This window comes from Brevundimonas faecalis, assembly GCF_040549405.1.
Lineage (GTDB): Bacteria > Pseudomonadota > Alphaproteobacteria > Caulobacterales > Caulobacteraceae > Brevundimonas > Brevundimonas faecalis.
Map to the genome: position 1 here is coordinate 1 of NZ_JBEPTF010000006.1, position 55213 is coordinate 55213.

Below are 55213 nucleotides of genomic sequence, written 5' to 3' on the forward strand. Positions count from 1 at the left end.
CATCCGCGCCACCGCATGGGCCGAGAAGACACCCCTCATGCAACTCGACTACGACGACTGCTGGAACGGCTTCGAAAAGGGAGATGTCGCGTGAGGTTGAACCTCCTGTTGTTCGCGGCGGGGCTTGCGCTGGCCGCCTGCTCGCCGACGCCGGCGCCGGAGACCGTGGTTCCTAGCGTGGATGCGCCGGAGCCGCCGCCGACCATGAGCATCAGCACCTCGTCCTGCACGGCGCGCGGCGGAGCGATGCGTCAGGTCGGTCGGGCGCAGACCTGGCGGTGCGTGATCAAATACGCCGATGCGGGCAAGCGCTGCACCGACGGTTCGCAATGCGAGGGCGACTGCGAGATCGCTGGGAACAGCGGCGTCGCGGCGGGCGCGCGCACGGCGGGCGTCTGTCAGGCCGACAGCAACCGCTTCGGCTGCCGCACAACCATCAAGGACGGCAAGGCCGAACCCACGCTCTGCATCGACTAGTCTGAACCTCCTTATTGCGTGGGGAGGTTCAGGGGCCGTCAGTCCGCCGCGTTGAAGGCCACGCGCGCCGCACCCAGAAGGGCGGCGTGCTTGTACAGGATCACCTTGGTCGGGATGGCCTGCATATAGGGCTGGAACCGGCCCTTGCGCTCGAAGCGGGCGCGGAAGGGGCTGGCCTTGAGGAAGGGCAGGATGCGCGGGGCGATGCCGCCGGCGATATAGACCCCGCCGCGCGCGCCGGTCGTCAGGGCGATGTCCCCCGCCACGGCGCCCAGGATGGCGCAGAAGCGGGCCAGGGTCGCGCCGCAGGGACTGTTGGGGTCCTTCATCGCCGTCTCGGTGATCTCGGCAGGATCGTCCACATGGGTCTCGCGTCCGTCGATCTCGGCCAGAGCGTGGTGCATGTTCAGCAGGCCCGGCCCGCAGATCAGGCGCTCGATCGACACCCGGTCATAGCGACGGCGCAGGATGCGCAGAATCTCGTCCTCGATGGGATCGCCCGGCGGGAAACAGGCGTGGCCGCCTTCAGACGGCATGGCCATCTCACGACCATGGGCGTCGCGCACCAGGGCCGAGACCCCGAAGCCTGTGCCGGGACCCAGCACCGCCACGGTCGCATGCGGATCGCCATCGACCGGTCCGCCCAGCGAGGCCAGTTCGGCCTCCGGCGTGATGGGCGCGCCCCAGGCCAGGGCCTCGAAGTCGTTGATCAGCTTGATCGGGTTCAGGCCCAGGGTCGCAAGCTCGCCCTCCGACACCCGCCAGGGCGAGTTGGTCAGGTCGATGGTCCCGTCCGTCACCGGTCCGGCCACGGCGATGACGCCGCCGGTCGGCTTGACCTCGCAGCCGTCGAGGAAGGCCTTCACCCCGCCGAGGAAGGTCGGGTGTTCCGAGGCCGGGAAGCTCTCGTGATGTTCCAGCACCGGGCGGCCGTCGACCATGCGGGCCAGGGCGAAGCGGGCGTTGGTGCCGCCGACGTCGCCGACGAGAAGAATCTTGTCGTTCATGTGCTTATTCTCGTTCCGACGGCGTCTCAGGCGTCCACGGTGCGGTCGACCAGGTTGGGGTCGGGCGGCGCGTCCGCATGGCCGCCGGCGCCGATGGGGAAGGCGAAGCAGACGCTGGCGCCTTCTTCGGCCGTGGTCACGACGTGGCGGAAGGCGGCGAACAGTTCGCGGCCATAGCCCCAGGATGCGCCCTCGGCATGGGCCTGGCTCCGCCGGGCGGCCGGACGGGCGTTCAGGTCCAGTCCGCCGACCGTGGTCAGCACCCCGGCCTCGGCGTCCAGACGGATGACGTCGCCGTCCCGGACGTGGGCCAGGGGGCCGCCCGCCAGGGCCTCGGGCGAAACATGGATGGCGGCGGGCGTCTTGCCGCTGGCGCCCGACATGCGGCCGTCGGTGACGAAGGCGACCTTGAAGCCCTTGTCCTGAAGCACGCTGAGGGCTGGCGACAGGGAGTGCAGTTCCGGCATGCCGTTGGCCTTCGGTCCCTGGAAGCGCAGCACCACCACCACGTCGCGGTCCAGTTTTCCGGCCTTGAAGGCCTCGAGCGCGTCTTCCTGGGTCTCGAAGACGGCGGCGGGGGCCTCGACGATGCGGTTCTCGGGCTTGACCGCCGAGATCTTGATGACCGCCCGGCCCAGGTCGCCCTGCACCAGCCGCAGGCCGCCCTCGCGGTCGAAGGGATCGGAGGCGGGGCGCAGGATGTCGCGGTCGAGACTTTCGGAAACCCCGTCGCGCCAGACCAGTTCGCCGTCGACCAGAGACGGCTCCTGGAAATAGGCCTCGATGCCCTGACCCATGACGGTCATGACGTCGGTATGAAGGTTCCCCGCCTGCGCCAGCTCGCGCGCCACGAAGGCCACCCCGCCCGCCGCCTGGAAGGCGTTCACGTCGGCCGAGCCGTTGGGATAGACCCGCGCCAGCAAGGGCGTCGCCGACGACAGCTGGTCCATGTCGGTCCAGTCGATCAGCACCCCGGCCGCCCGCGCCATGGCCACCAGATGGATGGCGTGGTTGGTCGAACCGCCGGTGGCCAGGAGGGCGACGATCATGTTGACGATGGTCTTTTCCGACACGACGTCGGCCATGCGGCCCTGGCCGCTGCGGGCCAGTTCGACGGCGCGTCTGGCGGCGGCGGCGGTCAGGGCGTCGCGCAGTCCCGTCTCCGGATGGACGAAGGCGGTCGAGGGCAGGTGCAGCCCGCCCAGCTCCATCATCATCTGGTTGGAATTGGCCGTGCCGTAGAAGGTGCAGGTGCCGGGCGAGTGATAGCTGCCGATCTCGCTTTGCAGCAGGGTGGCGCGGTCCACCTTGTTCTGGGCGTAGAGCGCCCGGACGCGGGCCTTCTCGGCATTGGGAATACCCGACGGCATCGGCCCGGCCGGCGCGAAGACGACAGGCAGGTGGCCGAAGGCCAGGGCCCCCATGAAGAGGCCGGGCACGATTTTGTCGCAGACGCCCAGCATCATGGCGGCGTCAAACGCGTCGTGGGTCAGGGCCACGCCCGTCGCCATGGCGATGGCGTCGCGGCTGAACAGGCTCAGCTCCATGCCGGGGCGGCCCTGGGTAACGCCGTCGCACATGGCGGGGGTTCCGCCCGCCACCTGGGCCGTGGCCCCGACCTCGCGCACCGCCTTGCGGATCACCTCGGGAAAGCGCTCGAACGGCTGATGGGCCGACAGCATGTCGTTGTAGGCGGTGACGACGCCGACATTGGGCTTCGACCCGTCCATGGCGGTGAGCTTGTCGGCGATGGTCTGGCCGGCGAAGGCGTGGGCCCAGTTGGCGCAGGACAGCTTGGCCCGCCCGGCGCCCGAGTCGCGGGCGGCGTCCATGCGGCGCAGATAGTCGGTGCGCGTGGCGCGGCTGCGTTCAATGATGCGGGCGGTGACGTCCGCCACGACCGGATTGAGAGCCATCAGACGGCCTCCGTCCAAAGCACTTCAAGGGGAACTTTCGCCGCGATCAGGGCGGCGATGGGATGGATGCGCGGATCGCCCGCCGCCTCGCGTTCGAACACGGCGCGTTTGGCGGCTCCGGTCAGGGCCAGCACCACGCGACGCGCGCCGACCAGATAGGGCAGGTTGATCGACAGGCGCTCCTGCGGCGGGGCCAGGCCGTCGCGTCCGGCCGGCACGCCGTAGACGGCGGGCTTCAGGTCCGGCGTCAGCAGGGTCTTCAGCGTCGGGCTTTCGGGGAACATGGAACAGATATGCCCGTCCTCGCCCATGCCCAGCAGGACGGCGTCGAGGCGCCCGCCCTCTGCGGTCAGAGCCTTCGACGCCTCGGCGGCGGCGCGATCGACCGTCACCGAGGGAGAATAGAGGGGCAGGAAGCGCGCGGCCGACGCAGAGCCGGTCAGCAAGGTCCGCTTCATCAGGGCCGCGTTCGAGTCCGGCGAGGTTTCCGGCACATAGCGCTCGTCCACCAGGGTGGCCGTGACCTTCGACCAGTCCAGATCGGTTCGCGCCATTCGCGCATAGACAGGCGAGGGGGTCGATCCGCCGGCCCCCGCGAAGACGGCCCGGCCCTCTGCGGCGACAGCGCCCGCCAGGGTTTCGGTCAGCCGTGCGGCCGCAGCCGCGGCCCAGGCGTCGGCGTCGGGGAAGGTTTCGATGGCGGGGCTATTCATCGCGCGTGTTCCAGCGTCGCCCCGTGCGCGACAGCAGCAGGTCGGCCGCCTCCGGCCCCCAGGTTCCGGCGACATAGTCCAGCGGCTTGAAGTTCGCGCCGGACCAGGCGTCCGACACCTCGTCCACCCATTTCCACGCCTGCTCGGCCTCGTCGCGGCGCACGAACAGGGTGGAGTCGCCGGCCATGGCGTCCAGCAGCAGGCGCTCATAGGCGATGCGGCGGCGCGGCGGGGCGGCGTCTTTTCCGTTCACGCCCCCCGGAACCCCCCAGGACAGGCTCATCTGGATCGGCTGCAGTTGCATCCGCTGATCCAGCCCCGGCTTCTTGTTCATCACCGACAGCGAGATGTCTTCCTCGGGCTGCAGTTCGATGACCAGGCGGTTGGCGTTGATCTCGCCGCGCTCGCCGTGACCGAAGATGGAGTGGGGCACCGGCTTGAACTGGATGACGATCTCGGTGCGCTTCTCGGGCAGGCGCTTGCCGGTGCGCATGAAGAAGGGCACGCCCGCCCAACGCCAGTTGTCGATGTCGGCGCGGATGGCGACGAAGGTCTCGGTGTCGGAAGGCTGGCCGCGTTCTTCGTGATAGCTCTTGGCCGGCTTGCCCTCGCTGGTTCCGGCCACATACTGGCCGCGCACGGTGACGCGCTCGGCTTCCTCCAGGGTGATGGGGCGAAGCGACCGCAGCACCTTGACCTTCTCGTTGCGCACCGAGTCCGGGTCGAGGTCGCTGGGCGGCTCCATCGCCACCAGGCACAGCAACTGCAGCATGTGGTTCTGCAGCATGTCCCGAAGGGCGCCGTATTCGTCGTAATAGGGCCAGCGGTCGCCGACCCCGACCGTCTCGCCGATCGTGATCTGGACGTGATCGACCGTCAGATTGTTCCACAACGGCTCGAAGATGGTGTTGCCGAAGCGCAGGGCGATCAGGTTCTGAACCGTCTCCTTGCCCAGATAGTGGTCGATGCGGAAGACCTGACGCTCGTCGAAGGCGTGGCCCACGGCGTCGTCGATCTCGAGGAAGCTTTCCAGGTCGCGCCCGACCGGCTTCTCCAGCACGATGCGGCAGTTCTTCTCGGCCAGGCCGGCCGCCTTCATCGCCGTGACGATGCGGCCGTAGAGGGAGGGGGAGACCGCCAGGAAGGAGGTGACTTCGCCGTCGCCGCATTTCGCCTTCAGCGGCTTCAGGCTCTCGGGATCGGTAGCGTCCACGGCCAGATAGTCGAGGCGGGATTTCATGCGCGCCCAGCTGGCTTCGTCCCAGCCGCCGTCTGCCTCGGCCCGGGCCTTCACCGCCTCATGGACCTTGGCGATGTATTCCTCGGCGGTTTCGCTGGAGCGAGCGGCGCCGATGATCTTCAGCCCGTCCGGCAGCAGGCCGTCGTGGTCGAGGAAATAGAGCGAAGGCAACAGCATCCGCATGGCGAGGTCGCCGCCTCCGCCGAACAGAATCAGGGCCGCCATTCGCGTTTTATCCTCCGTGGCCCCGGCAGGCGGGGTCTTCGCCTTGAAGCTTAGCCATCGTCCTTGGCCGCTTCCGCCCGCTTCGCCAAGACGACCAATACGTCTTGAAACACCATGTTACGCGCATGGAGAAGAACGAGCAGGTGATAGATCAAATCCGCAGCCTCGCTGGCCAGTTCCGCCTCGTCGCCTGCGGCCCCGGCCAAAGCGGTCTCGACGCCCTCTTCACCAACCTTCTGCGCGGCGCGTTTCGGTCCCAGTGCGATCAGGCGGGCGGTCCAGCTTTCGGAAGGGGCGGCCTTGGCCCGTTCATGGATGGTGCGCTCCAGCCGGCCGATGCGGCCCAGGCCCGGCGCGTCCTCCTCGCCGAAGCAACTGACGCGGTTCAGGTGGCAGGCGTTGCCGACGGGGCGGACCTTCACCACCAGGGCGTCGCCGTCGCAGTCGGGCGTGACGGAGACGAGGTTCAGAAAATCGCCCGAGGTCTCGCCCTTGCGCCAGCGCCCTCCGCGCGACCGCGAAAAGAAGGTGGCCTGTCCGCTGTCCAGGGTCTCGCGCAGGGCGGCTTCGTCCATATAGGCCAGGGTCAGGACCTGAAGCGTGTCGGCGTCCTGGACCACGGCGGGGATCAGACCGGCGCCTTTTGCGAAGTCGATCTTGGAAATGTCGAGGGTCACAGCCTCACCTCCACGCCGTCGTCGGCCAGGAAACGCTTGAGATCGGGAATGGCGATCGCGCCGGAGTGGAAGACGCTGGCGGCCAGGGCGCCGGAAACGTCCGCCTGATGGAAGACGTCGCGGAAATGCTCCATCGCCCCGGCGCCGCCCGAGGCCACCAGGGGAATGGAGAGGCGTCGCCGCGCCTCGGCCAGTTGTGCGATGTCATAGCCGCGCCGCACGCCGTCCTGGTCGATGCAGTTCAGAACGATCTCGCCCGCGCCCAGGTCCTGCGCCTCGACGATCCAGTCCATGGTCAGCTTGCCGGCGCCGCGTCGGGCGTTCGGATCGCCGGTGTATTTGTGGACCCGCCATTCGCCGTCCTGGAAGGCGCTGTCGACGCCGACGACGACGCATTGCCTGCCCAGGCGGCGGGCCATCTCGCCGATCAGGTCGGGACGTTCCAGGGCGGGGGAGTTGATCGACACCTTGTCCGCCCCGTGATCGAGACAGCGCGCCGCCTGGTCGACTGTGCGGATGCCGCCCGCGACGCAGAAGGGAATGTCCAGCAGCCGCGCGATGTCCTGAACCCAGCCGTAGTCCAGCGTCCGCCCCTCGGGACTGGCCGTGATGTCGTAGAAGACCAGTTCGTCGGCGCCCTGGTCGCGATAGCGCGCGGCCAGTTCGGCGGCGTCGCCCATGTCCACATGGCCTTCGAACCGCACGCCCTTGACCACCCGGCCGTCCTTCACGTCCAGGCAGGGGATGATGCGCCGAGCGGTCATCGGGCTGTTCCAGCGTCGCAGGTCGAGGTCACGACGCCAGGGCCTTCAGGGCCTCGGCCGCCGTGAAACGGCCTTCGTAGATGGCGCGGCCGACGACGGCGCCGTCGCAGCCGATCGCGCGCGCGGCGGTCAGGTCGTCCAGCGACGCCACCCCGCCCGAGGCCTGGATCTTCAACTCCGGCCGCCGCGTCCGCGCTTCCTGCAGCAACTCCAGATTGGGGCCGGTCATGGCGCCGTCGCGGCCCACGTCGGTCATCAGGACATGGATCAGGGAGCCGGTCGGATAGCGGTCCAGCACGGTCCACAGATCGACGCCCGACGACTGGGTCCAGCCTTTCAGGGCGGGAACGGGAAGGCCGTCCTCGTACTTGACGTCCAGGGCCAGGGTCAGGCGTTCGGGGCCGAAGCGTTCCAGCCAGCCCAGCACCGTGTCGGACTGAGTCACGGCCAGGGAGCCGACGACCACGCGCTGGACGCCGGCGGCCAGCAGGCGCTCGACGTCCTCCACCGCGCGCACGCCGCCGCCCGACTGGATGTTGACGGCCAGGGCCGAGGCCAGTTCTCCGATCAGGTCGTGCTGCATGGCGCGTCCGGCCTCGGCGCCGTCCAGGTCGACGACATGGACCCACTCCGCGCCCTCGGCGACGAAGGTCGCCAGACGGGCGGCGGGCGCGTCGTCATAGCGCGTCATCTGGTCGAACCGCCCGTGCATCAACCGCACGCAGACGCCGTCCTTCAGGTCGATGGCGGGATAGAGGATCATGCGGGCGTCTCGAGGAAGTTCTTCAGGATACGGGCCCCGGCGGCGGCGGAGCGTTCGGGGTGAAATTGGCAGCCCCAGCGGTTGGCGCTGTTGACCACGGCGGGCACGGCCAGACCGTAGTCGGCGGCCGCGATCGTCGCCGGGCCGTCGGGACAGACGTAGCCGTGGACGAAATAGGCCCAGTCGCCGTCCTTCACTCCGTCCAGCAAGGGATCGTCGCGACGAAGGGTCAGGCGGCTCCAGCCCATGTGAGGAGAGGGGCGCGACGGCGCGGGGGCGATGGCCTCTACTCGTCCGGGGATCAGGCCCAACAGGTCGACGCCACCATCCTCGGCGCTGCTGTCGAACAGGAGCTGCTGACCCAGGCAGACGCCCAGCAGGGGGCGCTGGAACCGGCGTATCGGCTCGACCAGGCCCAGGGCCTTCAGCCGCTCCATGGCGTATCCGGCGGCGCCCACCCCGGGCAGGATGATCCGTTCCGCTTCGTCCAGGTCGGCGGGGTCGGCGGTGATCCGCACCCGTGCGCCCAACCGCTCCAGAGCGAAGCGTACGGAGGCGACATTGCCGGAGCCGTAGCCGATCAGGGTGACGTTCACAGCACCCCCTTGGTCGAGGGCACGACATCCCCCTCGATGCGGATGGCCTGTCGCAGGGCGCGGCCCAGGGCCTTGAACACGGCCTCGGTCTTGTGGTGGTCGTCGTCGCCGGTGACCGTGATGTGGATGGCGGCGCCCAGGTTCTCGGCCAGGGAGCGGATCACGTGGGCCGTCAGGTCGGTGCGGTAGCCGCCGATGAAGGGGGTGGCGAACGTCCCCTCGAACACCGGATAGGGCCGGCCCGACAGGTCGATGGAGACCGCCGCATTGGCCTCGTCCATCGGCAGGACGAAGCCGTAGCGCTGAATGCCCTTCCTTTCGCCCAGCGCCTGCTTCAGCGCCTGGCCCAGGGCGATGGCGCTGTCCTCTATGGTGTGATGCGGGTCGGTGTGCAGGTCGCCCTCGCACGACAGGCGGATTGAGAAGCCGCCGTGCGCCGCCACCTGTTCGATCATGTGGTCGAAGAAGCCGACGCCGGTCTCGATCTTCACCGGTCCGGGGCTGTCCAGGTCGACGGCGCAGACGATGCGGGTCTCCTTGGTGTCGCGCACGGCCTGGCCGAGACGGCTGCGACGGACCTTGGGCGCGGCGGCGCCCAGGGCGACCAGAAGACGGTCGTTGACTTCGGGCTTCAGCGAGACGGGCAGGCGGACCCGCTCGCCTGCCGTGTCGGCGGTCAGGCCGTAGCGGCGCAGGGCCTCGACGACGGCGACCAGGTCGGTCGGACGGGCGATAATCACCGGCCCGACTCCGGCCTCCAGCGGCATGAGACGCGCCAGGGCCTCGACCACGCGGGCGCGTTCGCGGCGCACCCCGTCGATGCGTTCGGCGGTTTCGATCATCCGCGAAGGGTCCAGCGCCTGCAGCGCCAGCCGCACCGAAACCTCGGGCAGGGCGTAGGGTTCCAGCACCCCGCCCAGACGCGCCAGCGTCTGCGGCTGCGCGACCGCCGCGCCGACCCGCGCCCCGGCCAGTCCATGGGCCAGCGACAGGCTGCGCAGAACGATCAGGTTGGCGTGATCCTTCACGACGGATGCGGCGGAGGCGGAATCCGCAAACTCGACCAGGCCTTCGTCCACGACCAGCAAGGCGGGCGCCACGCGCTCGGCCATCTCGGCCACGGCCTCGGACGAACCCAGGGCGCGGACGACCACGGCGGCGGTCTCGGCCTGCTCGGCCGGGCGAGCATAGAGGGCGGCCAGGCCCTGATAGGGTTCGGCCTCGGGCGCCTGGACCTTCAGCCCGTCGCGGGCGGCCAGACGCCAGACCAGTTCCAACCCATGGGTCAGGCCGCGCGTCGGCAAGACCTGGTCGGCGGCCACGCCGTAGAGATCGGCCATGCGCGCGGCCAGGGCCTCGGGTCTGGCCGGATAGGCGTCCAGGCCTTCGCCGCCGGTTGTCAGGGGCGGATAGGGGGCGGGCAGGGTCATCAGCGGCCCTTCCCTGCGAAGGGAGAGATCATCCCGCGCTCCTCAGATCGGCCGCTCGCGCATGGGCTTCCAACCCTTCCATCCGGGCCAGGGCGGCGGCGACGGGGGCCAGGGCGGCGGCGCCCTTTTCGCTGACGGTCTGGACCGACATGGTGGTCATGAAGCTGGCGGTGGTGATGCCGCCCAGGGTCCGCGCCGCGCCGTCGGTCGGCAGGACGTGGCTGGGCCCGGCCGCATAGTCGCCCAGGGTCTCGGCCGCCCAGCCGCCGACGAAGACGGCGCCGGCCGCCGTGATCCGGCTCACCAGGGCCTCGGCGTCCTCGGCCTGGATCGACAGGTGTTCGGGGCCGTAGAGATCGGCGACCTCGCAGGCCTCGGCCATGTCGCGCACGCGGACGGCGCGGGCCTCGGCCAGGGAGGCGCGGGCGATCTCGGCGCGGGGCAGGCTTTCGACCTGTCGTTCGACCTCGGTCAGGATTTCGTTCAGGGCCGTGCCGCTGTCGGACACCAGGATAACCTGGGCGTCGGCGTCGTGTTCGGCCTGGCTCAGCAGGTCGGCGGCGACGATCTCGAAGTCGGCGTCGCGGTCGGCGATGACCAGCAGTTCGGACGGCCCCGCCGGCATGTCCGCCGCCGGGCCGCCGGGCAGGGCGGAGGCGTAGCGCTTGGCCTCGGCCACATAGGCGTTGCCGGGGCCGAACAGCTTGTCGACCGGGGCGATGACGCCGTCGTCCAGTTCGACGCCGAAGGTCAGGGCGGCGACCGCCTGGGCTCCGCCCAGCAGCCAGAGCTCATCCAGACCCGCTTCGGCGGCGGCGGCGATCATGGCCGGGTGGACGGAGCCGTCCTTGGCCGGAGGGGTGACGGCGACCCGCCGCGCGACCCCGGCCACGCCCGCCGGAACGGCCTGCATCAACAGGGAGGAAAAGAGGGGCGCGGTCCCGCCGGGGACATAGATTCCGGCCGAGCCGATCGGGCGCCAGACCAGTCTGGACTTCACTCCGGGCGTGGTTTCGACGAAGGGGCTGTCGACCGGGCGCGTCGCTTCGTGGAAGACGCGGATGTTGTCGGCGGCGACCCGCAGGGCGCGGGCGGCGGCGGGCGGCAGGTCGCGGCGGGCTTGGGCGGCCGCGGCCTCGGTGACGGCGATGCGGCGCGGGGCCGCGCCGTCCAGCTTCCTGGCCCAGTCGTTCACGGCGGCCCCGCCGCGCGCTTGCACGTCGTCGAAGATGTCGCGCACCACCCCGGTGACGAAGCCCTCGGTGCGGCGTTGCGGCCGGGCCAGAGCGGCCCTGCGTCCGTCGGCGTCCAGCTTGCTCCAGTCGATACGCCGCATCACATCATCTTCTCTATAGGCAGGACCAGTATGGCCGAGGCGCCCTCGGCCTTGAGCTTCTCCAGCGTCTCCCAGAAGACGGCCTCCTGGCAGACGGCGTGGACGGCGACCGCGTCGTCGCGGCCCGACAGGGGCATGACGGTGGGAGAGCCCGCGCCCGGCAACAGGGCGGTGATCCGGTCCAGGGCGGCGCGGGGCGCGTTCAGCATGACGTACTTGGCCCCCTGGGAAGAGACGACGCCGGCCATCCGCTCGACGATGCTGTCCAGCAGGTGCTGCAGACCGGGTTCGGGCGGGGTCGGCGCCTTGATCAGCACGGCCTGGCTGTCCAGCACCGTCTCGCGCGCCGCCAGGCCGTTGGCCTCCAGCGTCGCTCCGGTGGAGACCAGGTCGCAGATGGCGGCCGCCAGCTTCAGGCGCGGCGCCACCTCGACCGCGCCGCGCATGGTGACGATGTCGGCCTCGACGCCCGCCTCGTCCAGGAAGCGACGCAGAATCCGGGGGTAGGAGGTGGCGATGCGCAAGCCCTGCAGCGAAGCCGGACCGGCGTAGTCGAGCGTCGGGGGCGCGGCGATCTTCAGCGTGCAGCGGCCGAAGCCCAGGGGCATGACGACCTCGGCGTTCGGCCCGCCGTTGCGGCCTTCCTCCAGCACGTTCTCGCCGACGATGCCCAGATCGCAGACCCCGTCGGCCACGAAGGTCGGGATGTCGTCGTCGCGGACGCGCAGCAGGTCGATCGGATAGTTCTCGATCCGATAGAGCAGGTCGTTGTTGCCCTTCACCACCCGCAGTCCGGCGTCGCGGACAAGGTCCAGGCTGCGTTCGGCCAGACGGCCGGATTTCTGGACGGCGATGCGCAGCCGTCCCTGCACTGTGCTCATGATCTCAACTCAGGCTTTCAGTCTGTCCAGCACCAGGCGATAGCCCTGGTGCGGCATGTCCTTCAGGGAGCGGGCGACGCGCACCACGGTGGTCGGGCTGGCCGAGGCCTCGGCCGCGATCTCGCGATAGGTGCGGTCTCCGGCGTCCAGCAGACGCGCCACCTGCCATCGCTCGGCGAAGGCGCGCAGTTCGGCCGGGGTGCAGAGATCCGACAGAAAGGCCTCTGCCTCCTCTCGCGATCTCAGCGAGAGCAGGGCGTCCAGCAGGGCGATCTTGGCGGCGTCGGTGCTCATGTTGCGTTCCATTATGCTGTAACAATGGAACGGTCAAGGGCGCGTGGTCGATCCTTGCCTTTGTCGAGACAAGTCGGACCCTGCTCAAAGCAAAAAAGCCTGCGCAGGCGCGCCGCGTCGCCGGTTGAGCGCGATCAGAACCTGCATGACCCGAGGCTCGAGTTTGCCACGCTCATAGAGCCAGATCACCTCGACGGTGGCGGGATGGGCCATGGCCATACCCAGCGGGAAGGGCGGTTCGGACACCCGTTCGACCGGCCTGCGAAGCAGAGCTGACAGGTCGTTCATCGGCAAATCATCGACTGAAAATCGGGGCCATGCCCTCGCTCTTGGAACGCCCGTCTCTTCTATCGCGACGCTTATTACCAGCCATCTCGATGGAACCCGCCGGTGCGTATCTTCGACCCCCGCCTGCTCGTCTTGACGCCTCTGTCCCTGGCGTTCGCCGCGCCGGTCATGGCGCAAAGCGCGCCGACCCCGGCTGCTCCTCCGCAAGCTGAAGCCGACCAGCAGGGTGTGTTGATTTTCGCTCCGGACTTCTTCGCCGCCCAGCAGCCGGTCACGGCCCTGGACATGGTCAGCCGCGTGCCGGGCTTCAGCGTCATCGACGGCGACGGCAGCCGGGGATTCCAGGGCTCGGTCGGGAATGTCCTGATCAACGGCGTGCGGCCCGCCTCCAAGAACGACACCGGCAGCAGCGTTCTGTCGCGCACCCTTGCCGCCCAGGTCGAGCGGATCGAACTGGTGCGCGGGGGCGCCCCCGGCATCGACATGCAGGGCTTCTCGGTCGTCGCCAACGTCATCACCCGCGACCAGTCCAGCCGCCAGTCGATCTTCACAGGCAACGCGGTCCTGTACGACGGCGGGAAGGACGCCTTCGGCGGCGTCTGGCAGTTCGCGGCCAAGGACGGCGACCGCACCTGGGGCTTCGTCATCACCGAGGGCTTCAGGGTCAATGACTCGCGGGGCGTCGGCCCCGTGGTGCGCCGGGACGGCTTTGGAAACATCCTGCGTAGCGAGGACTATTTCAGCGACCAGAAGAACAGCGACACTTCACTACGGGTCAATTACGCCAGCCCCTTCCTTGGCGGTCAGATCGATCTGACGGCTCGCTACGGGCTCAAGGACCTCGAGAGCCTGGACCTGCAGACATCGCCGACCGTGCGGCGTGAGGCGAAATACCAGGAAGACGGCTCCAGCGGCGAGTTCGGCGCGGTCTTTACGCGTCCGCTCAATAGCCGCCTCAGCTCCGAGACCCGCTTCATCCACGAGTTCGATTCGACCGATTCAATCGCCTTTTCGCAGACCCGACTGAACAATGTGGACGGCCTCGAGCAGCGCTTCTTGACCGAGAGCGAAGGCGCCGAAACCATCCTGCGCAGCCTGCTGCGCTATGAGCACGCCCCAGGTCTGGGCTTCGAGGCCGGCGCTGAAATCGCCTACAACATGCTGGAGACCGAGCAGGCCTTCAGCAGCGGCGGCGTCCCTGTTTCCCTGCCGTCGGCCTCGGTCAAGGTCGAGGAGACGCGTGGCGAGGCGTTCGGCAAGGGGACCTGGCGGGTCAGCGACACCCTGGCTTTCGAAGGCGGCCTGCGCCTGGAGCGTTCGACCATCAGCCAGTCGGGCGACGCGAACCAGGAGAAGACCTTCTCCTTCATCAAGCCGCGCCTGCTGGCGACCTGGACGCCCAAGCCGAGCCATCAGTTCCGCGCGCGGTTCGAGCGCGAGGTCGGACAGTTGAATTTCAGCGATTTCGCCGCCTCCTCCGATCTGGAGGAGGAGAACGTCACTGGCGGCAATATCGACCTGGAGCCTGAGCAACGCTGGATCGCCGAGTTGGTCTATGAGGGCCGCTTCTGGGGCGACGGCGTCGTCAGCGTCACTCTGCGCCATGACGAGATCAGCGACGTCATCGACGTCATCCCGCTGGAAGCCGGCCTGTCGGCGATCGGCAATATCGGCGACGGAACTCTGGACCGGCTGGCGGTGAACATTCAGGCGCCCTTGGACCGTTTCGGCTTCAGCGGCGGGCGGATCAGCGCGCGCAACACCTGGAACCGCACAGAGGTCGTCGATCCGACGAGCGGCGAGACGCGTCCGATCTCCAACGTCCCGAAAAGTCGCGCGGTCATCACCATCGCTCAGGACATCAAGTCGTGGAACCTGCAGTGGAGCGTCGCCTGGACCCCGCTGCTGGGCCGAGCCAGCTACGATCCCGACGTGCAGTTCTCTTTGAGGGCCCACCATCTCATCGAGAGCTGGGTCGAGTACAAACCGACCCCGACCTGGTCGCTCCGCGCCCAGATCAATCTATTGGAGGATTTCGACCAGACGCGCATCGCCTACGCCGACCGCCAGGTCCGGCCTATCAGCTATATCGAAACTCGCAACGTCGAACCCCGAACCTTCTACTCGCTGCGTCTGCGCAAGACGTTCTGAGCGGGCGCTCGTACTGCAGTTTGCCCATTTTCCGCCGGCCGGGGGTGCTGGACTTTCAAAGACCGTTCCGAGACTGAGCCGCTCTTAGGTGGTCCCGGCAGCCTTTGATGCGGTGGCGTCTTCCATTTCGCCCTTCGACGCGCCATCTAGCGGGCCATGACCCAGAAGACCCCCGTGACCGTCCTCACCGGCTACCTCGGCGCCGGCAAGACCACCCTGCTGAACCGCATCCTCACCGAGGATCACGGCAAGCGATACGCCGTCATCGTCAACGAGTTCGGCGAGATCGGCATCGACAACGATCTGGTGGTCGGCGCCGACGAGGACGTGTTCGAGATGAACAACGGCTGCGTCTGCTGCACGGTGCGCGGGGACCTGATCCGGGTGGTCAACGGCCTGATGAAGCGCCAGCGCCCCGGCAAGCCGGCCTTCGACGCCATCATCGTCGAGACCACGGGCCTGGCCGACCCGGGCCCGGTAGCCCAGACCTTCTTCGTCGACGACGAGGTCAAGGCCAAGACCCAGCTGGACAGCGTCACGGCCCTGGTGGACGCCAAGCACGTGATGGCGCGTCTGGACGACTCCAGGGAGGCGCGCGAGCAGGTGGCCTTCGCCGACCGCATCATCCTGAACAAGGTGGATCTGGCCACGAACGAGGAACTGGACGCCGTCGAGGCCCGCCTGCGCGCCCTGAACCCCCTGGCCCCCATCGTCCGCGCCGAGCGCTCGAACGTGCCGCTGGACCAGGTGCTGGGCGTTCACGCCTTCGACCTGGAGCGCATCCTTGAGGTCAAGCCGGACTTCGTGAACCCGCCGCACGGCGCCGAGGGTCACGTCCACGACGAACATTGCGGCCATGACCATCACGATCATGGGCATGACCATGTTCATGACGAGCACTGCGGGCACGCCCATGATCACGGTCCTGAGCATGGGCCGCGCGGCCACGCCCACAACGACGAGATCAAGGGAATCTCCCTGACCCTGGACCGGCCGCTGAACGGCGCCCGTTTCACCGCCTGGCTGGACAAGCTGCTGGGCGAGCAGGGCCAGAACATCCTGCGCGCCAAGGGCATCATCGACGTGCAGGGCGAGGATCGCCGCCTGGTTTTCCAGGCCGTGCACATGATCCTGGAAGGCGACCTGCAGCAGCCCTGGGGCGACAAGGAACGCCGCTGGAGCCGCGCCGTCTTCATCGGTCGCGACCTGGACGAGGCTGCGCTGAAGGCCGGGTTCGAGGCCTGCGCGGCGTGAGCGGCCGGGTAGAGGCCAAGCTGATCTACGGCACGCCCGAGTTCGAGATCGTCAAGGGCGGCGACCATGTTCGCTGCGCCGTCTCGGGCGTAGTGATCCCGCTGGACATGCTCAACTACTGGAGCGTGGAACTTCAGGAAGCCTACGCTTCGGGCGAACTGATGACCCAGCGCTGGGTCGAGACGCATAGGTAAGGGATCGACCCTCTCCCGACGGGAAAGGGCTTGAGGCTCGGAGAGCCGAAGGCGATCCGCTAGCCGAAAGGGTGAGGGGCTATGGTATCGGTCGGCGTGAGCCGTCGCGCCACGGCCTTCGGCCGACTTCAACCGCGAATCCTCACCCTTTCGCCTTCACCAATCGCTTCGCTCTTGGAGGCTCAAGCCCTCTCCCATCGGGAGAGGGTGGAGAGCCAGTCGCTGATGACGCGCGCCAGCGCCTCGGGCTGCTCCAGCGGGATCATGTGGCCGCTGTCGGCGATGTGAACCAGGGTTGAGCCCGCAATCCCGCGATGCAGTTCCTCCGCCTCGTCAGGGCCGCGCAAGCGGTCGGCGTCGGCGGCGACGATCAGGGTCGGCTGAACAATCTCGCCCAGTCGGTCCAGGTCGCCTGTTCGCGCCATGGCGGACTGTCGATGAAACACCTCGCCGCCCAGTCGCAATCCCATGTCGCGAACTCGGGCGATCATTGTCTCGTCTTCGGCCAAGTCAGGATGAAGCGAAGAGGCGATGGCCGGGCGGCTCAAGCCCTTGAACGCCTTGGGCGGCGCCTTCAGGGCCGAGCGACGCTGACGGATCAGTTCCTCCGTGTCGCCGCGCGCCGAGGTGGCGATCAGGATCAGGGCCGTCACGCGGTCCGGCCCCGTCCGCGCCAGCTCGCGCGCGACGTAGCCGCCCATCGAAAAGCCCACGGCGACGAACCGATCCGGCGCGTCGGCCAGGATGGCGGCGGCCATGCTCTCGATGTCCTCGCCCCGGCTGAGGTCGGTCGTGACCAGGGGGGCGAACGCGGTCAGGTCGTCGGTCATGGCGTCCCACAGGGTCGCGTCGGCCATGAAGCCGGGAATGAGCAACAGGGTCATGGGCCTCTCTATAGGCTCAAGTCGGCGTACGGCGCGACAGACGCGCCGCGGGAGGCTATGAGGCCCGTCTGACTTTGTCCTGCCTTGCGTGAGCCGACATGCCGAACTTCTCTTTCGACGCCCAGGTCACCGCCGCCCTGTTCGACAGGACAGGCGCGATCTTCGCCCTGGGCGACGGCTCCGTGCGGTTCGAGAGCGGCGCCCGGAACGAGGTGCATGACGGGGCCGTCCTCTGCGCCGCCGTCCATCCCTCGGGCGAAGGGATCGTCACCGGCGGCGACGACGGCAAGGTGGTCTGGAGCCGCGAGGGCGAGGCCGTCCTTCTGGCCCAGGCCAAGGGGCAGTGGGTCGATGCGATCGCCGCCTCGCCCGAATCCGGCCTGATCGCCTTTTCGGCGGGGCGCACCCTGTCGGTGATCGACAGCAAGGACGCCGCCTTCCGCCGCGACTTTCAGCACGAGCGCACCGTGTCGGGCGTGGCCTTCGACCCCAAGGGGCGGCGCATCGCGGCCTCGACCTACGGCGGGGCCTGGCTGTGGTACGCCCGCATCGAGCAGCAGCAGCCGGTCAAGCTGGCCTGGGCCGGGTCGCACCTGTCGGTCGGCTTCTCGCCCGACGGCGGCTATGTCGTCACCGCCATGCAGGACAACCAGCTGCACGGCTGGCGCCTGAAGGATCAGAAGAACATGCGGATGGGCGGCTATCCGTCCAAGATCAAGAGCTTCGCCTTCCTGGCCAAAGGGCAGCTTCTGGCCACCTCGGGCGCCCAGGGCGTGGTGCTGTGGCCCTTCGTCGGCTCGAACGGGCCGATGGGCCGCGAGGCGACCGAGATCGGCTATGACGAGACCAGCCTGATCGCCCAGGTGGCGGCGGCCCAGAACCACGGGCGTCTGACCGCGGGTCTGGAGGACGGCCGCGTCTGGTGGGCCGATCCGGCGGGGCAGGGCCTGGCCTTCGTCAAGAAGGAGAAGGGGGCGGCGATCACCGCACTGGCCATGAGTTCGGGCGCCGCCCGCATCGCCTGGGCCGACGAGGACGGCGAGGCGGGCGTGGTCTCGCTCTGATCCCGCTTGCGCTGAAGCTTGGCTCAGGCAGGATGACCCCATGACCCGCGCAAAGGGCCGCAGGCGGCGGCCGTTCCTGACCCTGTTGCTGATCCTGGCCCTGATTCCGATAGGCGGGGTGGTCCTGCATCGCTTCGCGCCCCCCCTGTTCACCATCCTGATGGTCAAGCAGGCGGTCGCCGGTCACGGCATGGACTATCGCTGGCGCTCGCTCGACCGCATTTCGCCGCGCCTGGTCGAGGCGGTGATCGCCGCCGAGGACGCTCGTTTCTGCCGGCACCATGGCTTCGACGTCGAAGCCATCCAGAAGGCCCTGGAGGCCAATGAGCGGGCCGAGCAGCGCGGATCGGGCAAGGTGCGGGGCGGCTCCACCATCAGTCAGCAGACGGCCAAGAACGTCTTCCTCTGGCCCGGCCGCGACTGGGTCCGTAAGGGACTGGAGACCGGCTACACCGGCCTGATCGAACTGGCCTGGGGCAAGCGGCGGATCATGGAGATGTATCTGAACGTCGCCGAATGGGCGCCGGGCGTCTACGGCGCCGAGGCGGCGTCGCGTCACTGGTTCAACAAGAGCGCCGACGAATTGACCGCGCGAGAGGCCGCCCGCCTGGCGGCCATCCTGCCCAGTCCGCGTCGCTACAAGGCGGCCGACTCCGGCCCCTATGTCCGTCGCCGCGCCTCCCGCATCCAGGCCGCCATGGGGACCGTGCGGGAGCAGGGTCTGGACGCCTGCGTCGATCGCTGAGGTCGGCTTCCTCGCCCTAAGGCGATGTTAACCCTGGCCATAGGGCCATCCCTTAACCGGCGCGCTTCATCCTGATCCGGAATGCGGACCTGCGTCCGCCGTGGATTTCAGGGACCGCAACAGAGATGAAGGCGAAGACGACCGGAAGGACGGGGCGACTGGCGTGCGCGGCGCAGGCCTTCCTCACGCGCTTCGCGACGGCGGTGCAGGGCAATGTCGCCATGATGTTCGGTCTGGCTCTGCCGGTCCTGCTGATGATCGTTCTCGGCGCGATCGACCTGCACCAGGCTTCGAAAGTGAAGGCCCAATTGCAGGACGCCCTGGACGCCGCCGCCCTGGCCGCAGCCCGTTCGAGCACGGCGGACGCCGGTACGATCACTTCGATCGGCATGGCGGCCTTGAAGGCCAACATGCCGGGCTATTTCCAGGTCGACAAGGACGGCAAGCTGATCCGCGACCAAGCCAGCTTCGTCCTGACCAACAAGGTCGTCGTGGCCGAGGCGCGCGTAGAGGTGAAGGTCCTGGTGGCCAATATCTTCCTGCCCCCCTACGGCAAGTTGCTGGACGATTATCTGCCGGTAGGGACGCGGTCGGAGGTGTTGCGTGCGTCACGCAATGTCGAGGTGGCCATGGCGCTCGACATCACCGGCTCTATGGACAACTGCAAGAAGAATTGCCCTCCCAGCAGCAAGCTGGAGGATCTCCAGGCGGCGGCGAAGGAGTTGATCGATCTGGTGGTGCAGGACCAGCAGTCGCCCTTCTATTCAAAGGTGGCGCTGGTTCCTTACGCTGCAGGGGTCAATCTCGATTCGTCGGCTGCTGCGGTCCGCGGCGCTCTGGACACGACCACGACGTCGATCAGTGCGGCGAGCTGGCTCACCGGTTCGATAAGGACCGTGTCGTCTATCTCCAGCAGCAGCAACGCTACGGTCACCACCTCGTCCAATCATGGGTTTGTGACCGGAGATCGTGTCGTCCTGTGGCGCGTCAACAACAGCAACAACAACCATTCCATGCGGGTGCTCAATGGCGTGCCCTTCTATGTTGAACGCGTTTCCAACACCCAATTCCGGGTCAAGACGGTGGACGCCAGCGGGGCTATGTCGTCCAATCTGAACACTTCGTCCTACTCGTCCTATTCAGGCACGGCCTATGTCGCCAAGTGCGTGCGCAATGATTGCGGCCTCGTGCTGACGGCCTCCGGTCATGGGCTGACGGCGGGCGGCTATGTGCGTTTGGAAAGCATGGGCGGCTTGAGCCAGTTGAATAGCGGCGGCTATCGGATCGCCAGCGTCAGTGGTTCACAATTGATCCTGGATACGTCGCGTAGCCTGGGCTTGGCGGGAAGCAGCACGCCGCAGGGCGGGACGACCTATTCCAGCGGGGGCAAGGTGGCGACAGGCGCGGACGGGGGGCGCTGGCGCGTCTTCCCGTCGGCGACGACGGGCGGCATGGTGGCGGTTCTGGACTCCAGCACCTGCGTCAGCGAGCGGGCCGGTTCTCAAGCCTACACCGATGCGGCGCCGTCGACGGGGGGCTATGTGGGGCGCAGCTATCTGGAAAGCAGCAATCCCTGTCCCACGATCGGGGTTACGCCCCTGAGCATAGATCGCACGGTCCTGCATGGGCAGATCGACAAGCTGGTCGCAGGCGGTTCGACTGCAGGTCAGATCGGCATCGCCTGGGCGTGGTATATGGTTTCGCCCCATTTCGCTTCCTTGTGGAATGCTGAGAATCGGCCTTCCGCCTACAATCCCGCCGAGACGTTGAAGGTGGCGATCCTGATGACGGACGGAGAGTTCAATACGCCGTTCAAGTCCGGAGTGATCGCGCTGAACGCCGGAGACGGCAGCGGCAGCCTGGAGGCGCACATCAATGAGAATTCGGCCAATGGCGACCCGTTCAGTCAGTCTCTGGCCCTGTGCCGGGCCATGAAAGCGCAGGGCGTGATCATCTATACGGTCGGCTTCGACCTTTCATCGAGCACAGGCGGACCGGGCGACGATACGGCGGTGGAGGTGCTGCAGGCCTGCGCCACCAACAAGGACACGCATTTCTTCAAGGCTACGAACGGCACGGACCTGAAGGAGGCCTTCAGATCGATCGGTCGCGATATCACGCGGTTACGGATCGCGCGCTGAGCCGGAAGAGGGATATGGAAAGGGCCGGCGGAGCGATCCGCCGGCCCTTCTTCATTCCGCGTCTTTCGCGATCTCAGATCAGCTTGATCTCGCGCAGGCGTTCGGTGAGGAAGTCCTCGGCCAGGATGGTCTTGCCGGCGTAGCGGTCGGGGTTGTCCGGGGTGATCGTGGACGGCAGGGTCTCGATCGGGAAGTCCGGGTTGAAGTGCAGGAAGAAGGGCGTCGAATAGCGGGCGAAGCCGCGACGCTCGGGCGCCGGATTGACCACGCGGTGCGTCGTCGACGGCAGGACATGGTTGACCAGGCGCTGCAGCATGTCGCCGATGTTGATGACCAGGGCGCCGGGGGGCGGGGCGATGTCCAGCCATTCGCCGTCGGCGTCCTTCAACTGCAGGCCGGCTTCCTCGGCGCCGAGCAGCAGGGTGATGACGTTGATGTCCTCGTGGGCGCCGGCGCGCACGCCGGGAGCGTCGGCCGGGATCGGCGGATAGTGGAGCAGGCGCAGGACGCTGTTGCCCAGCTGGACCTTGTCCTCGAAATAGCCGTCGTCCAGCTTCAGGTAGCGGGCGATGGCCTTCAGCACGCGACGGCCCAGTTCGTCCAGGGCGTCGAACATGCCGTAGACGTGCTCGCGGAAGGCGGGGATCTCGGTCGGCCAGACGTTGTCGCGCATGTATTTGCGATAGGGGTGGCCTTCCGGCAGCTCGCGGCCCGTATGCCAGAACTCCTTGAGGTCGACGGCGGTCGCGCCCTTGGCGGCTTCGACGCCGAAGGGGGTAAGGCCGCGCGCGCCGCCGGTGCCGGGCTGGTGATACTGGCGCTTCACGTCTTCAGGCAGGGCGAAGAAGGCCTTGGTGTCGGACACGGCGGCCTCGATCAGGGCCTGGTCCAGGCCGTGGTCGGAAATGACGGCGAAGCCGTAGCGCGCGAAGGAAGCGCCCAGGGCGTCGGCGAAGGTCTGGAAGTCGGCGTCATAGCCCTTCATCGACACGGGGACGATGGCGCGGGCGGAGGTAGGCGAAGAGCTCACGGGCGAGGGGCCTCTGAATGAACGATATGGCGTCTCCATACGCCCTATCGTCCGAAAAGGGCAGTCCGGCGGCGTGGCGGCGGATCAGGCGCAGATCGGTCGCTGACGGTCGTAGCGGGGCCAGATCTCGGTCGTCCCGCTGCGGATCATGGCGCAGTTCACCTCGGTTCCCTCCGGCGTCCAGCAGACGGCGGTGACGCGGTCGTAGCTGCGGCCGACGGGCGCACAGGCCAGGGTGCGCCCTTCGGCCAGGCGCTTCAGGGCGCGCGTCGCCTCAGCGCCGGAGGCGGCGGGGCAGGGGTGGCCGGGCGAGCAGGTCTCGTTCACTTCCCGGGCCGCCACGGCGTGCAGGCGGACGCGGGTCCCGTCACGACATCTCAGGCTGTCGCCGTCATGGACATAGGCGACGTCGCAGGACAGTTCGGCTTCAGGGTGGCGGACGGAGGCTGTCGCACGGTCGGGCGCTTCGCGTCCGTCCAGGGCCAGCCAGCCTGCGGTCAGGACGATCAGGAGCAGCAGGGCGGCGAAGGTCTGGAAACGCATACCGCCACCGCAGGTAGGCGGTGTCGGTTAACATACATCTTAAGGTTGTAAGCGGAGGCCAGATAGGACGAAGGCCCCGCGGGGTGTCCGCAGGGCCTTCGATGGTGGAGCTTAGCGGAGTCGAACCGCTGACCTCTTGCATGCCATGCAAGCGCTCTACCAACTGAGCTAAAGCCCCGCGCCTTGCGGCTTGGGTATGTTCCGGCGGACCGGGTAGATGGGACGAAGGCCCCGCGGGGTTTCCGCGAGGCCTTCGATGGTGGAGCTTAGCGGAGTCGAACCGCTGACCTCTTGCATGCCATGCAAGCGCTCTACCAACTGAGCTAAAGCCCCGAACCTTTCGGTCGGCCTCCCCGACAGCGGCGACCGCCTCCGGAGAGGGGCGGAAACTATGTCAGGCCTTTTGAGAGATCAAGCCGGTCCGACAACTTTTTTTCCGCTTATTTTTCCGACCTTTGGTTCCAAAGCCTGATCGACTGGCGGTCGATCAGGCCCTGAATGGCGTCGGAGCGAACGTCTCGGTCAGGACGTGTCGACGTCCGACCGATTTCGTCCTTAGTCGTCGTCGCGCGACGGCTTGACGAGGTCTTCGTCGAGGCTGTCGTCGTCTTCGTCCTCGATGAAGGGCACCGAGTCATCGTCGTCGTCGTCGCCGAGGGCGTCGTCGTCGTCGCCGTCCGACGAGCCCATGCCGGCGTCGTCGGCACCGGGCTCGCCGTCGTCATCGTCGTCGGGCGTCAGGATCGGCTCGTGGCCTTCCTCGTCGATCTCGGGGGTCGAGGCTTCGGCGTCTTCTTCCTCTTCGTCGCCGTCGACCGACTTGTCGGCGACTTGATCCTCGGCGTCGTCGTCGGCGGCGAAGCCGGCGCCGGCGCGACCGCGGACGCGACGATTGCGCATCGCCTCTTCAAGCGGATCGAACTCGGTGTCGCACTTGGGGCAATGCGCCGGGCGACGGTTCAGATCGTAGAATTTGGCCTGGCAGTTCGGGCAGACCTGCTTTTGGCCCAGTTCGGGATTGGCCACGGGATAACCTTCGGCAGGAGTTGAATTCCGGAATTCGGCCGGCTCCCTTGCCACCCAAGGGGGCCGCTGTCAAAAGCCTTCTTGATCCGCGCTGGCGCGGCGTTTCCTGAACAATCGGAGATTCCAGCCGGGTGTCCGCCTCCTCGACCTTCATCGCGCGTCCCATTTCCGCCCCTTTGAAAGGCGCCGTGCGCGCTCCGGGCGACAAGTCCATGTCGCATCGCGCGCTGATTTTCGGCGGCATGGCCGAAGGCGTGACCGAGATTGAAGGCCTGCTGGAGGGCGACGACATCCTGGCCACGGCCCGTGCGGTCGAGGCCTTCGGCGCCGAGGTGGAGCGCCTGGGCGAGGGGCGCTGGCGCGTGACCGGCCGGGGCGGCTTCAGGACGCCGGGCTCGATCATCGACTGCGGCAACGCCGGCACCGGCGTGCGCCTGCTGATGGGCGCCGCCGCCGGCTACGACCTGACGGCGACCTTCGACGGCGACGCTTCGCTGAGGAAGCGGCCGATGAAGCGCGTCACCGGGCCCCTGGCGGACATGGGCGCGCGCTTCGATTGGAACGCGGCCGAGGATCGCGTGCCCCTGACCCTGCACGGCGGCGGTCTGAAGGGCATGGACTATCTGCAGACCGTGGCCTCGGCCCAGATCAAGTCGGCCATCCTGCTGGCCGGCCTGAACGCCTCGGGCGAGACCGTCGTGGTCGAACCGGAAAAGAGCCGCGACCACACCGAGCGGATGCTGCGCGCCTTCGGGGCCACGGTGGACGTGACCGAGGAGGGCGAGGGCTGGCGCGTTCGTCTGAAGGGCGGGCAGGCCTTGACGGGAACCGCCGTGGCCGTGCCGGGCGACCCGTCTTCCGCCGCCTTCCCCCTGGCCGCCGCCCTGATCGTCCCCGGCTCCGAAGTCACGGTCGAGGGGGTCATGCTGAACCCACAACGCACCGGTCTGTTCGATACCTGGATCGAGATGGGCGCCGACCTGACCGTTTCGAACCGTCGCGTCAGCGGCGGTGAAGACGTCGGCGACGTCACCGCCCGCTATTCCGCGCTCAAGGGCGTGGTCGTGCCGGAAGACCGCGCCGCTTCGATGATCGACGAGTATCCGATCCTGGCCGCAACCGCGGCCTTCGCCGAGGGGCGAACCGTCATGCGCGGCATCGGCGAGATGCGGGTCAAGGAAAGCGACCGCATCGCCCTGATGGTCGCGGGCCTGACCGCCTGCGGCGTGGCGGTGGAGGAAGAACCGGAGGGCTTCATCGTCGCCGGCGGTTCTGTTCGGGGCGGGGCGACCGTCGCCACCGCACATGATCACCGCATCGCCATGAGCCACCTGATCCTGGGCCTGGCCGCCGAGCAGCCCGTCTCGGTGCTGGACCCGGAGATGATCGCCACCAGCTTCCCCGGCTTCGTCGACCTGATGAACGGCCTGGGCGCGGACATCGGCGCAGGTCGTGACTGAACCCAGGAAGTTTTCGAGCTTCTGGAACGGCGCGCAGTTGCTGCCGATCGTCGCCCTGGCGGGCTGGGGCGCCGCAAGGGGCGGCTGGGAGGTGTGGCGCGCGCTCCAGACCGGCCTGCTGCAGCACGGCAAGGGTCCCGACGTGGCGCTGGACGACAGGCCGCTGCTGTTCTGGATGCTGAACGGCTTCTACAGCCTGTGCGTTCTGACGACGGCCGGGTTGGCCGTCTTCTACCTGGTGCTGGCGCTTCATGAAATGACGCGGAAAAAGGGCGGCGGGCGATGAAGGCTCCGCCTTCGCGTCCGATGACGCCGCACATCGCATTCAAGGCGGCCGGGGTCGGACTGCTGGTTCTCAGCCTGGCTTTTCTACTGTTCGCTCTCGGCTTTTTCGTCGAGGGCCTGCTGGACCGCGCCGACGGCCGCATGGACGGTCACGCCGCCCTGAATCTGTCGGAGGCGGTCGCGATGGACCTGTTCCGGCGGCGTATCTGGACCATGCTGGGATTCAGCGCGGCGCTCCTGGTTTTCTCCCTCGGATGCTTCCGGACCGCTTGCGTCCTGAGGCCGAAGTCGTGAGAAGCAGGCGACATGCGCGGTCGGCCGCGAAGGAAACCTGATTTGAGCAAGAACCTGGTCATCGCCGTCGACGGTCCAGCCGCCTCGGGCAAGGGCACGATCGCCGCCCGCCTGGCGCGGGCCTACGGCCTGCCGCACCTGGACACAGGCCTGCTGTATCGCGCCGTCGGCCTGGCGGTGCTGGACGCAGGGCAGGACCTGGACGACGCCGAGGCGGCTGCGACCGCAGCCCTGTCCCTGGATATTTCGGGCCTCTCCGACAACCCGCGCCTGACCGAGCGCGACGCGGGCGAGGCGGCCAGTCGGGTCGCCAGCCATCCGGGCGTCCGCGCCGCGCTTCTGAAGCTGCAGCAGGACTTCGCCGCCCAGCTCGGCGGCGCGGTTCTGGACGGACGCGACATCGGCACGGTCATCGCTCCGGACGCCGTGGCCAAGCTCTATGTGACCGCCAGCCCTGAGGTTCGGGCCGAGCGTCGCTGGAAGCAGTTGACGGCGCGGGGCCAGGACATCGCCTTCGAGGACATGCTGGAGGATATCCGGCGTCGCGATGCGCGGGATTCCGGCCGGGATTCCGCGCCCATGGTCCAGGCGAAGGACGCGGTCTTGCTGGATACGACCGATCTGGGTATAGAGGCCGCCTTCGATGCGGCCCGCCGTATCGTCGAGGCGGCGCGCGCCCGGCATGGTCTCTAGGGACCTTCGAGCAAATCCAACGCGCCTGATCTCGGCTTCCGCGGGCGTTCTGGCTTTTTCGTTCGCGCCCTCTTGCGCCGGCCTCGCGTCCTGACGACCTGACTTTTCTTCTTTCCCTGTTCACCCATCGCGCGGGACCGTCTGGTCGCGCGCCCCAACCCCGAAGCTATATGACCGACACCCTGAACCCCTCGCGCGACGATTTCGCCGCGCTGCTCGACGAACAACTGCAAGGCCGCGACCTCGGCGAAGGCCAGGTCGTTCACGGCCGCGTCGTCGGCATCGAGAAAGACATCGTCATCATCGACGTCGGCCTGAAGACCGAAGGCCGCATCTCGATGCGTGAATTCGGCCAGGGCGAAGGCGCTGTCCTGCCCAAGGTCGGCGACAACGTCGAAGTCTACCTGGAGCGCGTCGAGAACGCCCTGGGCGAGGCCGTCATCAGCCGCGACAAGGCTCGCCGCGAAGAAGCCTGGACCCGTCTGGAAGTCGTCTTCGCCGAAGGTCAGCCGGTCAACGGCGCCATCGTCGGCCGCGTCAAGGGCGGCTTCACCGTCGATCTGGGCGGCGCCTCGGCCTTCCTGCCGGGCTCGCAAGTCGATATCCGTCCGGTTCGCGACGTCACTCCGCTGATGGGCAAGGAACAGCCCTTCGCCATCCTGAAGATGGACCGTCCGCGCGGCAACATCGTCGTCTCGCGTCGCGCCATCCTGGAAGAAGCCCGCGCCGAACAGCGCACCGAGCTGGTCGGCCAGCTGCAAGAGGGCGAAGTCCGCGAAGGCGTGGTCAAGAACATCACCGACTACGGCGCCTTCGTGGACCTGGGCGGCATCGACGGCCTGCTGCACGTCACCGACATGTCGTGGAAGCGCGTCTCGCACCCGTCGCAGGTCCTGGCCGTCGGCGACACCGTCAAGGTCCAGATCGTCAAGATCAACCCGGACACCCAGCGCATCTCGCTCGGCATGAAGCAGCTGCAGTCGGATCCGTGGGACGGCGTCGAAGCCAAGTACCCGGTCAACGCCAAGTACACCGGCCGCATCACCAACATCACCGACTACGGCGCCTTCGTGGAGCTGGAGCCGGGCGTTGAAGGCCTGGTGCACGTCTCGGAAATGTCCTGGACCAAGAAGAACGTCCACCCGGGCAAGATCGTCTCCACCTCGCAGGAAGTGGACGTCATCGTCCTGGACGTCGACAGCGCCAAGCGCCGCATCTCGCTGGGCCTGAAGCAGGCTCAGAACAACCCGTGGGAAGCCTTCGTCGAGGCTCACCCGATCGGTTCGACCGTCGAGGGCGAAGTCAAGAACGCCACCGAGTTCGGCCTGTTCATCGGCCTGGACAACGACATCGACGGCATGGTGCACCTGTCGGACCTGGACTGGAACGTCTCGGGCGAAGAAGCCATCCAGCGTTACCGCAAGGGCGAGGTCATCAAGGCCAAGGTCCTGGACGTCGACGTCGAGAAGGAACGCGTCTCCCTGGGCGTCAAGCAACTGGGTTCCGACCCGATGGAAGGCGACGTCTACAAGCGCGGCCAACAGGTCACCGTCACGGTGACCGCGGTTGAAACCGGCGGCATCGAAGTCAAATTCGGTGAAGACGACGCTCCGGTCACGGCCTTCGTCCGCAAGTCGGACCTGTCGCGCGACCGCAACGAGCAACGTCCGGAACGCTTCGCCGTCGGCGACCGCATCGACGCCATGATCACGGGCATCGACAAGGCCACGCGCCGCGTCTCCGTCTCGGTCAAGGCTCTGGAGATGAAGGACGAGCAGGAAGCCATCGAGCAGTTCGGTTCGTCGGACTCCGGCGCCTCGCTCGGCGACATCCTGGGCGCGGCCCTGAAGAACGCCGGCAAGGAGTAATCCTTCGCCCAGCGGAAAACGGGGCGGCCGGAGCGATCCGGCCGCCCTTTTTTCTTGCGCCATGACGAATAACCCGCGCCAATAGGGAAACATGTTGACCGAGAATCGTTCTCGAACCGGCACGACCCCCTTTATTCCCGCCGTGTCAGGTGGTTAGGGTGTGTGTCTGAACGGAAGCGACTGCATCTGAAACAGCCACGGGCGGGGGCCTGAATGATCAAGTCCGAGTTGATCGAGAAGCTGGCGGCCGAGAATATCCACCTCACGCACGCCGAGGTGGAACGGGTCGTCAATGTCATCCTGGGGCAGATGACGGAGGCCTTGTCCGAGGGCGGACGGGTCGAGCTTCGCGGTTTCGGCGCCTTTTCCGTCCGCAGCCGTCCGGCGCGGGTCGGGCGCAATCCTCGCACCGGCGAGACTGTCGAGGTGCCGGCCAAGGCCGTGCCCTTTTTCAAGAGCGGCAAGGAACTTCGGGAGCGCCTGAACGCTTCCGGCGACGCCTGAAGAAGAAAGACTGACTGAATGAGCCTGCTGACCGAGTTTCGTGAATTCGCCGCGCGCGGCAATGTCGTCGACCTGGCGGTCGGCGTCATCATCGGCGCTTCCTTCGGCAAGATCGTCACGAGCCTGGTGGATCAGGTGATCATGCCGCCGATCGGCCTGCTGCTGGGCAAGGTCGACTTCTCTAAGCTGGAATGGGTCCTGGTGCCTGAAAACCCGGCGACCGAGGCGGTGGAGAAGGTGGCCATCCAGTACGGCGCCTTCATCAACACCCTGATCCAGTTCGTGATCGTGGCCTTCGTGGTCTTCCTGCTGGTCAAGGGGATCAACAAGCTGCGCCGGGAACAGGCGCCGGAAGAGACGGGACCGACGCCGACCGAGACCCTGCTGGCCGAGATCCGCGACGAGTTGAAGGCGCGGCCCTGAGACTTCGCTGAAAATCGAGAAGAACCAAGGGGGACGGGCGACCGTCCCCCTTCTTGCATCCGGTCAGGCGAACTGCGGATCGGGCTGGGGCGCCTTGTGCACGTTCGGGCGCTTGACGCGGCCCTGGGGCGTCGGCCGCAGGCAGATGGCGTAGTCGCCGTCGAACGGGGCCGGGCGCCAGTCGAGCGCGGCTGGATCCACGTCGGCGTCGAACAAGGCGTGGCAATGGCCCCATCCGCCCTCGCGGCGGGCGCGACGCGCCAGTCCGCCCAGAGCGTCCAGGACGAAGCCGTTGACCACCTGCAACCGCACCCGCGCGGCGCCCAGCCTGGGCGCCAGGTCGAGGATGGCCTGGGTCAGGGCGGGAAGGGCTTCCTCCGCGCCGTCCAGGGCGATCAGGTCGAGGATTTCCAGCGACGGCGGCTCGATCGAGCAGCCCTTGCTCAACATGGCCTGGGCGTAGCCGACCAGGCGGCCGTCGATCTCATAGCCCAGCATGAAGGGCGGGGCGGTCAGGTCCGGGTCGGCCATGCGCCAGCGCATGATCTCCGGACTGCGGTCGGCCGTCATGCGACCCTGGTCGCGATAGGCGGCCCAGAAGCCGGCGTAGTCGGAGATGTCCGACAGATTGGTGATCCGGCGCACGCCGCGCGGCAGGGCGCGGGACAGGACCTTGTCGACCCTTTCCGTCCGGCGGCAGTTCAACTGCTCGCCCAGCTTCAGGGACAGATCCGGACGGCGGTTGACGGCCATGCGCAGCAGGCGACCCGACAGACAGGCCAGGGGATCGACGATCCAGGCCAGCTTGAAGTCGTGGCCCCGTTCGTGGCTGGGCTGCATCTTGAGGTGAGGATAGATGGGCGCCGACTTGGGGTTGGCGTTCAGGGTGTAGCGGACCATGCAGTTCGGCTGGCCCAACAGGGTGCGGATCAGCTTGCCCGCCGATCCCCTGTGCGCCGACGGCACGATGACGGAGAAGCCGCTGGCCCCGTGTTCCAGCCGGCCGTCGACCCAGAAGCGCTGAACGAAGTTGCCGATGAAGGCGCCGACGCGGCCCTGATCGTTTTCCAGCACCCAGCCCAGGGGAGCCTCGATGTCGCGGCGGGCCGGATTGGAGTCCAGCCATTTCCATCCCGCGGCAGAGCGTTCCGGCCACCAGACGTCGCGGTGCAGACCGTTGACGTCGAAGACGTCGCTGAGGTGAAAAGCGCGGATCGCCATCCCGTTCTTCCTTCCCAATTCGGGGCGATACGGCCGCCCACGAACCCCCGCGCGGCAATTCCCGCGCCAAATGTAAATGACTTGTTAAGAAACAAGGTTCCGCCACATTTCCGCGCATCGGCGCGTTAACGCTTGTTCAGAGCGCCCCGGCGTGCTGTTTCTGCGCGCTTTAGCGCCCGTGGGGGCGTCTGACATGGAGTTCGCCGTTGAGCACGACGGATGGAGGGGGCGCGCTCGCCGCGCCTCAAAAGACTTTCTTGGGACACCCGCGGGGGCTGGTGATCCTCTTCTTCACGGAGATGTGGGAACGCTTCTCCTATTACGGAATGCGGGCGCTGCTGGTCATGTACCTGACCCAGCACTTCCTGTTCGGGCCGGCCGAGGCGCAGGGCATCTACGCCGCCTACGCCGCCCTGGTTTACCTGATGCCGGTCTTGGGCGGCATGATCGCCGACAAATACCTGGGCGCGCGCAAGGCCGTGATCATCGGCGCCGTCCTTCTGGTGGCCGGCCACTTCACCATGGCGTTCGAGGGGACAGGCGGCAAGGAAAGCCTGACCATCGGCGAGCGCACCTATCAGATCGAGGTCGACGGGCGTGACCAGAACCGCAAGATGTACGCCGTGGACGGCGATCAGCGGGTTCACATCACCATCACGCCCGAGGGCGTGACCCGGGTCGGCGCCGATGCGGCCGCCGCGGCGTCGCCCGCCGCCGTTGCAGCCCCGGCCCAAGGCTTCCCCGCCTTCACCCCGGCAGGCGGCTACAAGGTCGACACCAAGCGCGACACCGCCTTCGGCGAACCGGTCCTGTTCCTGGCCCTGTCGCTGATCATCATGGGCGTGGGCTTCCTGAAGGCCAATATCTCGACCGTGGTGGGCGCCCTCTATGAGGAGAACGATCCCCGTCGCGACGGCGGCTTCACCATCTTCTACGTCGGCATCAACCTGGGCTCGCTGCTGGCCACTGCGGCCTGTTCCTATCTGGGCTTCACCTACGGCTGGGCCTACGGCTTCGGCCTGGCCGGCATCGGCATGCTGATGGGCCTGCTGACCTTCCTGGTGGGCACGCCCTGGCTGGAAGGCCGCGGCGCCCCGCCGGTTCCTCTGAAGGGCCGTTCCATCCTTGGCGTTCCGGTGGAAGCCTTCTTCTGGATCGCGGGCATCGTGGCCGTGGTTCCGGTCTGGCTGCTGATGCAGCGTCACTCGGTCGTCCAGACCATCCTGATCCCGATCGCCGTCCTGACCTTCGCGGGCGTGGTCGGCTATACCGTCTTCCGCCTGAAGGGCGCGGAGCGGTCGCGGATGCTGGTCGCCCAGGTGCTGATCTTCTTCTCGGTCCTGTTCTGGGCCCTGTTCGAACAGGCCGGTTCGTCCCTGACCCTGTTCGCCGATCAGTCGACGGAGATGCCAGCCTGGTTCAACGCCGGCTACACCCAGATGTTCAACCCGGGCGTCATCGTCATCGGCGGTCCCATCATGGCGGCCCTGTGGGTCTGGCTGGGCAAGCGCAACCGCGAACCTTCGACGCCGGTGAAGTTCTCGGCGGCCCTGGTCTTCGTCGGCGCAGGCTTCCTGCTGCTGGCCTGGGCGGCGGCGAACAACTTCAACGAGTCGTTCCGCGTCCCGCTGTTGGTCCTGTTCCTGACCTATGTCTTCCACACCATCGGCGAGCTGTGCCTGTCGCCGGTCGGCCTGTCGATGATCACCAAGCTGTCGGTGGCGCGCGTGGTCGGCCTGATGATGGGCGTCTGGTTCCTGTCGTCGTCAGTGGCCCACATCGTGGCGGGCTGGATCGCCGCCGCCACGGCCACGGACACCGTGGCCGGCGTCGTCACCAATCCCAAGCTGGCGCTGGAGACCTACGGCTCCATCTTCGGCACCATCGGCTGGACCGGCGTGGGCGTGGGCGTTGTCCTGCTGCTGCTGTCGCCCTTGCTGAAGAAGGGCATGGCCGGCGTTCACTGATCGCCTCGCGGTCGGTCTGAATGACAAGAAGGGCGGCGTCTCGACAGAGGCGCCGCCCTTTTCAGTTCTTCCGGGGGAGGCCCGCCCTACGTCGCCCTCGGGTTGGGGGACGAGGCCGACGTCGGCGGGTTCTCGTTCTTATCCTCAGAAGGTCTTGCGCACGCGGATCTGCCAGAAGGTGCGCGGATCGACGAAGCGGTTTTCGACATAGGCGATCGGGCGCGTCTCCCGATTGCCGAAGACGATCCGCTGGGAGTCGAAGTCGTTCCAGATGTTCACCTGGGCGCGGATCGCCAGGGTGGGCGCCGGCTTATATTCCGCCCACAGTTCGTAGTAGTCGGTTCCGCGCCAGCCTGAGATCTGGTCCGGCTGATAGTTGCGTTGACCCAGCAGAGGGATCCAGACGGCGCCCCACTGCAACTTCCACGACGTGATGTCCTGCTGGAAGGTAATGTTCGCTTGGCTGGCGCGAACACCCGAGATGGGGCGCTGTTCGCCGGTGGTCGGGTCGGTGACCTCGGTCTTGTTCCAGGTGTTGCGGAAGCCGAACTTGCCGCCCGAGAGGCCCAGCCTGTCCGTCGGGACCGTCACGTTCAGGACCAACTGGTCCAGGGTTCCGTCGCCGATGTTGCCGACCGCCGTCAGACCGCCGTCCAGCGGGATCAGGTCGATGACGTCCGAAATCTCGTCATGGCGCAAGCCGAGGCTGACGATGCCTTCGCCCCAGAAGCGCTTCTCGAAGGTCAGTTCGCTGATCCAGCGCTGTTCCGGCTGCAGGTTGACGTTGCCGCCGAAGACGCTTTCGTTCGCCAACTCGGCCGAGGCGGCGAAGTCGCCGAAGTCCAACTGGCCGACCGAGCGTTCCAGGCGCAGCCGCACCTGGGTGGTCGCGCTGGGCGTCCAGGTCGTCAGCAGGCGGGGCTTGGCGTAGAAGAAGCTCTTCTCCTGCTCGGCGTCGCCCGACTGGCTGATGGTGGAGGATTCGAGGCGCAGACCGCCTTCCACCGTCCACTTCGGATTGATGCGCCAGGTGGCCTTGCCGAACAGTTCGCCGCGCGTTTCCTCGACCTTGACCGAGGCGGAGGGCAGGGGAACGGACGCGCCGCCGACCGAATAGGCCTGCTGCACCTCCAGCATGTTGTAGGCGACCTCGCCGCCGCCCTCGAACTCCAGCGCAGCGGAGCGCTCGAAGCGAAGCAGGCCGCGCAGGATGGTCTCGGACGAGTTCCCGTCGGCGGCGAACCGTTGCAGGGGGGAATCGACGCCGCCTTCGCGTGTCAGGGACGTGGCGACATTGTCGAAGTCCTCGAACTCGTGGATGAAGCGCGTTTCCAGCTTCAGCCTTTGCGTCAGGGGGCGCGTGTAGACGACGCCCAGTTCGCCGCTGGATGTGTCCTCGTCGGACAGGCTTTCGCGCAGCAGCTGCGGCGCCGTCTGGCGGTTGATGTTGTGCCAGTCGTTGATCCCGTAGCGGGCGGTCAGGTCGATCTTGCCGCCCATCAGCGGGCCGGAATAGTTGCCTCGGATCGAGTTCCCGCCGCCGTAACCGTCATTGTAGAAGTCTTCGGAGCGCAGGACTTCGCCGTTCGGTCCGACCCGGCGCAGCGGTCCGGCGCCGTTGGAGTCGCTGGACGAGATGCCGTCGCCCAGGGTCACGCCCCAGGTGCGGTCGCCCTTGCGCTGGGTGAACTGATAGGTGCCGCCGAACAGGTCCTGGCCGCCCTCGAACAGGCTGGCGTTGAAGGTGGCGATGTGTTCGCGGCTGGTCGTGGTCTTCAGGATGACGTTGGCGACGACGGAGTAGCCTTGCATCTCGATGCCCGGCGCGCCGCCGCGGATCAGTTCGATGCGCTCCACCTGGGCGGCGACGGTGCGGCCCAGGACGTTGGAGCCGGTGTCGTTCTTGGACGCGGGGCGGGATCCGTTGATCAGGATGTTGCCCACCGCGCCTTCAAAGCCGCGCGCGCCGTCGCCGTCGTTGACCGAAAAGCCCGGCACCCGGTTGACCATGTCCAGCGCCGTGTTTGGGCGGGCGTCGGCGAAGAAGTCGGGGGTGAAGACCAGGACGCCCTGGTCCTGCGGCTGGGCGGTCTGGCGAACGGGCGTCGTCTCGGCCTGTGCAGGCGCGGCGGCTCCAGCGGCGATTGCGGCTGCGGCGGCGGTGGCCAGCAAGATGGTCCGGTTCATGGCGTCGTCCTCTCCCTCGTGTGGTCGAAGGTTTGGCGGCGTCGGCTCGAAGTCTCCAGTTACAAGCCGGACAGGTGGATTAAATCCCTGACAGCATTACAGAACCTTCAGATTACAGGCCTGTTAGATACTGTTAACGCATGAGCTTATGAAACGCTTGGTCATTGTAGTCGCGCTTGCTCTTCTTGCAGCCCCGGCGCTCGCTCAGGAACAGGTCTCCACCGTCGACGAGGTGGTCGTCACCGCCCGTCGGGCCGAGGCGCCGATCTGGCAGGTCACGCGCGGGGACAGCACCCTGATCCTGGTCGGGGCGATCGGCGGCGTGCCGCGCGATGTCGAGTGGCGGCCCGAGGCCCTGGAGGCCGCGGCCCGGCGCGCCCAGCGCATCCTGTTCCCGCAGGAAGGGCGCGCCTCGGTCGGGGACGTGCTGCGCCTGATCTGGCGCATCCGCACCATCGCCAGCCTGCCCAAGGGCACGACGACCGCAGACTATCTGTCGCCGGATGTTCAGACCAGGCTGGAAGCGGTGATGGCGAACCAGCGCGGCGACAGTTGGCGCACCGACAGCCTGGTCATCCTCAGCATGGATCTGATGAGCGACAGGGCCGGTTATGAGCGCGGCCGCACGCGCAACGCCACCGACGTGGTCCGCAAGGTGGCGCGCGAGGCCCGTATTCCCGTGCGGCCGGTCGGAACCGTGCGAGGCGACGAAATCGTCGACAACCTGATCACCGCCCCGCCCGCCACCTATGCGCCCTGCGTCGAAGCCGCCGTGGCGGCGGCCGAGGTCGGCCCGGCGGGGGCCGCCGCCCGCATCGCCGACTGGCGCGCGCGCCGCGTGCCCCAGGTCATGGAGCAGCCGCTGGAACGGGCTCTGGGTCTGTGCTGGCCCTGGGGGGACCCGGAGATCGCGCCCCAGTTGCGTCGCCAATGGGCCGAGGCCGTGCAGACGGCCCTGGGCGAACCGGGCGTGACCATGGCCGTCGCCCAGCTGCGTGTCCTGGCCGAGCCCGGCGGCGTCCTGGATGCGCTGCAGGCTCAGGGTTACGAGATCGAGGGGCCGGACTGGAAGGCCGCCGAAGCCGCCGCCCGCTGACGGAGGCCCGAGAAGACGGTTGACGCGGGGCGTCCCAGGGAAGAGGTCGGGGGCATGAGCGACACGGAACCCAGACTCACCTCCCTGGCCCATGGCGGCGGCTGCGGCTGCAAGATCGCGCCCGACGTGCTGCAGTCCATCCTGGCCTCGACGCCGCGCACGGCGGCCTTCGCCGACCTGATGGTTGGGACCGAGACCTCGGACGATGCGGCGGTCTGGCGGCTGAATGATCAGCAGGCCCTGGTGGCGACGACCGACTTCTTCATGCCGATGGTGGACGATCCGTTCGACTTCGGCCGGATCGCGGCGGCCAACGCCCTGTCGGACGTCTATGCCATGGGGGCGACGCCGATCTTCGCCCTGGCCATTGTCGGCATGCCGGTCGGCAAGCTGTCGCCACAAACCATCGGCCGGGTGCTGGAAGGCGGCGCCGCCGTCTGCGCTGAGGCGGGCGTGCCCGTCGCCGGCGGCCATTCGATCGACAGCCTGGAGCCGATCTACGGCCTGGTCGCCCTGGGTCTGGCGCACCCGGATCGGGTGCTGACCAATCGCGGCGCGCAGGCGGACGACGTGCTGATCCTGACCAAGGCCCTGGGCGTCGGCGTGCTGAGCGCCGCCTATAAGCAGGGACGGTTGGAGGCGGGCGGTTATGAGGCCCTGATCGGCTCGACCACCCGGCTCAACACGCCGGGGCCGAAGCTGGCGGCGATGGACGGCGTTCACGCCGTGACGGACGTGACCGGCTTCGGCCTGCTGGGCCATGCGCTGGAGATGGCGCGCGGCGCGGGCCTGACGGTCGAGATCGACGCCGACGTTCCGGCCTTCCTGGACGGCGCGTCGGCCCTGGCCCAGGTCGGTGTGCGGACCGGCGCCTCGGTGCGCAACTGGGCGGCCTATGGCGACGCGGTGAGGCTGGACGCCGATCTGCCCGAATGGCGGCGCGACCTGCTGACCGACCCACAGACCTCGGGCGGCCTGCTGATCGCCGTCGCGCCTGAGGCGGCGGAAAGCGTGATGACGCTGGTTCAGGACATGGACTTCGCCTCGGCGCGCCTTGTCGGTCGCGTGCGCGAGGGCGCGCCGTCGGTGATTGTTCGGGCGGGCGCCTGATGGCGCGGCTGACGGCGGAGGTTTCGCCGGAGGCTCTGGCCCGCTACGACGCCGTCATCGACGTGCGCAGTCCGGGCGAGTTCGCCGAGGATCATCTGCCGGGCGCGATCAACCTGCCGGTGCTGGACGACGCCCAGCGGACCGAGGTGGGAACCCTCTACGTCCAGACCTCGAAATTCCTGGCGCGGCGCCTGGGCGCGGCCCTGGTGGCGAGGAATATCGCGACGCATCTGGAAGGGGCGCTGGGCGACCGCGACGGAAGCTTCCAGCCCCTGGTCTATTGCTGGCGCGGGGGGCAGCGCTCGACGGCCATGACCACGGTGATGGATCAGGTCGGCTGGCCCGTGACGCGGCTGGAGGGCGGCTATCAGACCTGGCGCCGGACGGTGGCGTCGGCCCTGCATGATCTTGAGACGGCGCCGAGGCTGAACCTGGTCCTGCTGGACGGCCTGACCGGCAGCGGCAAGACCGAGGTTCTGGCCCGTCTGGTCGACCACGGCGCCCAGAGCCTGGACCTGGAGGGGCTGGCGGCGCATCGCGGCTCCCTGTTCGGCCGCACCGAGGCGGAGCAGCCGTCGCAGAAGCTGTTCGAGAGTCGCCTCTACGCCGCCCTGTCCGCTCTGGACCTCAGCCGCCCTGTGGTGGTCGAGGCCGAGGCCAGCCGCATCGGCCGCCTGACCGTGCCGCCTGCGCTGTGGGCGGCGATGAAGGCGGCGCCCGCCTTGCGCCTGTCCGCTCCGTTCGAGGCGCGGGTCGAGCGGGTGCTGCGCGACTATCAGGCGGCGACCAACGACGCGGCCGTGCGCGACGCCCTGCTGACGCGGATGCCCAGCCACCACAGCCGCGAGCGGATCGCGCAATGGCGCGCCCTGTCCCAGGCGGGCGACCTGCGCGCCCTGGCGACGGCCCTGATGCGCGACCACTACGACCCGGCCTATCGCCGGGCCTCGGCTGGAGCGCGCGACCTGGGCGAAGTCATCATGGACGGCGACGTGGACCGCGCGGCTGAGGCGATCGCGGCTTCCCTCTCCCGATGGGAGAGGGCTTGAGCGCACGAGCGCGTAGCGGTCGTTCTTGCGCGAAGGGGTGAGGGTTCGGGATTGAAGTCGGTCTAAGGCCGTCGCGCTACGGCTCACGCCGACTGACGGGACAAGTCCCTCACCCTTTCGCCTTGGCCAATCGCCTTCGGCTCTTGGAGGCTCAAGCCCTCTCCCGCCGGGAGAGGGTTTATCAGACCGCCGTGCCGCCCACCGTCAGACGGCCGATCTTGAGGCTGGGTTGGCCGATGCCGACGGGGACGCCCTGGCCGGCCTTGCCGCAGGTGCCGACGCCGGGGTCGAAGGCGAAGTCGTCGCCGATCATCTGGATTTGGGTCAGGGCCGTCGCCCCGTCGCCGATCAGGGTGGCGCCGCGCACCGGGGCCGTGATCCTGCCGTCCTCGATCAGATAGGCCTCGGTGCACTGGAAGACGAACTTGCCGTTGGTGATGTCCACCTGGCCACCGCCGAAGTTGGCGGCATAGAGGCCGCGTTTGGTCGAGGCGATCATCTCGGCCTGCGAATCCTTGCCGCCTTCCATGAAGGTGTTGGTCATGCGCGGCATGGGCGTATGTGCGAAGGACTGGCGACGGCCGTTGCCGGTGGCGTTCGCGCCCAACTGACGCGCCGACAGACGGTCGTGCATCAGGCCGACCATGATGCCGTCCTCGATCAGCACGGTGCGCGAGGTCGGGGTGCCTTCGTCGTCGAAGGACAGGGAGCCGCGACGCCCGGCGATGGAGCCGTCGTCCACGACCGTCACGCCCGGCGCGGCCACGCGCTTGCCCATCATGCCGGTGAAGACCGACGAGCCCTTGCGGTGGAAGTCGCCCTCGAAGCCGTGGCCGACGGCTTCGTGCAACAGGACGCCGGGCCAGCCGGCGCCCAGCACCACGTCCATCTCGCCCGCCGGGCAGTCGACGGCGTCCAGATTGACCAGGGCCTGACGCAGGGCCTCGTCCACCTGGGCCTGCCAGCGTTCGGGGGCGACCCATTCCTCGAAGCCCGCGCGGCCGCCCGCGCCGGACGAGGCGCTTTCGCGGCGGCCGTCCTTCTCGACGGTGACGGAGACGTTCAGCCGGACCAGGGGGCGCAGGTCGCTGAGCAGCCGTCCGTCGCCGCGCAGGATGTCGATGGCGCGACGCTCTCCGACCAGGGAGGCCGAGACCTGCACCACGCGCGGATCGCGGGCGCGCGCCCAGGCGTCGATCTCGGCCAGAAGCGCGATCTTGTCCGAGAAGGCCGGGGCCAGAAGCGGATCGACCGGATCATAGAGGCGCTGGTTGGTGGCGCGCGGCGCCTCGGCGGCGGTGCCGTCGTAGCCGCGCTTGGCCAGGGCCGCGCTGTCGGCGGCGCGGCGGACGGCGGCGGCGGAAATCTCGTTGGCGTGGGCGTAGCCGGCGGTTTCGCCCGCCACCACGCGCAGGCCGAAACCTTCGACCGCGTCATAGGAGGCGCCCTTCAGCCGCCCGTCGTCGAAGACCAGGGATTCGCTCTCGGTCTTTTCGAGGAACAGCTCCCCGTCGTCGGCGCCGGTCAGGGCGTTCTGCAGGATCGACAGGGCCTCGTCCGGGGCCAGGCCCGCGGCGTCGAGGATGGGGGAGGGGGAGGCGACGGTGCTCATGGACGCTAGATAGGGGCTGCGGGGCCCGGCGTCACGAGGTACGTCAAAACCCTCTCCTGTTGGGAGAGGGCTTGAGCCTCCAAGAGCGGAGCGATTGGCTAAGGCGAAAGGGTGAGGGTTCGCGGGTGAAGTCGGCCGAAGGTCGTAGCGCCACGGCTTACACCGACTTACAGGACAAGCCCCTCACCCTTTCGCGCAAGAACGATCGCTGACGCTCTCGTGCGCTCAAGCCCTCTCCCGCCGGGAGAGGGCGAGCTGTCTTAGTCCTGCGACACGTCGCCGGAGCCGCTGACCGACTGGCGCAGTTCGGCGGGGCGGCGCGTCAAGCGGACCTCGCCGCTTCCCGAGACGTCGACCTCGGCCTTGCCGCTGGGGCCGACACGGACGTCGCCCGAGCCGCTGACGCGCACCTTGGCGTCGTCGACGATCAGCTCGTCCAGGCGGGCGTCGCCGGCGCCGGACACGTCGACCGTCACGGCGTCGGTACGACCCTGGACGCGCACGTCCGACGAACCGGTCAGGGTCAGGTCCAGCGTCGGCTGGTCATAGCCGCGGATCTTCAGCTCGGTCGGGCCGGACAGGTCGAAGGCCTTCACCGAGGGCGCCTTGATGATGATCTTCAGGGCGTCGGTCTCGCTCCAGCCGCGGATGCTGGTGCGGGTCCAGCGGACATAGCTGCGGTCGCCGCGCGGGGCCTCGTCCAGGGTCAGGCGGCCGTTGGAGAAGCGCACGCGGCTGACCACGTTCTCGGCGCCCGAGACGGTGATGCCCGGAGCGTCGGCCTGCTGGTCGTAGACCACGTCCGCCGGCACGTCGATCGCCAGGCGCTGGCCGTCGATCCAGGCGAGGGTGCGGGTGACGTCGGGCGACACCTGGCCGCGTTCGACCGTGAAGCCGCTGTCGCCGGCCTCGTCGTCGGTGATCACCCAGGTCCAGTCGTGGCGGGCCAGATCCCGGCCGCCGACTGCGAAGGCGCCGCCGATGCCGGCGATCGCCAGAACCAGGCCCGCGCCGGAGATGATGAGCAGATTGCGGATCATGACATAGGTCTCCCTTGGCTCAGGCTTGCGGTTCGAGGGCGGGTTTCAGGACGCGGTAGTGCAGGCGGGCGTACCAGACGGTGGCGTCGATCAGCCACTTGGTCAGCAGGGCCATCAGGGCGACCATGAAGACGCCCAGGCCCATCAGGCCCACGCCCAGCAGCGCGGCGGCCAGGGCGCCGCCCGGCAGGCCCATGAAGGAGCCGGCCACCATGACGAAGCCGCCGGCGACGAAGACGCCTATGCCGCCGATCAGCATGGACAGCACCGTGCCGAAGACCGGCAGGACGATGGGCAGAAGGATCAGGATGTCGATCGCGCCCAGGCCCAGGATGCCGAAGATGGCGCCGGCGGCGGAAGAGGCGGACTGTTCCTGGCCCCAGCGCCGGGCGCCGGCCTCGGCCTTCAGTTCGCGGGCCAGGCGGTCGGGATCGCCCAGGCCGGCCGCAACCTGTTCTTCGCTGCGTCCGGCGGCGGCGCCGTCGGCGAAGTGGCTTTCATAGTCGGCGACGATCTCGGCCGCCGCCGTGATCGGCAGGCCGACCAGGCCGCGTCTCAGACGGGCAAGAAATTCAGCGCGGTTCATTATTCAGCTCCCCGTTCGGCGTGTTCGGATTGATCGGCGATGGCGGCGGGTTCGGCGGGCGCTCCGGCGACGATGGTTTCGTCGCGAGAGGCGGTTCCGGCGACCAGGGCCTCGACCGCTTGGGCGAAGGCGCGCCATTCGGCGGTCTGGCCCTGCAACGCGGTCCGGCCCGAGGCCGTCAGCCGATAGTATTTGCGGGACGGCCCGCTGGGCGATTCGACCAGATAGGTCTCCACCAGGCCGTCGGACTGCATCCGCCGCATCAGCGGATAGATGGTGCCTTCCCCCATGCCGATGGCGTCGGACAGGCGGCTGGCGATTTCGTAGGCGTAGCTGTCGTCGCGGGCCAGCAAGGCCAGAACGCACAATCCCAGCACGCCTTTCTTCAGTTGGATGTCGATGGATTCGGGCATGTCGTTCCCTTCGGTGTGATCGAAGGGGTATCGCAAGGTACTGTGCGTTGCAAGGTAGCTGTCGCTACATGACAGCGAATTAATCCATCGATCTTCGCCATCATGCGGTCACTTGAGCGTCTTGATCGCTTGGCAAGCGCGAAACGAGCCGATAAGGACCGGGCCTGAAACGCCGAGGTTCGCATGGACCCGGCGGTGTTGCGAATTGCTCGCAAACATCGGCTGCAGAACGGTTTTATGAGGACTCGAATGGGGATGGGCACGCGAGCCAATGCGTGGATCGGGGCGCGGATCGGAGGGGGCATCGCCGCCGCCGCTCTCGCCGCCTTCGCCGCCGCGCCGGCGTGGGCGCAGGATCTGCTGGGGCAACCGACGCCGGGGGGCATCGACCTGCAGCCTGCGGCCTCGCCGCTGAAGCATGAGGCGATTTGGTTCCACAACTGGATCCTGCTGCCCATGTGCATCATCATCAGCCTGCTGGTGCTGGGCCTGCTGCTGTGGATCGTGGTCCGCTACAACAAGCGTTCGAACCCGACCCCGGCCAAGTGGAGCCACAACACGGTCATCGAGATCATCTGGACCGTGGTGCCGGTGCTGATCCTGGTCGGCATCTCCCTGTTCTCGTTCCGCCTCCTGTTCGCCTATCACGACACGCCGGAAGTCGATCTGACGGTGAAGGTCACGGGCAACCAGTGGAACTGGGCCTATGAATATCCGGACCAGGGCGTGTCCGAGTACATCTCGAACATGCTGCCCGAGGACAAGGCGCCGGCGCACCTGTATCGCCTGGCCGCCGACGAGCCGATGGTGGTGCCGGTCGGCAAGACCGTCGAACTGCTGATCACCGCGTCGGACGTGATCCACGCCGTCGCCCTGCCGGCCTTCGGCCTGAAGGTCGACGCCGTTCCGGGCCGCATCAACCACACCTGGTTCCGCGCCGAGAAGACCGGCGTCTACTATGGTCAGTGCTCGGAACTGTGCGGCGTCGACCACGCCTTCATGCCGATCCAGATCAATGTCGTGACCGAGGCCGAGTTCGCCGCCTGGGTCGCCTCCAAGGGCGGCTCCATGACGAAGAAGGCCGACGAAGCCGCCGCTGCTGCGGCCGCCGCAGCCGCTCCGGCGCCCGCAGCTCCGGTTCCGGCCGCTGACGCCGCCGCCGCGACCGCTCCGGCCGCCGACGCCCCGACCGCCGCCGCCGCTCCCGCGGCCCCCGCAGCCGCCGCGCCCGCCGCGCCGGCCGCCCAGTAATAGAGACGCGAGAGCCCACGATCATGGCCACCGCCGCCGCTACGCACGACGATCATCACGATCACAAGCCGGGTTTCTTCACCCGCTGGTTCCTGTCGACGAACCACAAGGACATCGGTCTTCTGTACCTGCTGTTCGCCATCTTCACCGGTCTGGTGGGCGGCGCCCTGTCGGGTCTGATCCGCTGGGAACTGGCCGAGCCGGGCATCCAGCTGTTCAAGGAAGGCACCATCATCCAGCAGTTGGGGATCGTCGAGGCCTCCAAGCACGGCTATAACGTCACGGTCACGGCCCACGCCCTGATCATGGTCTTCTTCGTCGTCATGCCGGCGACCATGGGCGGCTTCGCCAACTACTTCACGCCGATCATGATCGGCGCGCCGGACATGGCCTTCCCGCGGATGAACAACATCTCGTTCTGGCTGCTGGTCGCGGCCTTCATCCTGCTGTGCGTCTCCATGTTCGTCGACGGCGGCCCGGGCAAGGGCTTCGGCGGCGGCTGGACGGCCTATCCGCCGCTCTCCACCATGGGCCACACGGGGCCGTCCTTCGACCTGGCGATCTTCTCGCTGCACGTCGCGGGCGCCTCGTCGATCCTGGGCGCGATCAACTTCATCACCACCATCTTCAACATGCGCGCGCCGGGCATGACCCTGCACCGCATGCCGCTGTTCGCCTGGGGCGTGCTGATCACGGCCTTCCTGCTGCTGCTGTCGCTGCCGGTTCTGGCGGGCGCCATCACCATGCTGCTGACGGACCGCAACTTCGGCACCAGCTTCTTCGATCCGGCCGGCGGCGGCGACCCGGTGATGTACCAGCACCTGTTCTGGTTCTTCGGCCACCCCGAAGTCTACATCATGATCCTGCCGGGCTTCGGCATCATCTCGCACATCGTCTCGACCTTCTCGAAGAAGCCGATCTTCGGCTACCTCGCCATGGCCTACGCCATGGTCGCCATCGGCTTCATCGGCTTCATCGTGTGGGCGCACCACATGTACACCGTGGGTATGAGCATCAACCTGCGCGCCTACTTCGTGGCTGCGACCATGATCATCGCCGTGCCGACCGGGGTTAAGATCTTCTCGTGGATCGCCACCATGTGGGGCGGCTCCATCACCTTCAAGACGCCCATGCTGTGGGCGATGGGCTTCATCTTCCTGTTCACCGTCGGCGGCGTGACCGGCGTGGTCCTGTCGAACGCCGGCATCGACTACAGCCTGCACGACACCTACTACGTCGTGGCCCACTTCCACTACGTGCTGTCGCTGGGCGCCGTCTTCTCGATCTTCGCGGGCTTCTACTACTGGTTCGAGAAGATGTTCGGCGTGAAGTACAACGAGTTCCTGGGCCAGCTGCACTTCTGGATCATGTTCGTCGGCGTGAACGTGATCTTCTTCCCGCAGCACTTCCTTGGCCTGCAGGGCATGCCGCGTCGCTACATCGACTATCCGGAAGCCTACACCTACTGGAACCACGTCTCGTCGATCGGCTACGCCATCACCATCGTCGGCGTCCTGGTCTTCCTGGTCATGCTGCTGGAAGCCGCCGTCCGTCGTCGCAAGGGCGAAGCCAATCCGTGGGGCGAAGGCGCCACGACCCTGGAATGGACCCTGTCGTCGCCCCCGCCGCACCACCAGTTCAATGAACTGCCGGTGGTCAAGGCGGACAACCACTGATCCGATCCGGATGATTTGAAAGAGGCCGCCCTTTCCTCGCCGAAAGGGCGGCCTTTAATCTTTATGACCATGACCGATCGCCAAGCTCCCCTCGTCACCACGGCCCAGCCGGAAGACTTCTTCCAGCTGTTGAAGCCGCGCGTCATGTCCCTGGTGGTCTTCACCGCCGTGACGGGCCTTGTCGCCGCGCCCGGGCATCTGAGCTGGCTGAACGCGATCGTCGCCGTCTTGTGCATCGCCGTGGGCGCCGGCGCGGCCGGTTCGCTGAACATGGCCCTGGAGGGCGAGACCGACGCCCTGATGCGCCGCACACGGGGGCGTCCGGTCGCGGCGGGCCGCGTCCGCAAGAACGACGCCATGGCCTTCGGCGTCGTTCTGTCGATCTTCTCGGTCATGCTGCTGGGCATGACGACTAACTGGCTGGCCGGCGGTCTGCTGGCCCTGACCATCGTCTACTACGCCGGCTTCTACACCCTGCTGCTCAAGCGACGGACGCCCCAGAACATCGTCATCGGCGGCGCGGCTGGGGCCTTCCCGCCGGTCATCGGCTGGGCGGCGGCGACCGGCGACGCGCCCTGGCAGGCCTGGCTGCTGTTCGCCATCATCTTCCTGTGGACCCCGCCGCACTCCTGGGCGCTGGCCCTCTATTCGGCCGGCGACTACGCCAAGGCGGGCATTCCGATGATGCCGGTGGCGCGGGGCGCCAAGTCGACCCGCCTGCAGATCCTGATCTACAGCCTGATCTTCGTGCCCGTGGCCGTCCTTCCCGCCTTCACCGGCATGGGCGGGGTCATCTATCTGGCGGTCTCGGTCGCCGGGGGCCTGTGCTTCCTGGCCCTGGCCTTCCGCCTGTGGCGCTCGCGCGCGGGCGACCAGCCCGACAAGGCCGAGGCCGTGGGGCGAGAGGCCGCATTGTACGACGTCCGGGTCGAGGCCAAACCGGCGCGAAACCTGTTCGCCTTCTCCATCCTGTATCTGATGGCCCTGTTCTCGGCGCTGCTGGTCGAGCAACTGCCGGGCCTGGGAGTCTGACCGCGTGACCCGTCCTGATTTCGTCAAGCTGACCGATGAGCAAGTGCGCGCGCGCAAGCGCCGCAACGTGGCCATCGCCCTGGGCCTGCTGGCCTTCATCGCCGTGGTCTATCTGATCACCGTGTCGCGGATGCATGCGAATACGACCGAGCGCCGCGCCGCTGAGGCCGCCGCCGTCGGCGTGATCGAGCGCGCCGACCCGGCCCTGCCGGCTCCGGTCCAGCCGGACGCGCCTGCGGCTCCGGCCGGGGAGGGGACGCGGTGAAGGATCGCAAGAACCTCGTCGCCTTCATCTGCGCCGCCGTGGTCATGGGCATGACCGGCGCGGCCTTCGCCGCCGTGCCCCTGTATCGCCTCTTCTGCCAGGTGACGGGCTTCGACGGCACGGTGAAGAAGGCCGAGGCGGCCCCGACCCAGATTCTGGATCAGAGCGTCCTGATTCGATTCGACACCAACGTCCGCGACCTGCCGATGACCTTCAAGGCCGAGCAACTGACCCAGCGGGTCCGCATCGGCGAGACGGGCATGGCCTATTTCGACGTGACCAACACCTCGGACCAGCCGATCCACGCCACGGCCGCCTACAACGTCGTGCCGGAGCGGGCCGGTCCCTACTTCCAGAAGCTGCAGTGCTTCTGTTTCGAGGGGCAGGAGATCGCTCCCGGCGAGACCAAGTCCTTCCCGGTCCAGTACTTCGTGGCGCCCGAACTGGCGACCGACGCCGAGGCCAAGGGGGTGCGTGAAATCACCCTCAGCTATACCTTCTATCCGACGAAGGGCTTCCAGCAGGCCGTTTCGTCGCAATCCGGTGTTGGCAAAGCCGGATAGGCGACGCTATAGCCCCTGTAAGAACGATCTCTCGCCTTAATTCAGAGACCCTGGAATGGCCGACGCGCACGCGAAACCGCATCACGACTACCACCTGGTGGACCCGAGCCCCTGGCCGCTGATCTCGTCCATGGCCGCCGTGGTCATGTTCATCGGCGCCGTCATCTGGATGAAGGGCCTGTTCGGCCTGCCGGAGGGGCACAAGATCGTCTTCTTCGCCGGCCTGGCGGGCGTTCTGTACGCCATGTTCGGCTGGTGGTCGGACGTGATCAAGGAATCCAAGAAGGGCGACCACACCCCGGTCGTCTCGATCGGCCTGCGCTACGGCATGGTGCTGTTCATCGCGTCGGAGGTGATGTTCTTCGTCGCCTTCTTCTGGATGTTCTTCGACATGGCGATCTTCAACGAGTCGCGCGCCATCATCCCCGAGGTCGGCAACTGGATGGACACGGGCAAGGCCTGGTCGACCTGGCCGCCCAAGGGCGTCGAGCTGCTGGACCCCTGGAGCCTGCCGCTGCTGAACACGGTCATCCTGCTGCTGTCGGGCACGACCGTCACCTGGGCGCACCATGCGCTGCAGGTCGGCGACCGCAAGGCGGCCAAGACCGGCCTGCTGATCACGGTCCTGCTGGGCGTGCTGTTCACGGGCGTTCAGGCCTATGAGTACCACCACATCATTCACGAGCACCTGTTCTTCAACGAGAACGCGGCCAACTCGAAGCTCTACGGCTCGATCTTCTTCATGGCCACCGGCTTCCACGGCTTCCACGTCCTGGTCGGCACCATTTTCCTGGCCGTCTGCCTGCTGCGTCTGCAACTGGGTCAGATGACCCCGCAGAAGCACTTCGGCTTCGAGGCCGCCGCCTGGTATTGGCACTTCGTCGACGTGGTCTGGCTCTTCCTGTTCGCCTTCGTCTACGTCACCTTCGGGTGAGGACGACGGAGCCAGGCTCTGCACTTGAAACGGCGCGGGACGGACAGTCCCGCGCCGCTTTGCTTGGCGGACAGGCGATCCGGGCGGGTCTGTCCGGCCGTTGTCCGAACTGCGGCGACGGCCCCCTGTTTCAGGGCTTCCTGAAGGTCCGTCCGACCTGCGAGGCCTGCGGCTACGACCTGGCCTCGGTCGAGACCGGCGACGGCGCCGCCACCTTCATCATGCAGATCGCCGGCTTCATCGTCGGCTTTTCAGCCCTGGCGGTCGAGATCGCCTGGCGTCCGCCGCTGTGGCTGCACCTGATCGTCTGGCTGCCGCTGGTGGCCGCCCTGGCCCTGGGCTTGATGCGGCCGGGCAAGGGGTTGATGACGGCCTTGCAGATGCTGAGAACACGAGACCCGAAATGACCGCCGTCTCCCGCCCGCGTTTCCCCGTCGTCCTGACCCTGCTGGCCGTCCTTCTGCTCGGCCTGCTGCTGAGCCTCGGCGCCTGGCAGGTCCAGAGGCTGAAGTGGAAGGAAGGCCTGATCGCCGCCGCCGAGGCCGCCTCGGTCCGGCCGCCGGTTCCGGTCGAGGCGGCGCTGAAGATGCAGGACCCGGAGTTCCGTCGCGTGCTCCTGACCTGCCGGGGCCTGGCCCGCGCGCCCTATGTGGAGCTTCAGTCGATCGAGGATGGCGATGCGGGCGTGCGCCTGATCTCGGCCTGCCCGGTGGAGGGCGGCGGGGTTCTGCTGGTGGATCGCGGCTTCGTCCCGGCCGAGATTTCGGCCCGTCCGCCGGTCGTCGCCGACGACGCCATGCCGGTCGTGGTCGCGGGCGTCCTGCGCCGCGCGCCCAAGCCCGGCGCCATGACCCCGCCCCCGGCCGAGGGTCGTTTCTACGGTCGCGACGCCGCCGCCATGGCCGCGGCCCTGAAGGCCGCCGGACCGGTGTCGCCCTTCACCTTCTATGCCGTCACCTCGACCAATCCGGATTGGGCGGCGCTGAGGCCTGTTGCGCCGCCCGCGGCCTTTTCCAACAACCACCTCGGCTACGCCCTGACATGGTTCGGGCTCGCCGCCGCCCTGATCGTCTTCTACCTCGTGCTGCTGCGTCGTCGCATGAGCCGCAAGGATCCTGTCTCCTGACCGCCCGCCTTCACACCCTTTCGAACGGAGTCCGCATCGTCTGCGACCCCATGCCCGGCCTGCGCACCTTCGCCCTGACCGTCGCCGTGCGCGGCGGCGCGCGCATGGAGGACGAGGCCCGCTCCGGCTGGTCCCACCTGCTGGAGCACCTGGTGTTCAAGGGGGCGGGCGACATGGGCGCACGCGACATCGTCGAGCGCATCGAGGCCGAGGGCGGCTCGATCAACGCCGCCACCGGCTATGAGCGCACCAGTTTCGACATCCGCGCCCTGCACGGCTCCCTGCCCCTGGCGATGCAGGTGGTGTCCGACCTGGTCTTCCGGCCTACGCTCGATCCTGTCGAGATCATCCGCGAGAAGGACGTTGTGGCCCAGGAGATCGCCGAGGCCTTCGACACCCCCGACGACCACGTCTTCGAAATGGCCCAGACCCAGGCTTTCGCCGGTCAATCCCTGGGGCGGCCGATCCTGGGTTCGGTCGAAAGCCTGGCGCCCGCCGACCGAGCGGCCGTGACCGACTGGCGGGCGCGCCTCTATTCCCCCGACCGCATGGTGGTCGCCGTGTCCGGCGCGGTCGATGAGGCCGAGCTTCTGGCCCTGGCCGAGCGCTGGTTCGGGCAGGAGGCGGCGAGTCCGGCGCCGACGATCGCCCCGGCCGTCTTCGTCGGCGGCGAGGCCAGGCTGGCGCGGCGGATCGAGCAGGCCAATCTGGTGTTCCAACTGCCGGGCCTGGCCGCGACCGATCCCGGCCTTCCCGCCCTGCGCCTGTTCACGGAAATCCTGGGCGGGGGCATGGCCTCGCGCCTGTTCCAGAGCGCGCGCGAGGACCGCGGCCTGGCCTACGCCGTCGACGCCTATCAGGAGCCGTATGAGGACGGCGGCCTGTTGGGAATCTACGCCGGCGCCGCCGCCGAGCGGGCGGTGGAACTGGCCGAGGTCTGCGCCGCCGAACTGCTGGACCTGGCCGAAAAGGGACCGACGGAAGCCGAGCTGTCGCGCGCCAAGGCCGTGCTGAACGCGGGCCTGTGGATGTCGGACGAAAGCCCGGCCAGCCGCGCGGGACGCAATGCGGCCCAGACCCTGATCTTCGGCGCGCCCGTGTCGTCCGAGGACAGCGCCGCCCGCATCCTGGACCAGGACGCCGACGACCTGCGCGCCGTCGGGCGCGGCATGGCGGCGCGAGGGTTGACGTCCACGGCCGTCCTGGGGCCGAAGGCGGCCGGGCGCGCGGGCGCGGCCTTCGCCGCCCGATTGAAGGGCGATGACGCGCCTGCTGGCGCTCTCAAGCGTCTGCGCTAATCTGTCGCCATGGCGCTGTTCGACTGGATGGCAGAGGCGAGCGGACCTGTCCTGCGCGGACGGGGGGTCCTGCTGCGTCCTCCGCGCCCGTCGGACCACGTCGCCTGGGCCGAGCTTCGCGACGGATCACGCGACTATCTGCAGCCGTGGGAGCCCGCCTGGGCCGAGGACGACCTGACGCGGGGGGCCTTTCGTCGCCGCTTGAGCGTCTACGCTCGGGAGATGGAACTGGGCACGGCATGGCCCCTGTTCGTCTTCGACCCGGAAGAGAATCATCTGATGGGGGCGATCACCCTGTCCAACATCCGGCGCGGCGTGGCCGAGACCGGGACCCTGGGCTATTGGATCGGCCGTCCCTGGGCGGGGCAGGGGGCGGGCACGGCGGCGACGCGGGCCATGCTGGCCTTCGCCTTCGGCCGCCTGAAACTGCATCGGGTCGAGGCCGCCTGCGTCCCCGCCAACCACGCCTCGCGCCGCGTGTTGGAAAAGTCGGGGTTCCGCCACGAAGGATTGGCGAAGGCTTATTTGAAAATTAACGGCGTATGGGCAGATCATCTGCTGTTCGGCGTCATTGAGGACGACTTCGTCCCGGACCCGGCTGCGTTCAGTTCTCCTATTTCGGGATAAGCCGTGAGCACACGATCCAGAGCGCTGGCTTGGGACCCGACGACGGCGATCGAGGCGCTGGCCGCCGCCGACGCCGCCCTCTGGATATGGACGCCGGCCGAGGATCAGATTCGCTTTACCGGCGCGACGCGCTCCCTGGGCCTGGGACCCCTGGCCCCGGAATGTTCCGGCGCGGCCTTCGCCGCCCTGGCCATGCCCCAGGACCGGGCCCTGGCCGACCGCCTGCTGAAGCCCCAGGCCGAGGGAACTGAGATCGCCGTGCGTCTGCGCATGCGGGGCTGCGAGACCTGCCTGTGGCGGGGCGTCTGGCTGGAGGACGGCCTGCGCGCTGCGGGCGTGGTGGCGCTGGAGACCAAGTTCGCCGGCGTCGACCGGGACGCCCTGACCGGTCTGCTGGACCGGCGCACCTTCCTGGTTCGGGTGTCCGAGGTCCTGGCCCAGCCGGGCGACTATGAGCTGGTGGCCGCCGACGTGGATCGCCTGCGTCGCCTGAACGAGGCCCTGGGCCATGAGCGCGCCGACCTGGTGCTGTCGGCCCTGGGATCGCGCCTGGCGGGCGCCTTCGCCGAGGACTGCGCGCCCGCCCGCATCGGCGAGGACGAGTTCGCCATCCTGGTTCCGCGCGGCGCGACCGGGGCCAGCGAACGCATGCGCGAAGCGCTGGAACAGCCGATTCGCGTCGCGGGCTTCGACATCTATCCGACGGTCTCCATCGGCGCCGTCGCGGCCGAGGGCGGGCCGGAGGCGCCCGACGCCGCCGAGCTTCTGCGCCGGGTCGAGTTGGCCGTCGAACAGGCCAAGCTGACGGGACGGGGCGGAGCGGCCGCCTATGGCCGGGGTCTCGAGACCGACAGCCTGTCGCGCCTGGCCCTGGAATCCGATCTGCGCAACGCCTTCGTACGCGGCGAGATCGAGCCCTTCTACCAGCCCATCGTCAACCTGAAGACCGGCGCCGTCGCCGGTTTCGAGGCCCTGGTGCGCTGGCGCCATCCGCAGCGCGGCCTGGTGCCGCCGGACGAGTTCCTGACCCTGGCCGACGAAATGGGCCTGATGAACGATCTCGGCCTGCTGATGATGAACCAGGCGGCGCGGCAACTGGCGGAATGGCTGAAGCGCCATCCGACCGCCGGGCGTCTGTTCTGCAGCGTCAATCTGTCGGTCGGCGAGATCGAGCGGCCCCATCTGGTCGAGGATGTGGCCCGCATCATCCGCGAAACGGGCCTGCCGCGCGGAGCGCTCAAGCTGGAAGTGACCGAAGGTGACATCATGCGCGACACCGCGCACGCCGCCGAGGTCCTGACCCAGTTGCGCGAGGCTGGGGCCAGCCTGGCGCTGGACGACTTCGGCACCGGCTTCTCGTCCCTGTCCTATCTGGCCAAGCTGCCCTTCGACACCCTGAAGATCGACCGCTACTTCGTTCTGACGATGAACAAGGACGAGGGCTCGGCCAAGATCGTCAAGTCGGTCGTCAACCTGGGGCGCGATCTGTCGCTGGAAGTCGTGGCCGAGGGCGTGGAGAACGCCGAACTGGCGGGCCTGCTGCTGGAGGCCAGTTGCCACTATGGCCAGGGCTTCGGCTACGCCCCGGCTCTGCCGGCGCAGGAGGCCGAGGTCTATCTGAACGAATCCCTCGCCGACGGCTCGGCCCCGATCAAGGCGCGGTCCGCCTAGAGCCAGTCGACTCCAGGGTTCAGGCCCGTCCGCTGTGGGCCGACAGGCGGGCGGCGTCGACGCCCAGGCCGGCCAGGGCGCGGCTCCACTTGGTCTGATAGTCGCTGTCGAAGATCAGGTCGGGATCGGCGTCGGCGGTCAGCCAGACGTTCTCGCCCAGTTCGTCCTCCAGCTGTCCTTCGTCCCAGCCGGCGTAGCCCAGCAGCAGGATGGAGCGGCGCGGTCCGTCCTCGGCGTCGGCCATAGCCGTCAGGGCGTCGCGGGTTCCGGTCATGGCCAGGCCGTCGCCGAAGGTCAGGGTGGCGTCCTGGCTGGCCCAGTCGTCGGTATGCAGGACGAAACCGCGCTCACGCTCCACCGGGCCGCCGATCAGGACCGAGCGCCCCTGGGTCGCTTCGGAAGGCGGGGTGTCGAGCGTCGCCAGCACCTCCGACAGGGTGACGCCCGGCGCGGGCTGGTCGAGCCGCAGCCCCATGGCGTGCTCGTCGTCGTGGGCGCAGATCAGGATGACGGCGTGTCGGAAGCGGTCGTCGTCGATGCCCGGCATCGCCACCAGAAGACGCCCGGTCAGGGAGGAGAAGGCGGTCATGCCCCTATCATCGGGGGCGGAAGGGCCATGTGCAAGACGCGGCATACCAGGAGAAGACAAAGCCGCCTTGGCGATCGTCGCCACGCTCTCTATCTGAAGCCTTGAACGCCGCCCGGATGTCCCGGGCCTTTCAGCTCGGAGACCCTCCATGACCATCCAGATCGGCGACCGCATCCCCGACGCGACCCTGACCACCATGACGGCCGACGGCCCCAAGCCGGTCACGACGGCCGAGCTGTTCGGCGGCAAGACCGTCGCCCTGTTCGCCGTGCCGGGCGCCTTCACCCCGACCTGTTCTGCCCGCCATCTGCCGGGCTATGTCGACAACCGCGCCGATCTGGCCGCCAAGGGCGTCGACACGGTCGCCTGCCTGTCGGTCAACGACGCCTTCGTCATGGGCGCCTGGGCCAAGGCCAATGATCTGAACGGCGTGGACGACGTCGTCATGCTGGCCGACGGCAACGGCGACTTCACCCGCAGCGTCGGCCTGTCGCTGGACGCCAAGGGCTTCGGCATGGGCGAGCGCTCGCAGCGCTACTCCATGCTGGTCAAGGACGGCGTGGTCGACCAGTTGAACATCGAGCAGGGCGGCGAGTTCAAGGTCTCCTCGGCCGAGCACCTGCTGGCCCAGCTCTGATCCCCTCTGTCATGGCCTGATCCATGACCGACGTCTTCACTCCGGAGAAACGCAGCGCGGTCATGCGCCGGGTGAAGGGGCGCGACACGGCGCCCGAAATGAAGATCCGGCGGATGCTGCGCGCCGCCGGGATCGGCTACCGTCTGGGCGGCTGCGGCCTGCCCGGACGGCCCGACGTGGTGATGAAGGGGCGCGGGGTCGCCGTCTTCGTCCACGGCTGTTTCTGGCATGGCCACGACTGTCCGCGCGGTTCGCGCGCGCCTAAGGCCAACGCCGACTACTGGCGCGCCAAGATCGACCGTAATCGCGCCCGCGACGCGCGCGTCGGGGCCGAGCTGGCCCAGGGCGGCTGGCGCGTCCTGACCGTCTGGGAGTGCGAGATGCGCGCGGCGGACTTCGAAGCGAAGTTCACGCAGGACGTGCTGGATCAGGCGGCGGCGCTGTCGCCTTCTTCGCCTTCTTCGCCCGCTTCGCCGGCGTCGGACGCCTGCGACAGCACATGCGACAGCGCGCCCAGCAAGGAGGCCGGGGTCAGGGGCTTGGGCACGAAATAGTCCATGCCCGCCTCGGTGCAGGCGGCGATGTCTTCGGGCGCCGTATCGGCGGTGACGGCGATGACGGGGGTGTCCGCATTCGGACCGCCGCCCGCGCGCAGGCGACGCGTCGTCTCGCGCCCGTCCAGTTCCGGCATGCGCACATCCATGAAGATGACGTCGAACCGGCCATGGGCGCAGGCTTCCAGCGCCGCCAGGCCGTCCTCGGCCATGGCGATTTCGCAATCGATCGACTGCAGGATCAGCTGGACGGCGCGCCGATTGATGGCGTGGTCGTCCACGACCAGAACGCGCAGGGGACGCTCGTCGCCCTCTTCCGCCGTCTCGTCCACGGTTTCGGCCTCGGCTTCTGCGACGGCGGGGCTTGCCGGCTCCGACGCCGTCTCGGGCAGGGCGCGGAAGACGGGCAAGGCGTCGCTGGTAAGGACCGGCGCGGTTTCCTCCGCCGTTTCGGCGCGAGGCATGACGAGGGACAGGGTGAAGATCGAACCCTTGCCGGGCGCGCTGCGCACCGTCATCCGGCCCCCCATCAACTCGATCAGGTCGCGGCTGATGGCCAGCCCCAGGCCGGACCCGCCGAACCGGGAGGCCACGCCCTCGGCGGTCTGGTCGAAGGGATTGAACAGGCGGCGCATCTGGGCCGGCGTCATGCCGGGGCCGGTGTCCTCGATGTCGATCAGCAGGACATGGGACCTGTGCTCGTCCATCCAGGCGTTGAGCCGCAGGGTGATGTGGCCCTCGGCCGTGAACTTCATGGCGTTGGACAGCAGGTTGTTCAGAACCTGGCGAATGCGCATGGCGTCGCCGCGCACCATGCGGGGCATGTAGCGCGCGCCTTCCAGGCGCAGGCGCAGGCCCTTGGCCTGGGCGGCCCCCTGCCATAGGCGGGTCGTCTGGGACAGCAACTGGCGTATGTCGAAGTCGCGGCTCTCGACCGTCATCCGACCCGCGTCGAGACGGGCATGGTCCAGCAGGTCGTCCAGCAGAGCCTTCATCATCTCGCCGGCGTCGGCGATCAGGGCGACCTGCTGACGCGCACTGGCGGATTGGGCGCCGCGTTCCATCTCGATCGCGCCGGTCAGGATGGCGCTGATCGGCGTGCGCAGATCGTGGCCGACGGCGGCCAGGAAGGCGCTGCGGCCGGCCATGGCCGCCTCCGCTTCCTCACGCTTGCGGTCGGCTTCGACCCTGGCGCGGATTTCGGCGCGATTGGCGCGGAACAGGTGGCGACGGGTGTTCAGGCAGAAGGCGGTGAAGGACAGGGTCCCGACGGCCACGGCGGTCACGGCCGGCGGGGTCGCGCCCATCTGCAGCATGAAGACCGGGAAAAGACTGAAGATCGCCAACTGCGGCAGGACGGTGCAGAGGAAGATCCGCATCGATCCGGCCGACATGATGACCGAGTTGATCATGCCCGCCGACAGCAGGACCGAAGCCGCGACGCCGCCCATCGGCCCGTCTGTCAACCACAGGGGAATGGCTAGAAGGCCGAAGAAGCCGGCATTCAGGATCAGGGTCAGATCGCTGACGATCGCCTGCCAAC

55 protein-coding genes, 2 tRNA genes and 1 pseudogene (1 of these 58 cut by a window edge) are annotated in these 55213 nt (G+C 68.0%); 31 read left to right on the plus strand and 27 right to left on the minus strand.

From position 1 onward, the window contains the following. Positions 1-90: 90 nt before the first annotated feature. Positions 91-477, plus strand: a complete 387-nt coding sequence (locus ABIE19_RS16095; protein WP_354090250.1) for a hypothetical protein — start codon at positions 91-93, stop codon at positions 475-477. A 38-nt stretch (positions 478-515) separates the two neighbouring features. On the opposite strand, the gene glk is transcribed toward ABIE19_RS16095, so the two are convergent. The 13 genes from glk to ABIE19_RS16160 form a co-directional block, all read right to left on the minus strand. Continuing rightward, a complete protein-coding gene (gene glk, locus ABIE19_RS16100; RefSeq protein WP_354090251.1) occupies positions 516-1484 on the minus strand; it encodes a glucokinase in 969 nt (322 codons plus the stop codon). Positions 1485-1510: 26 nt separating this feature from the next. Further along, the gene (gene edd, locus ABIE19_RS16105) at positions 1511-3400 is read right to left on the minus strand and encodes a phosphogluconate dehydratase (RefSeq protein WP_354090252.1); all 1890 of its coding nucleotides are present in this window, start codon (positions 3398-3400) and stop codon (positions 1511-1513) included. Further along, entirely contained in the window at positions 3400-4113 is a 714-nt protein-coding gene (pgl, locus tag ABIE19_RS16110) for a 6-phosphogluconolactonase (protein ID WP_354090253.1), read from the minus strand. Before pgl ends, edd begins: the two co-directional genes overlap by 1 nt. Continuing rightward, the gene (gene zwf / locus ABIE19_RS16115) at positions 4106-5578 is read right to left on the minus strand and encodes a glucose-6-phosphate dehydrogenase (protein ID WP_354090254.1); all 1473 of its coding nucleotides are present in this window, start codon (positions 5576-5578) and stop codon (positions 4106-4108) included. Before zwf ends, pgl begins: the two co-directional genes overlap by 8 nt. Positions 5579-5628: 50 nt before the next feature. Then, positions 5629-6255 carry a bifunctional phosphoribosyl-AMP cyclohydrolase/phosphoribosyl-ATP diphosphatase HisIE gene (gene hisIE / locus ABIE19_RS16120; RefSeq protein WP_354090255.1) on the minus strand — a complete coding sequence of 209 codons (627 nt, stop codon included), beginning with the start codon at positions 6253-6255 and terminating at the stop codon, positions 5629-5631. Next, the gene (hisF, locus tag ABIE19_RS16125; RefSeq protein WP_354090256.1) at positions 6252-7019 is read right to left on the minus strand and encodes an imidazole glycerol phosphate synthase subunit HisF; all 768 of its coding nucleotides are present in this window, start codon (positions 7017-7019) and stop codon (positions 6252-6254) included. The genes hisIE and hisF overlap by 4 nt, the downstream gene beginning before the upstream one ends. 28 nt (positions 7020-7047) lie before the next feature. Beyond that, entirely contained in the window at positions 7048-7782 is a 735-nt protein-coding gene (gene hisA, locus ABIE19_RS16130; RefSeq protein ID WP_354090257.1) for a 1-(5-phosphoribosyl)-5-[(5-phosphoribosylamino)methylideneamino]imidazole-4-carboxamide isomerase, read from the minus strand. Next, on the minus strand, positions 7779-8378 hold the full coding sequence (hisH, locus tag ABIE19_RS16135) for an imidazole glycerol phosphate synthase subunit HisH (protein ID WP_354090258.1): 600 nt from the start codon (positions 8376-8378) through the stop codon (positions 7779-7781). Before hisH ends, hisA begins: the two co-directional genes overlap by 4 nt. Next, positions 8375-9808, minus strand: coding sequence for an imidazoleglycerol-phosphate dehydratase HisB (gene hisB / locus ABIE19_RS16140; protein WP_354090259.1), 1434 nt, complete (start codon positions 9806-9808; stop codon positions 8375-8377). Before hisB ends, hisH begins: the two co-directional genes overlap by 4 nt. A 28-nt stretch (positions 9809-9836) precedes the next feature. Beyond that, positions 9837-11144 carry a histidinol dehydrogenase gene (gene hisD, locus ABIE19_RS16145; protein ID WP_354090260.1) on the minus strand — a complete coding sequence of 436 codons (1308 nt, stop codon included), beginning with the start codon at positions 11142-11144 and terminating at the stop codon, positions 9837-9839. Continuing rightward, positions 11144-12025 carry an ATP phosphoribosyltransferase gene (gene hisG / locus ABIE19_RS16150; protein ID WP_354090261.1) on the minus strand — a complete coding sequence of 294 codons (882 nt, stop codon included), beginning with the start codon at positions 12023-12025 and terminating at the stop codon, positions 11144-11146. The genes hisD and hisG overlap by 1 nt, the downstream gene beginning before the upstream one ends. A 9-nt stretch (positions 12026-12034) precedes the next feature. Then, a complete protein-coding gene (locus ABIE19_RS16155; RefSeq protein WP_435521157.1) occupies positions 12035-12331 on the minus strand; it encodes a YerC/YecD family TrpR-related protein in 297 nt (98 codons plus the stop codon). A gap of 72 nt (positions 12332-12403) precedes the next feature. Further along, complete coding sequence (locus ABIE19_RS16160; protein WP_354090263.1) at positions 12404-12607, minus strand: hypothetical protein; 204 nt, start codon at positions 12605-12607, stop codon at positions 12404-12406. Between the two features lie 102 nt (positions 12608-12709). Here ABIE19_RS16160 and ABIE19_RS16165 point away from each other — a divergent pair, with 102 nt between their 5' ends. From ABIE19_RS16165 to ABIE19_RS16175, 3 genes are all read left to right on the plus strand, one after another. Next, positions 12710-14758: a TonB-dependent receptor plug domain-containing protein gene (locus ABIE19_RS16165; protein WP_354090264.1), complete on the plus strand. Its 2049-nt coding sequence runs from the start codon at positions 12710-12712 to the stop codon at positions 14756-14758. A 156-nt stretch (positions 14759-14914) separates the two neighbouring features. Then, positions 14915-16012, plus strand: coding sequence for a CobW family GTP-binding protein (locus ABIE19_RS16170; RefSeq protein ID WP_354090265.1), 1098 nt, complete (start codon positions 14915-14917; stop codon positions 16010-16012). Beyond that, positions 16009-16206, plus strand: a complete 198-nt coding sequence (locus ABIE19_RS16175; RefSeq protein WP_354090266.1) for a DUF2093 domain-containing protein — start codon at positions 16009-16011, stop codon at positions 16204-16206. Before ABIE19_RS16170 ends, ABIE19_RS16175 begins: the two co-directional genes overlap by 4 nt. Positions 16207-16388: 182 nt before the next feature. Here the strand turns inward: ABIE19_RS16175 and ABIE19_RS16180 are convergent, their stop codons facing one another. Then, the gene (locus ABIE19_RS16180) at positions 16389-17090 is read right to left on the minus strand and encodes an alpha/beta fold hydrolase (protein WP_354090267.1); all 702 of its coding nucleotides are present in this window, start codon (positions 17088-17090) and stop codon (positions 16389-16391) included. Between the two features lie 98 nt (positions 17091-17188). On the opposite strand from ABIE19_RS16180, the gene ABIE19_RS16185 reads away from it, so the two are divergent. The 3 genes from ABIE19_RS16185 (at position 17189) to ABIE19_RS16195 (ending at position 21040) form a co-directional block, all read left to right on the plus strand. After that, positions 17189-18154: a WD40 repeat domain-containing protein gene (locus ABIE19_RS16185; protein ID WP_354090268.1), complete on the plus strand. Its 966-nt coding sequence runs from the start codon at positions 17189-17191 to the stop codon at positions 18152-18154. Between the two features lie 40 nt (positions 18155-18194). Continuing rightward, on the plus strand, positions 18195-18899 hold the full coding sequence (gene mtgA / locus ABIE19_RS16190; RefSeq protein ID WP_354090269.1) for a monofunctional biosynthetic peptidoglycan transglycosylase: 705 nt from the start codon (positions 18195-18197) through the stop codon (positions 18897-18899). A gap of 125 nt (positions 18900-19024) precedes the next feature. Continuing rightward, positions 19025-21040, plus strand: a complete 2016-nt coding sequence (locus ABIE19_RS16195; RefSeq protein ID WP_354090271.1) for a pilus assembly protein TadG-related protein — start codon at positions 19025-19027, stop codon at positions 21038-21040. A gap of 73 nt (positions 21041-21113) precedes the next feature. Here the strand turns inward: ABIE19_RS16195 and ABIE19_RS16200 are convergent, their stop codons facing one another. From ABIE19_RS16200 to ABIE19_RS16220, 5 genes are all read right to left on the minus strand, one after another. Further along, positions 21114-22025: an isopenicillin N synthase family dioxygenase gene (locus tag ABIE19_RS16200; RefSeq protein ID WP_354090426.1), complete on the minus strand. Its 912-nt coding sequence runs from the start codon at positions 22023-22025 to the stop codon at positions 21114-21116. Positions 22026-22154: 129 nt separating this feature from the next. Next, on the minus strand, positions 22155-22613 hold the full coding sequence (locus ABIE19_RS16205; protein WP_354090272.1) for a thermonuclease family protein: 459 nt from the start codon (positions 22611-22613) through the stop codon (positions 22155-22157). Between the two features lie 102 nt (positions 22614-22715). Continuing rightward, positions 22716-22791 (minus strand) — tRNA-Ala (locus ABIE19_RS16210). A gap of 79 nt (positions 22792-22870) precedes the next feature. Beyond that, a tRNA-Ala gene (locus ABIE19_RS16215) sits at positions 22871-22946 on the minus strand. Between the two features lie 222 nt (positions 22947-23168). Next, entirely contained in the window at positions 23169-23639 is a 471-nt protein-coding gene (locus ABIE19_RS16220) for a TIGR02300 family protein (RefSeq protein ID WP_354090273.1), read from the minus strand. 152 nt (positions 23640-23791) lie between these two features. Here ABIE19_RS16220 and aroA point away from each other — a divergent pair, with 152 nt between their 5' ends. From aroA to mscL, 7 genes are all read left to right on the plus strand, one after another. Next, a complete protein-coding gene (aroA, locus tag ABIE19_RS16225) occupies positions 23792-25099 on the plus strand; it encodes a 3-phosphoshikimate 1-carboxyvinyltransferase (protein ID WP_354090427.1) in 1308 nt (435 codons plus the stop codon). Beyond that, positions 25092-25385: a hypothetical protein gene (locus ABIE19_RS16230; RefSeq protein ID WP_354090274.1), complete on the plus strand. Its 294-nt coding sequence runs from the start codon at positions 25092-25094 to the stop codon at positions 25383-25385. The genes aroA and ABIE19_RS16230 overlap by 8 nt, the downstream gene beginning before the upstream one ends. Beyond that, positions 25382-25678, plus strand: coding sequence for a hypothetical protein (locus ABIE19_RS16235; RefSeq protein ID WP_354090275.1), 297 nt, complete (start codon positions 25382-25384; stop codon positions 25676-25678). Before ABIE19_RS16230 ends, ABIE19_RS16235 begins: the two co-directional genes overlap by 4 nt. A gap of 42 nt (positions 25679-25720) precedes the next feature. Next, on the plus strand, positions 25721-26371 hold the full coding sequence (cmk, locus tag ABIE19_RS16240; RefSeq protein ID WP_354090276.1) for a (d)CMP kinase: 651 nt from the start codon (positions 25721-25723) through the stop codon (positions 26369-26371). 170 nt (positions 26372-26541) lie between these two features. Then, positions 26542-28239, plus strand: coding sequence for a 30S ribosomal protein S1 (gene rpsA, locus ABIE19_RS16245; RefSeq protein ID WP_354090277.1), 1698 nt, complete (start codon positions 26542-26544; stop codon positions 28237-28239). A 213-nt stretch (positions 28240-28452) separates the two neighbouring features. Then, positions 28453-28743, plus strand: a complete 291-nt coding sequence (locus ABIE19_RS16250; RefSeq protein ID WP_354090278.1) for an integration host factor subunit beta — start codon at positions 28453-28455, stop codon at positions 28741-28743. 18 nt (positions 28744-28761) lie between these two features. After that, positions 28762-29166, plus strand: a complete 405-nt coding sequence (gene mscL / locus ABIE19_RS16255) for a large-conductance mechanosensitive channel protein MscL (protein WP_354090279.1) — start codon at positions 28762-28764, stop codon at positions 29164-29166. A gap of 63 nt (positions 29167-29229) precedes the next feature. On the opposite strand, the gene ABIE19_RS16260 is transcribed toward mscL, so the two are convergent. After that, on the minus strand, positions 29230-30387 hold the full coding sequence (locus ABIE19_RS16260) for an N-acetyltransferase (protein WP_354090280.1): 1158 nt from the start codon (positions 30385-30387) through the stop codon (positions 29230-29232). A gap of 257 nt (positions 30388-30644) precedes the next feature. Here ABIE19_RS16260 and ABIE19_RS16265 point away from each other — a divergent pair, with 257 nt between their 5' ends. Then, positions 30645-32354 (plus strand): peptide MFS transporter, encoded by a 1710-nt coding sequence (locus ABIE19_RS16265; protein WP_354090281.1) that lies wholly within the window; start codon positions 30645-30647, stop codon positions 32352-32354. Between the two features lie 144 nt (positions 32355-32498). Here the strand turns inward: ABIE19_RS16265 and ABIE19_RS16270 are convergent, their stop codons facing one another. Next, positions 32499-34541, minus strand: a complete 2043-nt coding sequence (locus ABIE19_RS16270) for a TonB-dependent receptor plug domain-containing protein (protein WP_354090282.1) — start codon at positions 34539-34541, stop codon at positions 32499-32501. Between the two features lie 148 nt (positions 34542-34689). Here ABIE19_RS16270 and ABIE19_RS16275 point away from each other — a divergent pair, with 148 nt between their 5' ends. From ABIE19_RS16275 to mnmH, 3 genes are read left to right on the plus strand one after another with little or no spacing between them, the layout of a single operon-like run. Continuing rightward, positions 34690-35637 carry a TraB/GumN family protein gene (locus ABIE19_RS16275; protein ID WP_354090283.1) on the plus strand — a complete coding sequence of 316 codons (948 nt, stop codon included), beginning with the start codon at positions 34690-34692 and terminating at the stop codon, positions 35635-35637. A 54-nt stretch (positions 35638-35691) separates the two neighbouring features. Then, positions 35692-36747 (plus strand): selenide, water dikinase SelD, encoded by a 1056-nt coding sequence (gene selD, locus ABIE19_RS16280; RefSeq protein WP_354090284.1) that lies wholly within the window; start codon positions 35692-35694, stop codon positions 36745-36747. Further along, positions 36747-37796, plus strand: a complete 1050-nt coding sequence (gene mnmH / locus ABIE19_RS16285) for a tRNA 2-selenouridine(34) synthase MnmH (RefSeq protein WP_354090285.1) — start codon at positions 36747-36749, stop codon at positions 37794-37796. The genes selD and mnmH overlap by 1 nt, the downstream gene beginning before the upstream one ends. Before the next feature lie 181 nt (positions 37797-37977). On the opposite strand, the gene tldD is transcribed toward mnmH, so the two are convergent. The 4 genes from tldD to ABIE19_RS16305 form a co-directional block, all read right to left on the minus strand. Continuing rightward, positions 37978-39408, minus strand: coding sequence for a metalloprotease TldD (gene tldD / locus ABIE19_RS16290; protein WP_354090286.1), 1431 nt, complete (start codon positions 39406-39408; stop codon positions 37978-37980). A gap of 260 nt (positions 39409-39668) precedes the next feature. Beyond that, on the minus strand, positions 39669-40448 hold the full coding sequence (locus ABIE19_RS16295) for a GIN domain-containing protein (RefSeq protein WP_354090287.1): 780 nt from the start codon (positions 40446-40448) through the stop codon (positions 39669-39671). Positions 40449-40467: 19 nt separating this feature from the next. Continuing rightward, positions 40468-41034 (minus strand): DUF1700 domain-containing protein, encoded by a 567-nt coding sequence (locus ABIE19_RS16300; protein ID WP_354090288.1) that lies wholly within the window; start codon positions 41032-41034, stop codon positions 40468-40470. Then, entirely contained in the window at positions 41034-41447 is a 414-nt protein-coding gene (locus ABIE19_RS16305; protein WP_354090289.1) for a PadR family transcriptional regulator, read from the minus strand. The genes ABIE19_RS16300 and ABIE19_RS16305 overlap by 1 nt, the downstream gene beginning before the upstream one ends. A gap of 249 nt (positions 41448-41696) precedes the next feature. Between ABIE19_RS16305 and coxB the strand changes: the two genes are divergently transcribed. The 11 genes from coxB (at position 41697) to ABIE19_RS16360 (ending at position 51890) form a co-directional block, all read left to right on the plus strand. Continuing rightward, entirely contained in the window at positions 41697-42698 is a 1002-nt protein-coding gene (gene coxB / locus ABIE19_RS16310; RefSeq protein ID WP_354090290.1) for a cytochrome c oxidase subunit II, read from the plus strand. Positions 42699-42721: 23 nt separating this feature from the next. Then, positions 42722-44374: a cytochrome c oxidase subunit I gene (gene ctaD, locus ABIE19_RS16315; RefSeq protein WP_354090291.1), complete on the plus strand. Its 1653-nt coding sequence runs from the start codon at positions 42722-42724 to the stop codon at positions 44372-44374. A 63-nt stretch (positions 44375-44437) separates the two neighbouring features. Then, a complete protein-coding gene (locus ABIE19_RS16320; RefSeq protein ID WP_354090292.1) occupies positions 44438-45406 on the plus strand; it encodes a heme o synthase in 969 nt (322 codons plus the stop codon). Positions 45407-45410: 4 nt separating this feature from the next. Beyond that, the gene (locus ABIE19_RS16325; protein ID WP_354090293.1) at positions 45411-45671 is read left to right on the plus strand and encodes a cytochrome c oxidase system small membrane protein; all 261 of its coding nucleotides are present in this window, start codon (positions 45411-45413) and stop codon (positions 45669-45671) included. Then, positions 45668-46234 (plus strand): cytochrome c oxidase assembly protein, encoded by a 567-nt coding sequence (locus ABIE19_RS16330; RefSeq protein WP_354090294.1) that lies wholly within the window; start codon positions 45668-45670, stop codon positions 46232-46234. Before ABIE19_RS16325 ends, ABIE19_RS16330 begins: the two co-directional genes overlap by 4 nt. 55 nt (positions 46235-46289) lie before the next feature. Further along, positions 46290-47168, plus strand: coding sequence for a cytochrome c oxidase subunit 3 (locus ABIE19_RS16335; RefSeq protein WP_354090295.1), 879 nt, complete (start codon positions 46290-46292; stop codon positions 47166-47168). Positions 47169-47227: 59 nt separating this feature from the next. Beyond that, entirely contained in the window at positions 47228-47575 is a 348-nt protein-coding gene (locus tag ABIE19_RS16340) for a DUF983 domain-containing protein (protein WP_354090296.1), read from the plus strand. Continuing rightward, entirely contained in the window at positions 47572-48294 is a 723-nt protein-coding gene (locus ABIE19_RS16345) for an SURF1 family protein (RefSeq protein WP_354090297.1), read from the plus strand. Before ABIE19_RS16340 ends, ABIE19_RS16345 begins: the two co-directional genes overlap by 4 nt. A 50-nt stretch (positions 48295-48344) precedes the next feature. Further along, on the plus strand, positions 48345-49592 hold the full coding sequence (locus ABIE19_RS16350; protein ID WP_354090298.1) for a M16 family metallopeptidase: 1248 nt from the start codon (positions 48345-48347) through the stop codon (positions 49590-49592). A 9-nt stretch (positions 49593-49601) separates the two neighbouring features. Continuing rightward, complete coding sequence (locus ABIE19_RS16355; RefSeq protein WP_354090299.1) at positions 49602-50219, plus strand: GNAT family N-acetyltransferase; 618 nt, start codon at positions 49602-49604, stop codon at positions 50217-50219. Between the two features lie 3 nt (positions 50220-50222). After that, positions 50223-51890 carry a putative bifunctional diguanylate cyclase/phosphodiesterase gene (locus ABIE19_RS16360; protein ID WP_354090300.1) on the plus strand — a complete coding sequence of 556 codons (1668 nt, stop codon included), beginning with the start codon at positions 50223-50225 and terminating at the stop codon, positions 51888-51890. A gap of 19 nt (positions 51891-51909) precedes the next feature. On the opposite strand, the gene ABIE19_RS16365 is transcribed toward ABIE19_RS16360, so the two are convergent. Further along, positions 51910-52479, minus strand: a complete 570-nt coding sequence (locus ABIE19_RS16365; protein WP_354090301.1) for a YqgE/AlgH family protein — start codon at positions 52477-52479, stop codon at positions 51910-51912. 148 nt (positions 52480-52627) lie between these two features. Here ABIE19_RS16365 and ABIE19_RS16370 point away from each other — a divergent pair, with 148 nt between their 5' ends. Together ABIE19_RS16370 and ABIE19_RS16375 are read left to right on the plus strand one after the other, a co-directional pair. Continuing rightward, positions 52628-53116 (plus strand): peroxiredoxin, encoded by a 489-nt coding sequence (locus ABIE19_RS16370; RefSeq protein ID WP_354090302.1) that lies wholly within the window; start codon positions 52628-52630, stop codon positions 53114-53116. Positions 53117-53139: 23 nt separating this feature from the next. Then, the gene (locus ABIE19_RS16375) at positions 53140-53670 is read left to right on the plus strand and encodes a very short patch repair endonuclease (protein WP_354090303.1); all 531 of its coding nucleotides are present in this window, start codon (positions 53140-53142) and stop codon (positions 53668-53670) included. An 11-nt stretch (positions 53671-53681) separates the two neighbouring features. On the opposite strand, the pseudogene ABIE19_RS16380 reads toward ABIE19_RS16375, so the two are convergent. Continuing rightward, positions 53682-55213, minus strand: a pseudogene (locus ABIE19_RS16380) (hybrid sensor histidine kinase/response regulator); its annotated part runs 229 nt beyond the window's last position; the annotation flags it as partial.

Bases quoted from the DNA above. Each gene is read 5' to 3' on its own strand.
- ABIE19_RS16375 (WP_354090303.1), top strand. From the start codon at position 53,140: ATGACCGACGTCTTCACTCCGGAGAAACGCAGCGCGGTCATGCGCCGG.
- ABIE19_RS16160 (WP_354090263.1), bottom strand. From the start codon at position 12,607: ATGAACGACCTGTCAGCTCTGCTTCGCAGGCCGGTCGAACGGGTGTCC.
- ABIE19_RS16235 (WP_354090275.1), top strand. From the start codon at position 25,382: ATGAAGGCTCCGCCTTCGCGTCCGATGACGCCGCACATCGCATTCAAG.
- ABIE19_RS16195 (WP_354090271.1), top strand. From the start codon at position 19,025: ATGAAGGCGAAGACGACCGGAAGGACGGGGCGACTGGCGTGCGCGGCG.
- glk (WP_354090251.1), bottom strand. From the start codon at position 1,484: ATGAACGACAAGATTCTTCTCGTCGGCGACGTCGGCGGCACCAACGCC.
- ABIE19_RS16270 (WP_354090282.1), bottom strand. From the start codon at position 34,541: ATGAACCGGACCATCTTGCTGGCCACCGCCGCCGCAGCCGCAATCGCC.
- ABIE19_RS16365 (WP_354090301.1), bottom strand. From the start codon at position 52,479: ATGACCGCCTTCTCCTCCCTGACCGGGCGTCTTCTGGTGGCGATGCCG.
- ABIE19_RS16260 (WP_354090280.1), bottom strand. From the start codon at position 30,387: ATGGCGATCCGCGCTTTTCACCTCAGCGACGTCTTCGACGTCAACGGT.
- mnmH (WP_354090285.1), top strand. From the start codon at position 36,747: ATGGCGCGGCTGACGGCGGAGGTTTCGCCGGAGGCTCTGGCCCGCTAC.
- hisA (WP_354090257.1), bottom strand. From the start codon at position 7,782: ATGATCCTCTATCCCGCCATCGACCTGAAGGACGGCGTCTGCGTGCGG.
- ABIE19_RS16180 (WP_354090267.1), bottom strand. From the start codon at position 17,090: ATGACCCTGTTGCTCATTCCCGGCTTCATGGCCGACGCGACCCTGTGG.
- selD (WP_354090284.1), top strand. From the start codon at position 35,692: ATGAGCGACACGGAACCCAGACTCACCTCCCTGGCCCATGGCGGCGGC.
- ABIE19_RS16305 (WP_354090289.1), bottom strand. From the start codon at position 41,447: ATGCCCGAATCCATCGACATCCAACTGAAGAAAGGCGTGCTGGGATTG.
- edd (WP_354090252.1), bottom strand. From the start codon at position 3,400: ATGGCTCTCAATCCGGTCGTGGCGGACGTCACCGCCCGCATCATTGAA.
- hisD (WP_354090260.1), bottom strand. From the start codon at position 11,144: ATGCGGCGTATCGACTGGAGCAAGCTGGACGCCGACGGACGCAGGGCC.
- ABIE19_RS16350 (WP_354090298.1), top strand. From the start codon at position 48,345: ATGCCCGGCCTGCGCACCTTCGCCCTGACCGTCGCCGTGCGCGGCGGC.
- ABIE19_RS16300 (WP_354090288.1), bottom strand. From the start codon at position 41,034: ATGAACCGCGCTGAATTTCTTGCCCGTCTGAGACGCGGCCTGGTCGGC.
- ABIE19_RS16335 (WP_354090295.1), top strand. From the start codon at position 46,290: ATGGCCGACGCGCACGCGAAACCGCATCACGACTACCACCTGGTGGAC.
- ABIE19_RS16185 (WP_354090268.1), top strand. From the start codon at position 17,189: ATGCCGAACTTCTCTTTCGACGCCCAGGTCACCGCCGCCCTGTTCGAC.
- tldD (WP_354090286.1), bottom strand. From the start codon at position 39,408: ATGAGCACCGTCGCCTCCCCCTCCCCCATCCTCGACGCCGCGGGCCTG.
- ABIE19_RS16155 (WP_435521157.1), bottom strand. From the start codon at position 12,331: ATGGAACGCAACATGAGCACCGACGCCGCCAAGATCGCCCTGCTGGAC.
- hisB (WP_354090259.1), bottom strand. From the start codon at position 9,808: ATGACCCTGCCCGCCCCCTATCCGCCCCTGACAACCGGCGGCGAAGGC.
- zwf (WP_354090254.1), bottom strand. From the start codon at position 5,578: ATGGCGGCCCTGATTCTGTTCGGCGGAGGCGGCGACCTCGCCATGCGG.
- mscL (WP_354090279.1), top strand. From the start codon at position 28,762: ATGAGCCTGCTGACCGAGTTTCGTGAATTCGCCGCGCGCGGCAATGTC.
- ABIE19_RS16370 (WP_354090302.1), top strand. From the start codon at position 52,628: ATGACCATCCAGATCGGCGACCGCATCCCCGACGCGACCCTGACCACC.
- ctaD (WP_354090291.1), top strand. From the start codon at position 42,722: ATGGCCACCGCCGCCGCTACGCACGACGATCATCACGATCACAAGCCG.
- ABIE19_RS16295 (WP_354090287.1), bottom strand. From the start codon at position 40,448: ATGATCCGCAATCTGCTCATCATCTCCGGCGCGGGCCTGGTTCTGGCG.
- ABIE19_RS16250 (WP_354090278.1), top strand. From the start codon at position 28,453: ATGATCAAGTCCGAGTTGATCGAGAAGCTGGCGGCCGAGAATATCCAC.
- ABIE19_RS16275 (WP_354090283.1), top strand. From the start codon at position 34,690: ATGAAACGCTTGGTCATTGTAGTCGCGCTTGCTCTTCTTGCAGCCCCG.
- hisF (WP_354090256.1), bottom strand. From the start codon at position 7,019: ATGACCGCTCGGCGCATCATCCCCTGCCTGGACGTGAAGGACGGCCGG.
- ABIE19_RS16355 (WP_354090299.1), top strand. From the start codon at position 49,602: ATGGCGCTGTTCGACTGGATGGCAGAGGCGAGCGGACCTGTCCTGCGC.
- ABIE19_RS16200 (WP_354090426.1), bottom strand. From the start codon at position 22,025: ATGAAGGGCTATGACGCCGACTTCCAGACCTTCGCCGACGCCCTGGGC.
- rpsA (WP_354090277.1), top strand. From the start codon at position 26,542: ATGACCGACACCCTGAACCCCTCGCGCGACGATTTCGCCGCGCTGCTC.
- ABIE19_RS16320 (WP_354090292.1), top strand. From the start codon at position 44,438: ATGACCATGACCGATCGCCAAGCTCCCCTCGTCACCACGGCCCAGCCG.
- mtgA (WP_354090269.1), top strand. From the start codon at position 18,195: ATGACCCGCGCAAAGGGCCGCAGGCGGCGGCCGTTCCTGACCCTGTTG.
- ABIE19_RS16205 (WP_354090272.1), bottom strand. From the start codon at position 22,613: ATGCGTTTCCAGACCTTCGCCGCCCTGCTGCTCCTGATCGTCCTGACC.
- hisG (WP_354090261.1), bottom strand. From the start codon at position 12,025: ATGAGCACAGTGCAGGGACGGCTGCGCATCGCCGTCCAGAAATCCGGC.
- ABIE19_RS16345 (WP_354090297.1), top strand. From the start codon at position 47,572: ATGACCGCCGTCTCCCGCCCGCGTTTCCCCGTCGTCCTGACCCTGCTG.
- ABIE19_RS16170 (WP_354090265.1), top strand. From the start codon at position 14,915: ATGACCCAGAAGACCCCCGTGACCGTCCTCACCGGCTACCTCGGCGCC.
- pgl (WP_354090253.1), bottom strand. From the start codon at position 4,113: ATGAATAGCCCCGCCATCGAAACCTTCCCCGACGCCGACGCCTGGGCC.
- coxB (WP_354090290.1), top strand. From the start codon at position 41,697: ATGGGGATGGGCACGCGAGCCAATGCGTGGATCGGGGCGCGGATCGGA.